Genomic DNA, 54939 nt, shown 5'->3' with positions numbered 1-54939 from the left:
GGATGGAGTCATGCCCGATCGTATCATCCTGCCCGTCGGCGGCGGTGGATTGGCGGCCGGCATCACCGGTTATTTTGCCGATCGCCTCGCCAAGGAGGCATTCCTCTTTGCCGAGCCGGCGGGAGCGCCCAGCCTCAGGCGCAGCATGGAAGCGGGGCAGGTGGTGACACTGGCGAAGGTCGACAATTTCGTCGACGGCGCAGCGGTCGGCCGCATCGGTGACCTGAATTTCGCCGCCCTGAAAGATTTTGCGGCCGAGCAGGTCATGCTGATCGCGGAAAATGCGATCTGCGTGACGATCACCGATATGCTGAATGTCGAAGGCGTCGTGCTCGAACCCGCCGGCGCGCTCGCGATCACCGCGCTGGAGGCGATGGATCGTGAGAGCATTCGCGGCAAGACGATCGTTGCCGTCGTCTCCGGCGGCAATTTTGATTTCGAGCGTCTGCCCGACGTTAAGGAGCGTGCCATGCGCTATGCCGGCCTGAAGAAATACTTCATCCTGCGGCTGGCTCAGCGCCCCGGCGCGCTGCGCGATTTCCTCAACTTGCTGGGTCCGGATGACGATATCGCCCGCTTCGAATATCTGAAGAAGAGCGCCCGCAATTTCGGCTCCATCCTGATCGGCATCGAGACCAAGAATCCCGACAACTTCAAGAAACTGGTTGAGAATTTCGAACGTGCTGGAATGGGCTACGAGGACATCACCGAGAACGACATTCTGGCTAGCCTGATCATTTAACTTTGCCACCTCACGCCCTTCATGCTAAAGGCGATTCATGGCTTCGATCTTGTCAAATATTCTCTCGATCTTCACCGGCGGCAGCGCATCGACAGCGAGCGCCGAAAAGACCGGCGGCCCCTCTGTCACCGCTGAGCCGCAGGTGCATAACGGCTGCACGATCTACGCGACGCCGCAGCGCGAAGGCAATCAGTTCCGCCTGATGGGCCGGATCGAGAAGGAAGTGAACGGCGAGGTGCTGGTGCGCAATTTCATCCGCGCCGATGTCTTTACCTCATCGGACGATGCTGTGGAATCGGCCTTCCGCAAGGCGCAGCAGATCATCGATCAGAACGGCCCGTCTCTGTTCGGAGATGGCGAAAAGGTGCGCCAGGTCTGAGCTGAACGGCCAGTAACCCGGAACGATAACGGCCGCCGAATGGCGGCCTTCTCTTTTTCTGTTCACCAAGAGCGGTTACGCCGCACGGAAAAGCTTGGCACCTGACGGAGCGCTGGTCGCGCCGCCGTCGACGGTGATTTCGATCGCCGTGACGTTCCGGGAGTCGTCCGATGCGAAGTAGAGGGCGGCCCTGGCGATCTCTTCGGCTTCGCTCATGCGGCCAAGGGGGCTCAGGCTGCCGAAGCGTGCTTCCAGGGCGTCCTTAGCCTCTTCCGTCATTGCTCTCGTATTCCAGATCGGCGTCTTGGTGGCGCCGGGCGTGACCTGGTTGACGCGGATGCCGCGCGGAGCGAGTTCGGATGCCAGGTTGCGGGTCATGGCACGGACGGCGCCCTTGGTGCCGGCATAGGCGGAATAGCCGGGGATACCGAGAACAGCGTGCACGGAGCCGTTCAGGATCACCGATCCACCGTCGTTCAGATACGGCAACGCAGCCTGCACCGTGAAGAAGACGGCGGTGAAGTTTGTGCGCACCACCGTCTCGAACTGCTCCAGCGTGGTCTTTCCGACGGCGGTTTCGCCGGCAATCCCGGCATTGGCGAAGACGATGTCGAAATTACCAAGCTTTTCAGCCGCTTCGGCGAAAGCTTTCTCAGTTGCTGCAACGTCGGTGACGTCGACCTGCAATGCCAGGACATCGCCGCCAAGCTCTTCAACGGCAGCGGCAAGGGTCTTTGGATTGCGGCCGGTGATGGCGACCTTGGCGCCCTCGGCGAGGAAGAGGCGGGCGGTGGCGAGGCCAATGCCGCTGTTTCCGCCGGTGATGATGGCAACCTTGTTCTTGAGACGCATGTTCGTAGCTCCTATTGGCTTTGATGGCGATCTGGATTACGATCGTTCGCTATAAGGATTATGATCATAATCCAAATTCGTCAAGACGGATTGAGGAGATTTTTCGATGGGCCATTCTCAGTTGGAGAAGCAGAAGACGCATGAGCGGATCGTGACGCTTGCCGCCAAGCGCCTGCGGGAGGAGGGGCTGGAGGGTATCGGCGTTGCCGATCTGATGAAGGAAGCGGGCCTGACGGTCGGCGGCTTCTATAAACATTTTGCCTCCCGAGACGAGCTCGTGGCCGAAGCCGTTCAGGTGGCGGTGGAGTCATGGCGGCGGCAATTGGAAGAGAAGGGGATCGATCCGGCGGATATTTCTCTGGAGAGCTATGCCGACGATTATCTCAGCACGCGGCATCGCGACCAACGCGGTGAAGGCTGTGCCTATGCCGCGCTGACGGCCGATATCGCGCGCAGCGGCGAAGCCGTTCGCACAATCGCGACGGAAGGAATACGGAGAAACATCGCATCGATGACGGCGCGCATGCCGCAGCCGGATACAGCGGAAGCGCGGCGCAACGCCATCATCGCCTCATGCCTGATGACCGGCGCTGTCGGCCTCGCGCGTATTGCAAACGACGACGAATTTTCCCGCGAAATTCTGGAGGCTGCGCGGAGCTTCGTGAAAGAGCTGGCAGCAGGCAACGAGACATAAAAAAGCGGCCGGTGGGGACCGGCCGCTCACAAAGAATTGATCGTGCTGGAGGCTTAGGCGGCCAGCGCCAGCTCGGTTGCGCGGGCCTGGGCAGCGCCGATTGCCTTTTCAGCGGCTTCCGGACCGAAGGCGACGCCTTCGATATAGACGGTTTCCACGTCGGTGATGCCGATGAAGCCGAGAACCGACTTCAGGTAGGGAACGGCGTGGTTGAGCGGAGCGGCCGGGCCTTCGGAATAGACGCCGCCGGAAGCGAGCACGATATAAGCCTTCTTGCCGGTCACCAGACCCTTCGGGCCGGTTTCCGTGTAGGTGAAGGTGCGGCCGGCGCGGGCGATATTGTCGATCCAGGTCTTCAGCGAGGAATAGATGTTGAAGTTGATGAGGCCGGTGCCGATGACCAGCGTGTCGGCTGCGAGCAGCTCGTCGACGAGCGCGTCGGAAACCTTGATCAGTTCCTGCTGCTCGGGCGTGCGGGCGTCGGCCGGCGTGCGGATGGCGGCAGTGAAGGGCTCGTCGATATGCGGCAGGGCAGTGGCGGCGAGGTCGCGATGGACGATCGTCTTGCCCGGGTTCTGGGCCTTGATCTTGTCGGCAAGCTCGCTGGCGATCTTGGTGGAAAGCGAGTCGGAGCGCGGGCTGGACGTCAGAAGCAGAATGGAGGACATGATTCTATTCCTTTTCAAAGGGTTGTGAGAGCCAGGCTGGGAGACTGACCATCGTTCGAGAAGAGAAATAAGACTGCAGTGCCATCGAAAAAACTGTGATAATATGGATTGGAATTATCGATAGAATGGATGGCCACCCAATGCTTCCCAATCCGACCCTCGACCAGTTGCAGGTCTTTTTGACCGTTGCCGAATCCGGCAGCTTTTCCGCTGCATCGCGCACGCTCAATCGCGCGCAATCGGTCATCAGCTACACGATCGCCAATCTTGAGGCCCAGCTTGAGATGCCGCTGTTCGAGCGCTCCGGCTCCCGCCAGCCGACGCTGACGGATGCGGGCAGAGCCATGCTGGAGGATGCGCGCCGTATTCTCTCCGATCTCGGAGTGATGCGTGCTCGTGTCAAAGGTTTGAAGGCGGGACTTGAAGCGGAAGTGGCGGTGGCCATCAGCGTGATGGTGCCGACGAATGCGACGGTCGACGTGCTGAGCGAGTTTCGCGATCGCTTCCCGCTCGTCTCGCTACGGCTCGACACCGGCGAACTCGGCACGATGATGGAACTCGTCGCCAGCGGTAAGTCGACGATCGGCATTGGTGGTGCGGTGCCGAATCAGGACGATTCGCTGGTGATCGAGCGTATCGGTCACTCCTTCATGCTTCCGGTAGCATCGCCCAATCATCCGCTCGCCCAGATCGAAAGGCCGTTGACGCTTGCCGATGTGCGAGACGAGGTGCAATTGGTCGTGACCGATGCCTCAGGTCTCACGAATGGGAAGGATTTCAACGTCCTGTCGTACAAGATCTGGCATGTCAGCGACATCGCGACCAAGCATCAATTGATGCGTGGTGGCCTCGGCTGGGGTGGGCTGCCGGCTTCGCTCATCGTGGAAGACCTGCAGAAGGGACGATTGGTGCGTCTGGCCCTCGATGCCTACGATCAGAGCGAATATCCGATCTACGCGGTCCACAAGCTCGACAATCCTCCCGGTCCCGCCGCTGCCTGGATGATCGAAGCCTTCAGCGAGCGCCTTTCAAAATGCCCGAACCAGGCGGATTTCAAGGCTGCCGTCGACATGTTTCATCTGGACGAAAAGCAGTTGGCGGCGGAGTGAAAACCCTCTCCCCGCTCCTGAGCTTGCCGAAGGGGCGGGGAGAGGGAACGACCGGGACTAAAGAACCAGCCGGAAGTTATGGAAGCCGTCGGTACCTTCGCCAGCGTCTTCGATCTTCACGCTCTTCACCTGGGCCAGGAAATCCTTGGCCTTGGGTGAGCTTTGGAACAGGACCGTCGTGCCCGGCAGCGGCTTGAACGTCCAGTTGCCGTCGGCGGTCGGATTGATTGTGCCCTGATCGTGGACATAGCGGACGATGACGTCGCGGTTAGTATCCGGAGCCTGGTAGACGACCTTATCCGAGGCGATTTCCGGGAAGTTGCCGCCGCCGCCGGCGCGGTAGTTGTTGCTGACGACCACGAACTTCTGAGTCGCATCGATCGGCTTGCCGTTGAACTGCAGGTTCTGGATGCGGTTGGCATCGGCATTCAGAACCTTGCCGTCATCGCCGAAGCGGCGCGGCTGCGAGAGGTCGATCTGATAGGTGACGCCGTCGATAACGTCGAAGTTATAGGACGGGAAGCTGTTGTTAATCAGATCCGCATCCTTCGCGCCCGGCTGGACCTGATTGAACATCGCCGCCGACATTTCCAGCCAGTTCTTGACCTGCGCGCCGTTGATGACGACCGCCTGCACCGTGTTCGGATAGAGATAGAGGTCGGCAACATTCTTGATGGCGATGTCGCCCGCAGGAACGTCGGTATAATAGTCGGCGCCGTTGCGGCCACCGCATTTGAAGGGAGCTGCTGCCGAAAGCACCGACAGATCCTTATACTGCGTCTCCTTCAGCATATTCTTGATGTACCAGAGCTGCGCCTGGCTCACGACCTGCACCGACGGATCGTCGGCGACCAGTGCGAAATAGGAGTAGAGCGGCGCGGAGGTCTTGCCGACGGGCGTGCGGACATAGGTCAGCGTCGCCTCATGCTCGGCCTTGGCCGCTTCCACGACTTCCTTCTTGTCGGCAACATCCGCGATGACCTTCTTCTTGTCGTCGCGGTGATAGATCGGCCGAGCCTCGGAGGTGAAGTCTACGATCTTCCAGCTCTTGCCGTCTTTTTCCAGTAGCAGGTCGATCAGGCCGAGATGCGAACCCCAGAAGCCGGCCATGACGGCGGGCTTGCCATGCAGTGTGCCCTTGACCGGATCGGCATCCTTGATGCCGTCCCAGGTCTTCGGACCAGGGAAGACGAGATGCTGGTGACCGGTGAAGATCGCGTCGATGCCGGGAACGGCGGCGACGTAGAGCGAGGCGTTTTCCATCTTGTCGGACGGGCCGCTGCCGTCGATGCCGGAGTGGGAAAGCGCAATCACGATGTCGGCGCCTTCTTCCTTCATCACCGGAACCCAGGCCTTGGCAGCCTCGACGATGTCGCGGGTCTGTGCCTTGCCTTCGAGATTCTTGATGTCCCAGAGCATGATCTGCGGCGGCACGAAGCCGATGAAGCCGATCTTGATCGTATTCTCATTGCCGGCGCCGTCCTTGATCTTCTTTTCGAGGATCAGATACGGCTTGAAGAACAGATCGTCCTTCTTCGGGTCGGAAGCGAGCTGACCCTTGGTCAGGTTGGCGCAGACGAAGGGGAAGTTCGCCCCGCCGAGCACCTTGAACATGAAGTCGAGGCCATAGTTGAACTCATGATTTCCGAGCGTGCCGACCTCATAGCCGAGCGTATTCATCGCCTTGATCACCGGATGGACGTCGCCGTCCTTCATGCCGTGCTGATAGGCCATGTAGTCGCCCATCGGATTGCCCTGCAGCACGTCGCCGTTGTCGATCAGCAGCGAGTTGGTGGCCTCGGCACGGATGTTGTCTATGATCGTTGCCGTGCGCGACAGGCCCATCGTGTCGTTCGGCTTGTCGGCATAGTAGTCGTAAGGGAAGACGTTGACGTGAATGTCTGTCGTTTCCATGAGGCGCAGGTGCGCCTGATTGCTGGCGGCGCGGGCCGCAAAAGGATGCAGCACAATGAGCGCGGCCGTGGCGCTAAGGCCCTGCAGCAACGAACGGCGCGACATGCTGGGCAATTCCAGAATGGAAGACATGAAACACTCCTTCAACAATGAATCTATCAGCCCTCGATCACCTCTCGGGGTGAGGGAGATTAAGACGAATTTTGAAGGTGTGCACCACGAATATGACAGGCTTATTGTGGTGCCGGCGCCAAAGAGCGAAGAAGCCCTCAGCGTTTGAGAACCGGCTGTATCTCCTTGTGGAAAAAGCGGAAATAGGAAGCAACCTGAGCCGACGCGTTGGAGGAGGGATCGAACTCGATGCCGATCCGGCCTCCATGGATCCAGCGCACGATGCCGTCCAGGATGCCGATCTCATCGCATTCGACACGGACCTTGCTGCCGGCGGCGGCATGGATCGGTGATTGCAGGTCGAGCGCAATGCCGCCGGTGGAAATATTGACGACGCGGCCGGTCACCGCCTTGGCGAAATATCGGACCCGACCCATCAGGCGGGCATGCTTGCGCGGCGAACGCCTCGCTTTGATTTTCAGATTGTTCTCCGTGAGCGGTTTTGAAATCGGCTGCATAACTGACCTCGATGCCTGTATCTGATGACACCGATAGCAGGCAGGCGTTGAAAGGTGTTTAGAACGATCGCTAAAATTGACGCGATCCGTTCCGAATCGGGACCGGCAGCTTTTAATGTTGCAATTCCGGGCATTCTCATGCTGGACGAGCGGGAGTTTGGGGAAAGAGGAAATGACGTTGCGCATCGTTTCGCTGAATGTTTGGGGCGGACTGCTGCATGAGCCGCTGATGCGATATCTCGTCGATATCGACGCGGATGTCCTGTGCCTGCAGGAAGTCGGGCGCACTGCAGATGCACAATCCGAATGGCTGGTTTACCGTGATCATGGCGTCGAGCTTCCGCAGCGGGCTAATCTCTTCGATGAGATCAGCGCAGCCCTTCCAGCATATGATGCCTTCTTCAGCCCGACGGCGCGGGGCGATCTCTTCGATGGCGATCGGCTGATCCCGTCCGAATTCGGCCTCGCAACCTTCGTGCGCAAATCCTATCCGGTCATCGGCCAAGCCTCGGGTTTCGTACATGGGGAATTCTCGGCCGACGGCTGGGGTTCGCATCCGCGGTCGCGCAATGCCCATTGCATTCGCATCTTCGATTACGAAGGTGGTTTCCCCGTCACCATCGCGCAGATGCATGGTCTGCGCGATATAGAAGGCAAAGGCGACACACCGGCCCGTCACACCCAGGCGAAGGCATTGGTGGAACTTATCCGGCAGGTTCACCAGGGCGATGAGAGGCTCGTCGTCTGTGGCGACTTCAATGTCCTGCCGGGGAGCGTCACCTTCGATGCCCTAAGCACATTCGGGCTTTTCGACCTCGTCACCTCGCGCGGTCACCGCGACACACGGACCTCCTACTATCGCAAGGAGCCGCGTTATGCCGACTATATGCTGGTGACATCGGCGGTGGAGGTGATTGCATTCGACGCCGTCGCCGAGCCGGAAGTCTCCGATCACCGCGCCTTGCTGCTGGACCTGCGATAGCTCTGCCGGCCGTGAGGCTCAGAGCCCGACATTCGGCCGGTCGATGATTTCGCGCAGCGCGAAGCTGGAATTGATCTTCACCACATGCGGCAGTGCGGAGAGCCAGTCACGGTGGATGCGTTCGTAATCTTCAAGATCGCGCGCGGCGACGCGCAGGATATAGTCGTATTCGCCGGACATGAGATAGCAGACGAGCACGTTCGGACAACGTTTCACCGCCGTTTCGAATTCCGACAGCGTCTTGGCAAACTGGCCGGACAGCGAGATGTGCACGATGGCGATCATCTTGTAGTCCAGCGCCTTGTGCGACAGCCTTGCATGATAGCCGCCGATCACGCCGTCCTTCTCCAGAATGTCGAGCCGGCGTGAGCAGGCGGAAGGCGACAGGCCGACCTTTTCGGCAAGTTCGGCATTGGTGATCCTGGCGTTCTGTTGCAGCACGCGCAAAATCGAACGATCGATGGTGTCTATGTCAGGCATTCGAAGATCCTTCGAAAAATCTCGCTTTGGCGCAATAATCCACGAAAAAAGCTGGTTCGGCAAATTGTCTTTGCAAGGACATTTCAGCGCGAAGGTGGTCTCATTCTCAGCGGAACAGTTGCAAACCGAATAAGCATTCAGGGAGAAGCAAAATGCGTGTTGGTTGTCCGAAAGAAATCAAGAATCATGAATATCGCGTCGGTTTGACGCCCGCATCCGTTCGCGAATATGTCGCCCATGGTCATGAGGTCTGGGTCGAGACCAAAGCGGGTGCAGGGATCGGGGCCGATGATCATGCCTATATCGCCGCCGGCGCCAAGATCGCCGCCACCGCGAAGGACATTTTCGAAAAGTGCGACATGATCGTGAAGGTCAAGGAGCCGCAGCCTTCCGAATGGGTGCAACTGCGCGACGGCCAGCTTCTCTATACCTATCTGCACCTCGCGCCCGATCCGGAGCAGACCAAGGGCCTGATCGCCTCCGGCGTCACCGCCATCGCCTATGAAACCGTCACCGATGAGCGCGGCGGCCTGCCGCTGCTTGCGCCGATGTCGGAAGTTGCCGGCCGTTTGTCGATCCAGGCGGGTGCCACCGCGCTGCAGAAGGCCAATGGCGGCCTCGGTATCCTGCTTGGTGGCGTGCCCGGCGTCTTGCCGGCCAAGGTCGCCATCATCGGCGGCGGTGTCGTCGGCCTTCACGCCGCCAAGATGGCGGCAGGGCTCGGCGCCGATGTCAGCATTCTCGATCGTTCGCTGCCGCGCCTCCGCCAGCTCGACGATATCTTCAACGGCCGTGTCCACACGCGCTATTCCAGCATTCAGGCGCTGGAAGAAGAGGTCTTTGCCGCCGATCTCGTCATCGGTGCCGTGTTGATCCCGGGTGCTGCAGCGCCGAAGCTCGTGACGCGCGAAATGCTCTCCGGCATGAAGAAGGGTGCCGTCATTGTCGACGTCGCCATCGACCAGGGCGGCTGCTTCGAAACCTCACATGCCACGACCCATTCCGAACCGACCTATGAGGTCGAAGGCATCGTCCACTACTGCGTCGCCAACATGCCGGGTGCGGTTCCGGTCACCTCGGCGCATGCGCTGAACAATTCCACCATCTATTACGGCCTCGCCCTCGCAGACCGCGGCCTGCGCGCCATTGCCGAGGACAAGCACTTGCGCAATGGCCTCAATATCCACAAGGGCCGTGTCACCAACAGGCCCGTCGCCGAAGCGCTCGGCTACGAAGCCTACGCTCCGGAAAGCGTCTTGAACGTAGCGTAAATCCCATCGCGCTGCGTTGAATGGAAGCGCCGGCATTTTACATGCCGGCGCTTCTTTCCATTGAGCTACTACGCCCGATCGATCCGGCACTGATAGCAATTGTTGCGCGCCGAGCGGACATGCACATAAGCGATGCCTTCGCGGCTCAGGAGGTCGGCAGCATAGGCTTTGATGTCATCGGTCGGTGTCACGGCGCCGGTGCCGTAGACGATGCGGTTGTTTTCGCCATAGCCCCGCACAATGAAATCCGGGCTGGTGGTCAGTACGGGCGGCAGGATTTCCTCGGCCTCATAACGCCGGCAAGGCGCTTTATGCAGGAAAACCGGCCCGGTCTCGGCATAGGGCTGCAACTCTGGAAACGGCCGATAGGCGAAAACAAAAAGCTCTTCGCCGGCATCGATATTCCGCAGGCAATGGCGGCAGGGATGGCCCGGGCCGTCCGAGATCGTTGTCTCTGGTAGGTGACCATAGGAATCCGTGCCACCATTCCAGAGGGTTTCGGCATCCGACGTGGGCATGGCGGCAAAGGCAATGGAGGGCATGACAAATCTCCTTTTTACGATTTGTCATGTGATGCGCCGCGACGGCAGGAGAAGCCACCCGATTCCTGCGGCTAGCTTTTCCTTGCCAGCTCCAGCAATTCCTTGTCGCTCAGCGGCCTTACGATGCCTTCGCCGGTCGAGACGGGGGAAAAGCCGAACATCTGATAGAGCTGAAGCGCCCGCGGATGGTCGAGATTGTTGGTGGTCGCGGTGATGCGTTGCGGGCTCAGCGTCCACATGGCGTAGAGCGCCTGCAACAGGAACCATTTGCCGATGCCGAGACCGAGAGCGTGCTCGATCAGGCCGAAATGGCTGAGCTCGATCGTCTCCTCATCCTCACGGAAATATTCGAAGAAGCCGGCCGGAGCGCCGTTAACATAGAGTACGCTGATGTCGTTGCGCTGGTCGTGCAAAACTGCCGTCAGCTCCTCGTCGTGCATGCGAAGCCGGTCGACCCAATGCCAGCGCGCGCCGACCTGGCGATAGAGATAGCGGTAGAAGGGCAGGGGAATGCCGGGCGAGCGCATGATTGCCGTCTGGATGTTGACGGGCACAGGCAGGCTCGCCTTGGGCGGCGCGGTCATTTCCAGCCGGGTGATATGGACTTTGAGCGACGATGGGGTTTTCACGGGGACGGTGCCGCTCAGTCTTTGCCAGTGACGATACGCGTGTCCGGCCGGCTGCCCCATTCCGACCAGGAGCCGTCATAGAGCCGGTTGGCGCCATGGCCGAGCGATTCCAGCGCCAGCGTTATGATGGCGGCGGTGATTCCGGAGCCGCAGGTGGTCACGACAGGCTTTTCAAGATCGATACCGGCCTTCTCGATCGTTTCGCGCAGTTCCGGCAGGGATTTGAACTTGCCGTTCACCGCGAAGCTGCCGGACGGCAGGCTTTTTGCGCCCGGCATGTGACCGGAGCGCATGCCTTCGCGCGGTTCCGGCTCGGTGGCCGCGAAACGGCCGGCGCTGCGGGCATCGGCGATCTGCAGCGAGCCGCTGTCGACGACCTCGCGCATCTCATCGAAGGGGACAATGCGGGCCGCATTGAAATTCGGCTTGAAGGTGGCCGGTGCATATGCGGGCAGGGCGATTTCCAGCGGTCGCCCTTCGGCCTTCCAGCCATCCAGGCCGCCGTCGAGCACGAAGACATTCGCAGCGCCCATGACGACATGAAATAGCCACCAGACACGCGGTGATGCGAAGATGCCGGGGCCATCATAGACCACGATGCGATCGGTCTCGCTGATGCCGAGCTTGCCGACCTCGGCTGCGAAGACTTCCGGCGAAGGCACCATATGCGGCAGGCCGGTAGAGTGATCGGCGATCTTGTCCTGATCGAAGCGGATGGTGCCGGGAATATGACCGCTGGCATATTCGGCATTGGCATCGCGCTTCTGCGCCGGCAGATAGAAGGATGCGTCGAGGATACGCAGATCCTTGGCGCCCAGTTCGCTCTGCAGCCAATCGGCGGATACGACGAAACGGCTCTTCTCCGCTGTCATGATGATCTCTCCCTGATTTATATCGGGCCTTATTGTTCCAGAAACCGCCGGCTTAGGCGTCGTCGGTGGGCGTGCCGAAACGGATGCGGAAGCGGCGGTTCTCCCTGCCCTTCTTCTCGATCTTGGCGATATAGATTGCCCCGACTTCCTGCGTCTCCGACACATGTGTGCCGCCGCAGGGCTGGCTGTCAATGGCGGAGTTCTCGCCGATGCAGACAAGGCTGACGCGGCCGAGTCCGATCGGCGGGCGCACATTCTTCGACTTGACGATACCCGGATTGGCTGCAAGCTCCTCATCCGTGATCCACTGGACGAAAACGGGATGGTTCTCGCTGACGAGCGCCATCATCTTCGCCGTCACCTCGTCCTTGTCGATCGTCTCGCTCATGTCGAAATCGACGCGGCTTTCATCCTCGCCGACCGCCGCACCCGTGATCGGATATTGGCAGACAACCGAGAGCAGATGGCAAGCGGTGTGCATACGCATCAGCCGGTAGCGGCGCGGCCAGTCGACATGCAGCACCAGCTTCTCGCCGAGGGCAGGCGGCGCTGCGCCCTCCTGCGGCACATGGATGATGATATCCTTCGTCGCCCCGTGCTTGGTCTGGCCAAGCACGATTTTGGAACCGTCGGCGCGCTCGAAGAAACCGGTGTCCCCCGGCTGTCCGCCGGAGGTCGCGTAGAAGCAGGTTTGATCGAGCTCTATGCCCCCATCCTCGTGAATTGCGGTTACGACAGCCTCAGCAGTCGAGAGATAGAAATCGTCACGATAAAGGGCATTCACCGACATAAAATCACGCCAGGTTTTCGTAAGGAATAGGAATATTGGAAGTCGTCGTCAGATATGCCGGCAGCGGCAGACCCTTCGATCTCAGGAAGTCCGGATTGAAAAGCTTGGACTGATAGCGATTGCCATAGTCGCAGAGGATAGTCACGATCGTATGGCCGGGGCCGAGATCCCTGGCAAGGCGCACGGCGCCGGCAATGTTGATGGCCGTCGAGCCGCCGAGGCAGAGACCTTCGTGTTCGACCAGATCGAAGACATAGGGCAGGGCTTCGGCATCGGTGATCTGATAGGCGAAATCAGGCGTAAAACCTTCCAGGTTTGCAGTTACGCGGCCCTGGCCGATACCCTCGGTGATCGAAGAGCCGGAGGATTTCAGCTCGCCGTTCTTGTAGAATTCGTAAAGTGCCGCCCCTTCCGGATCGGCGATGCCGATCTTGATGTCCTTGTTGAAACCATGCAGACCCATGGCGACGCCCGCCAACGTGCCGCCGGAGCCGACCGAGCAGATGAAGCCGTCGACCTTGCCGTTGGTGTCAGCCCAGATTTCCTTGGCGGTCGTTTCAATATGCGCCTGGCGATTGGCGACGTTGTCGAACTGGTTCGCCCAGATCGCGCCGTTCGGCTCAGTCTTCGCCAATTCCGCCGCAAGCCGGCCGGAAACCTTCACGTAGTTGTTGGGGTTTTTGTAGGGAACGGCCGGCACTTCCACCAGCTCGGCGCCGAGCAGCTTCAGCGCGTCCTTCTTTTCCTGGCTCTGTGTTTCCGGAATGACGATGACGGTGCGGTAGCCCAACGCCTTGGCGACCACCGTCAAGCCGATGCCGGTATTGCCCGCAGTCCCCTCGACGATGACGCCGCCGGGCTTCAGCAGGCCTTTCTTTTCGGCATCGCGGATGATGTAGAGCGCGGCGCGATCCTTGACCGACTGGCCGGGGTTCAGGAACTCCGCCTTGCCGAGGATGGTCGAGCCCGTCGCCTCGGAGGCACCCTTGAGTTTGATCAGTGGCGTGTTGCCGATCGCTTCTAGGACGGAGGGATGGACGGTCATGGAATCTCTGCCTTCTGTTCGGGACTACTGTAAGAACGGTCTTTTCCCTTCACAAGGCGGCATAGGCAAGAAATTCTGTTCCTCGCTATTTGTTCGTGCCGCAAAATTCGACTTGGCGACCTCATTGGCCGCAATCTTCGATCCGGTCCGCGTGTCTCCAATTGGTGACATTGTTTTCCATATCGGGCCCTTAATCCGGCCGAAAGCGGCCACAATGATGCGCTATCTCTAAAATGCCACGGACGGCCGCGAATAAGTGTCTGATGTAAGCGACCGCCAGCCAAGGAGAAGAGCCATGAGCCCGTTCATCGCACGCCCCGAACACGGAGTCGTCTGGATTACCGGCGCCAGTTCCGGTATGGGCCGCGCGCTCGCGCTGAAACTGGCCGAAGAAGGATATAAAGTCGCCGTTACGGCTCGCAGTCATGAAAAGCTTCTTGAGTTGCAGGCCGAGGCAAGCGCGCTTGCCGGCAGCATCGTCGTGCTCGACGGCGATGTTACCAGCGCTGAAGATATGGAGCACACCGTTGCCGCCATCGAATATCAGCACGGCCCCGTCGCCCTGGCGGTTCTGAATGCTGGCATCTATCTGCCGGCGCGGGGCGAGGACCTCAATCACGAGGTGTTCGAACGAAGCTTTGCCGTCAATCTCCACGGTGTCGTCAACTGCCTCGTTCCTGCGGTCCGGCATATGCGCTCCAGGGGATACGGGCAGGTTGCCCTTGTGTCTTCGGTGGCTGGTTATGGCGGCCTGCCCGGTGGCGCTGCTTACGGCGCCAGCAAGGCTGCGCTGATCAACATGGCCGAAAGCCTGAAGTTCGAGCTGGAACGGATGGGCATTCACATCCAGCTCGTCACCCCCGGTTATGTCGATACGCCATTGACCGCACAGAACAAGTTCGAGATGCCGGACGTGGTATCGGCGCAGCAGGCTGCGGACACGATCGCAGCCGGATTGAAATCGCCGGCCTTCGACATCAGCTTCCCGAAGGGCTTGGTCTATCGGGCAAAGCTTTTGAAGTTTCTGCCCTACAGCCTCTATTTCCGGGTGCTGCGATATTTTCTCGGCAGCGGCCATAAGCACCAGTCGGTCGGGCCGCGCGTAACGCCGCATCCGGCCGAATAGCGCTTAATCATCCTTCTTCAGTGATGCGTGTGCATCGAGCGCACGCTGCCGCGCCGCGGTGTGATCGACGATCGGCCGGGGAAAGTCCCTGCCGAGTTCTATGCCCGCACGCTTCAGCACCGTATCCGGCGCCTCGAATGGCCGATGGATGTATTTGCTGTCGAGAGCTGCCAGCTCCGGCACGAAGGTCCTGATATAGCCACCATCCGGATCGAATTTCTCGCCCTGCAGCACCGGATTGAAGATGCGGAAGAAGGGCGAGGCATCGGCGCCTGAGCCCGCCACCCATTGCCAGTTTGCAGTATTGGCCGCCGGATCGGCATCGACGAGCGTATCGCGAAACCAGGACTCCCCCTCGCGCCAGTCGATCAGCAGATCCTTGATCAGGAACGAGGCCGTGATCATGCGGACGCGATTATGCATCCAGCCGTGCCGCCAAAGCTGCCGGCTCTTTCTTCGATGTCGTCATGGCCTGGCCAGCCGACCGCCCGTTGTTTCTTCGCAGGATTTGTCGCTGCCGGAACCAGTATATGATGTCGGTCGCAAAATAGTTCCACCCATGCGCGTTTCATCGGGAAATAGTACCCGCAACTCTCGTGAGGAAATCTGGATGCGGCTTGTGATATAGAGGATGCTTGTCACTGTTCTGTAATGCAAATTCGCTAGCAGTCCACGCGATTGACGACCCAGAATTAAATAGGCGGGGAAGAATAACATGGCGGAAATCCGGATCGAGCAAGTTCGCAAGGCCTATGGACGCAATCAGGTCGTGCACGGCGTCGATCTGACCTTCCGCTCCGGGGAGTTCGTCGTCATTCTCGGCCCTTCCGGCTGCGGCAAGTCCACCCTGATGCGCATGATCGCCGGCCTTGAGGATATTACCTCGGGCGAAATTATTATTGACGGCAAGGTCGTCAATCAACTCGAGCCGCGCGAGCGCGGTTGCGCCATGGTCTTCCAGAACTACGCGCTTTATCCGCACATGGATGTCGCCGCCAACATGGGCTACGCGCTCAAGGTGGCCGGCGTGCCGCGCGCCGAACGTGAGCGTCGCATCAAGGAAACGGCCCGCATTGTCGGCCTGGAAGATTTCCTGGCCCGCAAGCCATCCGAGCTTTCGGGCGGTCAGCGCCAGCGCGTCGCCATGGGCCGCGCCATCATCCGCGAACCGAAGGTTTTCCTCTTCGACGAACCGCTCTCCAACCTCGACGCCAAGCTGCGCGTGCAGATGCGTGTCGAAATCCGCCGCCTGCACAAGCGCCTGTCGGCCACCTCGGTTTTCGTCACCCACGATCAGGTCGAGGCGATGACGCTCGCTGACAAGCTGGTGGTCATGTACAAGGGCAATGTCGAGCAGGTCGGCACGCCGCTTGAGGTCTACAACACGCCGCGCACCCGTTTCGTCGGTTCCTTCATCGGTTCGCCGGCAATGAATTTCCTCGAAGGCTCCTTCTCGGCGAACGGCGAGCAATTTATCTTTGATGGCCTGCCGATCGCCATCGACGCCAACATCGGCAAGCGCCACGCCGGCCTGCCGGTCACGCTCGGCATCCGCCCGGAACATGCGCGTCTCGTGCCGGCCGGCACGCCGGGCGCCGTTCCCGCCACGGTGGATTTCGTCGAAGAACTCGGCGCTGGCCGCGTCATTCACTGCGATATCAACGGCTCCAGCTTCGCCGTTGCCGTCGCCGATCATACCACCGGGCAAACGGGTGACGCCGTCGGCCTGGAGCTTGCCCAGCAGCATACGCATCTCTTCGCCCAGGACACCGGCCTGCGGCTCGACACCATTGCCTCGGTCACACCTCTCAAGGTTGCCGCAAACTAATTTTCAGACATCAATTTTCAGCAAGAGCGCCCGGAAATCCCTACCGATTTCCGGGCTTTTTGCTGCCCGGAACATCCCGCTTTCAGATTAAATCATCCAATCGGACAATATCTCTGGATTCTAAAACGAAAGCACCGTGCGTTCAAATGAACACACGGTGCTCTCAGCAATAGGCGGGGTACTGGAAGCCGCCGCATTCCCTCAGGAAACGCGGCAGGCAATCCGATCACTTTTCGGTGGCGATGAGACCGCGAACGAACCAGCGCTGCATCAGAACGACGACGAGGAGCGGCGGGATCATGACGATCAGCGTGCCAGCCATGGCGATGTGCCATTCGGGAAGGCCGCCGACGTTCGGGATGAGCTGCTTGAGCTCGGTCACCGCGGTCCCATGCGCCGGATCGGTGGTGATGAGCAGCGGCCACAGATATTGATTCCAGGCCCAGAGGAACATGATGGTGCCGAGCGCAGCCATATTGGTGCGCGACAGCGGCAACAGGATATCGAAGAAGAAGCGCAGCGATCCGGCGCCGTCCATGCGCGCGGCTTCCGTCAGTTCGTCCGGTATCGTCAGGAAGAATTGACGATAGAGGAAAGTACCGGTCGCCGTGGCGACCAGCGGCAGGATCAAGCCGAGAGAGGAGTTAAGCAGCCCCAGATCCAGAGAGACCTGAATGTCTGTAACCTTCTCGATGAGCCAGGTAAGGCCAGTGATGTCGAGAAGCCCCTGGTAGGGCGACAGAACGTTCGCTATGACCGCATAGGTCGGCACGATACGCACTTCGAGCGGCAGCATCAGCGTTATGAAGACCAGCCAGAAGATGAAATGGCGGCCGGGATACCGGAAATAGACAAGCGAAAATGCGGTGAGCGCCGAAACGATCACTTTGCCTGCGGCCACGCCGGTGGCGAAGATCAAGCTGTTCAGCAGCTTGGGGCCGAGATTGGCCGTGGTCCATGCCGTCGTTATGTTAGCCCAGAATTCTGTGCCAGGAATCAGCGACATTGGTACCTGATTGACGTCGGTCATATTGTGGGATGCGGCGATCGCCACGATGGCTATCGGTCCCGCAGCCGCCACGAAACCGATGAACAGGATCAGATGGGTGAAGAAATTGAGAATAGGTGTGCGCTCGACCATGTCAGCCTCAACGGTAATGCACGCGCCGCTCGATGAAGCGGAACTGGAAGACGGTGAGCACGATGATCAGCAGCATCAGAATGATACTTTGTGCCGCCGCGCCGGAAAAATCGAGGCCTTTGAAGCCGTCGGAATAGATCTTGTAGACCATGAGATTGGTTGAGTTGTGCGGGCCGCCTGCGGTCATGATGTCGACGATGCCGAAGGAATCCTGGAAGCTCTCGGTGATGTTGATCACCAGCAGGAAGAAGATCGTCGGCGTGATCAGCGGGAACTGAATGTCCCAGAAGCGCCGGAGCACGCCGGAGCCATCCATCGCCGCTGCTTCGATCAACGAGCGCGGAATGGCCTGGAAGGCGGCGAGGAAGAAGATGAAGCTGTAGCCGATATATTTCCACGAGAAGGCGATAATGATGGTGGCCATGGCGTCCGCACCGTTGAGGCCCGGGTCCCAGAGGCCCGGCCAATAGTGGTTGACGATGGACATGAAACCGGCTTCCGGTGCCAGGATGAAACGGAAGGCCATTGCCGAAGCAGGCGCCGCGATGCCGTAAGGCCAGATGAGCACGACGCTGTAGAACTTCGAGCCACGGAGCTGCCGATCTGTGAGAGCGGCCAGTATCAGCGCGACGCCCATGGAAATGCTGGTGCTGATTGCCGCGAAGATGATGCTGATCGTCACCGAGTTCCAGTAATCGGCACTGGCGAGAATCGATTTGAAGTTGTCGAGCCCGACCCAGATATTGCCGCCGCCCCAAGGTTGCTGCAGCGTCAGCGACCAGAAGATCGCCTGGCCAGCCGGCCAATAGAAGAAGGTGAAGATGAGGAGGAGCTGCGGCACTGCGAACAGGATGCCAACGCTCCACTTGCTGAAAGTCGTACGCTTTTCCATTGCTTCTTCCGGCTTGGACCCCTGAGCGCCGCGCGGTCATCTGAACGCATAAAGGACGCTCTACCGTTTGAATCGAGAACATCTCGTCCGTTTCAGATGAAACCAACCGAAAGCGGATACTCTAGTGCCAATTGCGGTCATAACGAACGTCCGCCGGGATTTCCCGACGGACGTCGTCTATTTCTGCGCTAACTGCTTACGGCAGTTGCTTGCCCTTGTAGGTAGCTTCGAAGCGATCGAGAACAGCATTGCCGTTCTTGACGAGGTTGTCGATACCTTCCTGGACGCTGACCTTGTTGGCAAAGATGGCCTGCATCTGGTTGCCGAATTCGGCGCGGATCTGCGTGAAGTTGCCGAGGCGGACGCCACGGGTGATCGGGGTCGGCTCAGAAGCGGTCAGGCTGGCGATCGCGACTTCGCGGCCCTTATACGGAGCCTTGTCGTAGAAGCCGTTGGACTTCATGAAATCGAAGCCCGACTTTCTGACCGGGATGTAGCCGGTGTTGGTCGACCAGAAGAGTGCGGTTTCAGGCTTGCCGATGAAGTCGAGGAACGCTGCTGCGCCCTTGTATTCGTCAGCCGACTTGCCGGAGAGAACCCAAAGCGAAGCGCCACCGACGAGCGAATTCTTGCGCTCGGTGCCAGCGTAGACCGGAAGTTCGGCAACATCCCAGTTCATGCCGGCCTTCTGCGTCTTGCCGACGGTGCCATGGTCGCCGACCGAGGTCATGATCATCTGGCAATCGCCCGCTGCAAAGGCCTGAACCATATCCTGGCCGAGATCCTTGGACTTGATCTTGATGAGGCCGGCATCGTACCAGCTCCTGAGGTCGGTGACGTACTTGACGAACTTGGTCTTGTTGACGGTCAGGCGGGCATCGAGGCCATCATAGCCGTTGTTCTGGGTAGCGACCGGCTCGCTGTGGATGGCCGAGAACTGTTCCATCAACTGCCAGCTTTCGTTGCCGGAGATGTTGATAGCCATCGGGCAATCATAGCCAGCGCCCTTCAGCGCCTTCATATCGTCGGCGGCTTCTTCCCAGGTCTTCGGAGCGGCGGTCTTGCCGATCTTGGCGAAGGCGTCCTTGTTCCAGTAGAGCAGGGCGGTCGAGGAGTTGAACGGGAAGGAAAGCAGTTCGCCCTTCGAGGTGGCGTAGTAGCGGGCGATGCCCGGGAAATAGTCGTCCCAGTTAACCTTGTAGCCGTTTTCCGACATCAGCTTGCCGACCGGATAATAGGCGCCGGAGAGCATCATGGTTGCCGTGCCGACGTCATAAACCTGCACGATTGCCGGCTGCTTGCCAGCGCGGAAGGCGGCAATGGTGTTCTGCAGAGCGGCGTCGTAATTGCCCTGGCCGACGCAGGAAACTTCATAGTCCTTCTGCGAATTGTTGAAGTTCGTGCACAGGGTCTGAACGACACGCTCCAGATCGCCGGACAGGCCGAACCAGAAATCGAACTTGATCGGAGCAGCAGCAGCCGGCAGGGCCAGCGCTAAGCTCATGACACCGGCGGCAGCCGCCGAAATGCAGTTATAAAATTTGGACATATCCCTATTTCCTTTTGAAAGCCCGGATCCGGTGGCCTTGCGCAAGTCCGCGGCAGCGGCGTTATAGACAAGCTGTGTGACAGTTTGTTGTGGGTGAAAATCTCGCAGCCACAGGCAGTTTTGCGCCTTTGCTAACGCTTTTAAAGGGCTATCGCGGATTAATTCTTTTGGAGTAGGAGACGGCGCTTTAAGCATAGAATAAGGTGCGCCTAATATTTTGGCATGGGGAGGAGTCGTGCATGGGTCGTCGATCCCCGCGCCTCATCAGGATGGAACGATATATAATGAGGGAACTGCTGCTGATCATGGCGGCGCTTACCTTGATGGCGCTTGGCCCCTTGGCGCTCCTGATTGCAGGATATTGAAGGGCTTGAACTGGCCCATGAGCTCTTCTTGTCGCCCGCACGGATCGTGTGCATGATCTCCCCACATCGTGACGAAGGCGTCGGGGAGGGAATCAATGGGCCTAAGCGAGCGGCAAAAAATGGCGGCGGGGGAATGGTATTGCTGCTTCGATGCGGAACTCGATGCCCTGCGCGTGCTTGCTCGGGAGGCTGTGCATCAGCATAACACCATGCCGCCCGGCCAGCGCGGCGGTATCGGCCCGGCGCTGTCCATGCTTTTTGCCGGTGTGGCCGACCGCGTGTTCATCGAAGCGCCCTTTCATTGCGCCTATGGCATGAACATCTCGCTCGGCCCGCGCGTCTATTTGAATGCCGGCTGCACCATTCTCGATACCGCTCCGGTGCGCATCGGCGAGGGCAGTATGCTGGGGCCGGGCGTTCATATATATTGTGCCGAACACCACAAGGATCCGACGCAGCGACGCACAGGACTGGAAATCGCGCGGCCGGTTGAGATCGGCAGGGATGTCTGGATCGGTGGCGGCGCCATCATCGTAGGCGGCGTGACGATCGGCGATGGCGCGATCGTCGGGGCAGGCGCGGTCGTCACCAGGAATGTCGATGCGGGCACGACCGTGATCGGCAATCCCGCAAGGGCTTTGGCCGCCAGATAGGTGACATCAATCCGCGGGGCGCCGCCGTCTTGTCCACCATACCGCAAGGCGCCGTCGCCAGCGCCGCACGAGCGGCAGATCATGGGACAACACCACGAAGCCCAGCGGCAACATCCAGAAGCCGAGGACCGGCAGGAAGCCAAGACATCCGCCGAAGATCAACGCCAGGCCGACGCCAAGACGGGCAAGTCTCGATCGCGGAAGCGGAATACGAAGGGAGCCAATGACAAGCTCATATGTGGTATGATCTATCCCGAAACGCCGCGTCTTTCCGTTGCCGTTGCGATCGGTCTTTTCTCTGGTTCTGCCTTGATCGGTCATCCACAGGAAATGGTAAGGCGACGAAATAATACAAGGGAAATGGATTTTTTTGAAAAAACCGCTTGGCAAATCGGGAAAGCATTTGTATTACCCCGCTCACACCGCGCCAAGCGGTATTCCCTGGTAGCTCAGCGGTAGAGCATTCGACTGTTAATCGACAGGTCGCCGGTTCGAATCCGGCCCGGGGAGCCAGTTTTTAAGATAAGTGCCTGTTTTTGTTGTGTTTTCAGAAACAGGCACTTTCTTACCCTCTTTCCCTCCCCACTTTTGGCAAGCGCTAAGTTGCTGATTTCGTTGGTTGGCTGTCAGCAGCTTCATGCGCCAGCAATAGAATCTAGCATTCAAGAGATACCTCCTTGTCACTCTGCCGCAGGCTCGTCGTCCATAGAACGAAGAAATTTCGCGTCGACAATAGGATCAATTCGGTCTGCTTGAGCTAAAGCCCAGTAGCACCATTTTTCAAATTCTTCCTGTTGATCGCCATCCGGCACCGCCGTTCGTATTGTTTGCACGTATCGTCTTATTTCAGCTGCCCGCTGGAATGCTGCAGCATCGTACAACAGGCGGTCGATGCGGGCCTGACTTAGTTTTTCCAGGCGCTCCCGCTCCGCGCGCTTTGATTCCTCACTCCACTTTCTTTCTTGCTCTTCTCGCTCAGCCTTCCAATGCAGAAGCATCTGGTACCGGTGCAATTCGCCGGCCCGCTGCTGCACTTCAGCGGCAAGCACAAGATTAATCGCGATCTCAGTGGCAAAGTCCTCAATCTTGCCATCAACGCCATCAACCCAAGAGTTACGGAAGTCGTTCGATTCGTAACCTGTCTTGATCAAAAAAAGCAGCTTCTCATCCGAGGCGCCGCCCTGTCTGTCGCCTCTCCGATTCGAGTGTTTTGGCCGGTCGAGATCAATGCCGATCGTACAACGATAGAATGATAGATGGACCTCTCTGGCGTAGGGGCCGCGCACAAGCGGCTGTCCGTTCATTTTCGCTACCGCCAGGAAAAGAGCATTGAGCAGTCGCAGCCGCCTTCGTTCGAGGGGCAATTCGAAAGTTCTATTGATGCCGGAAAGACTACTGCTCCGTTGTTCTGCATCGTTTAGAATTTTCGCAATGGCCGGCTGCCATTGCCGGACATTCTGAATGACCTGCACCTTGCCAATGGATTTCGCTATGCGTTCCCGCAAATCGTTTATTGACTCGGAAAATTCTGGTGGCTTTGGAGGCGGATCGGAACGGTCGCTGCCTTGCAAACTACCGTAGATGCCGCCGACAATAATTTCATTGTCCATACCTGGCGGGCGAAGGGGCAGTGGAATCTGCACGGTCCGTTTCCCAGCTTCCTTTTTCGCCCAGTAGCCGCGGTTGGGCGTCGGAATAAGCGACTTCACGCAAGTTTTCTTGAGAGCTACATCGGATATTTTGAACCGGCCGCAAAGGGTTTTCATCGGTTCGGACCACACTAGGTTGTAAAGCTCTTCACGTGAAAGACGTTCAGTCATGTTGTCCTGCTGTAAACGCTGATTTTTACAAATCTCGTCAAGCTGTTTTTTTCAACCACAGATACTTGACGTTTTTGTCAGTTTACAACATATTCGTCATAGTCAAGCGGTTGTGGTGGTCGCCTGACTTGCGCGGGGTGGTGCCCGCATGAGGACTTGCAGGAGCGAGTTCGGCCCTTATGGGTGAAACCGCAGCTTCAGCTGCCGGCAGCGTTCCCGAGGAACGTGGCGTCAACGACGTCGATCAACTTCTAATCCGGCCATGGCGTGCCGATTACACCGATCCTTCAAATCTATTTTGATCAACTTGACGCCAGGATTCCGTCCATGGCGATAGAGAGGAGACACCATGAATCTAACTGCGTCCAATGATAATACACCTGTGCTCGTCAGCCTGAACGACGTTTGCAAGATGACGAGCCTGTCGCGAACAATGGTGAATCGATATCGCGCAGAGAGTCGGTTCCCAAAGGCCGTGGAGCTCGGTGACCGTCGGGTTGCCTTCGTTCGGTCGGAAGTAGCCGCGTGGATCCAAAGCAAGATCGCCGCCAGGGCCGCAGCGTGAGCCTTATACAGAGCGTGACGGGGTCGCCGATGTCATGGCCGGCATCCTTTCGGTGGAGAATGACTCACGAGTTTAGGACATAGACACCCCTTGACGGAATCTGCCGTTTCTCAGTTAATGAACTAAGCATCCACACACCATCATCATCAAACGACCGGCCCAGCGCCGGCGAAGGAGGACTATGCCCATTATCAGCACCAAAGAAGGCCTGAAAATAAACTCTGCGCACGTCGTGCAGTTCACGAAGCTTCGAAACGGCCAGACCCGTTTCCTTCTGTCGACCGGCGGAGAGCAATATTGTGAGACTTACTCTGACGTCGCCGAGCTTTTCATTCCGGTCATTAAGGCCAACCCAGGTTTCGTTGCTGTATTCGCAGAGCGTTGGGGAGACGGCACTTTCACATACAAGCATCGGTCTGTAATTGCGTGGCGTCTTTGCCCATCTGGGAACTATCCAATCTTCGAGGGCTACTACGGCGAGGGGGACTACGAGGTCGTAATCGACCCCAGTGGTAGCGTCTACGACTCTGACCATAACCAGTACGCAACGCTGGAGGATTGGAAAAAAGAATACGAGGCAGAGGCAAATGAGCGAGCTGCAGCGTCGAATGATTCCACTGCGGCTAAGGCAGCCTGAATGACGCCAGTCATCCAATCAATAACGGCGGTCGAAAGGCCTCCATCCTCCCCTCATACGGGGAGAACGATAGCCAGGTTCACCGTCCAGTTAGGTGAAATCCGCCTCTTCGGCCTTCTCCTCCGTGAATATCCAGACGGTACGCGGCGGACTGTCGCGCCCAATTTAGGAGGCCACCACGTAGCAACATTCCAGCCGGGCATCGCGGGGCTGATCACCGACGCCGCATCGAACGCTCTTAAAACCGGAGGCCAGCTTGCCGAAAATTCCAGCCGTCAAACAGCCTAACACCGCAGCCGCCTTCGACGAGTGCGCGGTCCGTTCTCACGTCGGGATGCTGCACCAGTTGGCGGTCGGCATCGCGGGAAAGTTTGTGGTCTCGACGTTCTTTGCCAATCCGACTGGCGAGGACAGGACGGGTGGTATCATTAGCCACCATGCAGTTGGCGATGTCGACGGGACCGTGGATGCTGTCATGGCGCACGCATTCACCCCAAACGCGAATGTCTACATCTGCCCGAGCATCATGCGTCCGACCTTAGAACGCGGCAAGAAAGGCGGGGAGGGTGACGTTGTCGCGGTGTTGGCCTTAGTTGCCGACCTCGACGACGACACGGGTCGATCTGGTACCATGCCCATTGATCCCGCCTACGTTATCGAGAGTTCTCCCGGAAATTTCCAATGCTTTCTCCTTCTTGACCGTCCGATGCCACCTGGCGAGGCGAAGCCATTGGCAATGGCATTAAAGCGCGCTGCCAATGCCGATCATTGCACTGCCGATATGTCGCACGTCTGGCGCGTGCCTGGATGCCTGAACTGGCCCAACGCCAAAAAGTTGGCGCGCGGTCGCTCTCCTGATCCCGTTACTGTGAGCGTTGCTGAGGCGTGGGATGGATCGCTTATCAGCGTCGACGAATTGCGTGCGACCCTCCAGCAATGGGCGTCGGCACCCGCTAGCGGACAGTCGGTGACACTCGGTGAACTGCCGTCCGCTGATGGGATCACTGTGTCCGCAGATGCCGCAGAAATGCTCGCGGCCAATGATGTTGGCGATAGGAGCGAGCATGCCGCTCGCGTCGTCGAACAGCTGGCTTTCGACGGGCTAACGGCCGAGCAGGCATGCGCCGTCTTCCAGGCGGCGACTGGCGACTGGCTTCATAAGTATTCGACGGAAGACCGGGCACAAACGGACTTCGAACGTATGTGGGGCAAGTTCGGGGCTCGCCATGCAGAGGAGCGTACGGCTGGTGCAGGAATCGCTGCCAGCTTCAATGCTAAGAGGAAACCGCCAGCGGCGGCCAACGACAACACACCAACGTCCGCCGCCGCGCCGGTGCGTCCAGTCGACCCCTGGCTTCAACGCAAGCACCCACCGCTGCCCGACGGCTTGCTTCCCTCGGCCATTGAGGACTTCGCAAGATCGCAGGCCGAAATCATGGGCGTTGACCCTGGCGGGCTTGCGGCGGCTGCACTTGCGGTCTGCGCTGCGGCCATCCCCGACAGTATCACGCTCAAAGTGAAACGGTTCGACGACTGGCAGGAATCTGCTCGGATATGGGTGGCCCTCATCGGCAACCCAAGTGCCAAGAAATCACCCATCATCAACGCCGCCTCTCGACCTCTCCGGACACTCGATGATGAGCTCGTCCGCAAGTACCTTGAAGAAAAGCGAAAATACGATGCACTGACCAAAGACGGAAAGGCTGAGACATCGGCGCCAAGGCAGGTGCGTCTCCGTATTGAGGATGTCACCGTCGAGGCGGCACAGGAAATTCTTCGCGACAGCAGCAATGGCGTTCTGCTTGTCCGTGACGAGCTGTCCGGCTGGTTCGGCAGCATGGAGAAATACGGCTCTGGAAAGGGTGCGGCAGCCGATCGAAGTTTCTGGCTTCAGGCATTCAATGGCGGCGGCTATTCGGTGAATCGCGTCGGCCGAGGTGTTGTCGCGATCGACAATCTGTCAGTGTCGATGCTGGGCGGCATCCAGCCGGAACCGATTCGCAAGATCGCTACCGAAGCAGCAGACGATGGACTTCTGCAGCGCCTATTTCCGATTGTTCTGGGGCCATCCAGCGTTGGCGTTGATGCGCCGCCATCGGCAGCGGTCGCGGCCTACAGCGGCCTCGTCCAGCGCCTTCATACCTTACAGCGTCCGCTGCTCGGCGGTATGTCCGAGGCTCCGCTAAAGTTTGACACCGGCGGCCAAGTGTTGCGGCAAGACCTTTCTGAAAAACACCACGAAATGCAGACCAGCTGGGAGATCATCAACAAGAAGTTGGCCGCCCACATCGGCAAATATGACGGCCTGTTCGCGCGACTTTGCGTAGTGTTCCACTGCATTGAGTCAACGTCGCCACGACCAGCATCTGTGATCCCTTTCGACACCGCCAATCGAGTAGCGGACTTCTTGCACGAGTTCCTGTTCCCGCATGCATTGGCGTTCTACTCGAATGTTCTGGGGCTCTCAGATGGTCATGACGCGCTTCTCGCCACTGCTGGATGGATCCTGGCCCATCAACCAGAGAAGGTGACCGTGCGCGATGTTCGCCGCGGTGATCGCACTATGCGCGACTTGGACGATGAGGAGGCGGCCGAGGTGTTGCGTAAACTGGATGCGATGGCGTGGCTTGATCCGATACCGCAGGTGCGCCGGGATTCGGTGGCCTATGCTGTCAACCCAGACGTTTTTGTCGAATTCGAGCATCGGGCATCGCAAGAAAAGACACGTCGCGCTCGAGTTCGCGATTTGATTGCATCTTCTTCATCGTAGCAACCAATGGCGGACAACTGTCACCAACTGTCCCTTGCGCGCATGGCAACACGATAGAAATTTGAGCGCTCTCTATAGAAAATTCAAAAACGATATGCCGTGCGCGCACAAGGGACAATTGCGGACACTCAATCAGGAGGACCACATGACAAACCCAAAGCCCATTTATCACCCAGAACTCCAATGCGCCGTGTTCGGCCTCAGTTACGACTTCGTGACAAGGGAGGGCATCCTGAACATGGATGAAAGCAACGCAAGCGATATGACTGGGTGTATTGCTCTCTTCAAGCGCATCGATCCAAAGGTGCAAGCTATACAGACTGTCGCCGGAACCACCAATGACACGAGCTATCGGCTAGTTGGTAAGGCGTGGACGGCGATCCCATGAGCCGGCGCGTTCGATCCGCAGAGGAGTCCGCGAAACGTGAAAGCGCGGTGGCCAAGCTGGCGGCATACACGCTCGTGGCGGACAGCACCGCACCTCGGGATCCACGGATGAGAGGCGACCATTACCGAAGGCATCTGGTCGATGCGTATCGGGTGATTGAGGCGCTTCAAAGCAGGCTCAAGGAATTGGAAGCTGAGCGTGACAAGATCAAGCAGCAAGCAGAATACGACATGTCGCTCTGCGTCACCCGTACCGAGGCGGAGGAAGCGAGGCTTGCGGCGTTTCGGCTCGCAAGAGGCAAGGCATCGATCCTGGCTGAATGGCCGCTCGGCATAACGACGATGCTGTCCGACGAGATCGACAATATTCCAGACCCGAAACCGAAATGGACCCGTTGATGACCGTAGCACGCGACTTTTCCCAATTGGCCGCTCTATTGGCCGAGCACACCGCATCACCGGCAAAGAAGCCCGCAAAGCCGGCGGCAATAAAGGCCCGACAGCCGGCCAACGACAACAAGCCATCCCGTCCTCTTCTCGCGTGGCCCGCTTTCGAACGCCTGGCCCATCGCGGCGATGTCGTGCGCCTGTATGCGCTTCGGCATTGGCGCGACCTATGTTTTCCGCGTGAGATCGTCATCGCCGATGAAGAGCAACAGTACGAACCGGAATGCGCAATCGAGATACGGCCCTCTGAGGCCGAGCTGCTTCGAGCAGTTGGCCGCAAAGTGATAGGCCGTGAACGGTGGTATCATACCGGCGAGATGGCGAATGTGTATGATGACGCGCCCGCACCAGACATCGAGTATCGCACGAACCGGAACGGCGCGCTTGAGGCCAGCATCGGCGGTTTGATGTTTCGTGACGGCGAACTGAAGCAATGGGGAACAACGCGCAAGGGCGCAGCGCTGCAGCCGGACGAGCGCCGACGTGGCGTGAAGGGTGGCGGCGTCAAGCCGGGCAGAACGGAAACGGCGATCTGGGATTACATCAGGCTCAAGGGTGCTGTCTCGCCGCTTACCGCGAAACCATACTCGAAGCCGTTGTCTTCCGAGCCGGCGATCGGAGATTGTTATACTCCGTCCGCTGACGTGGTCGACGCGAGAAAGTTGCTCAAAGAGTTCGGCGTTGACGGCAGTGTGCCATTCGACCAATTGCCATTTCGTGCTACGAGTTGTGAGGACGGCCTTGTGGCCGGACCGCAGTGGGTTGGTGGGGTGAAAAAGCCAAAGCCGTTGGGCGAGATCTCCTCAGTAGCCGGAAGAGAGCCAGATTTTGTTCGGCATGTCGAGACTGTGTCTTACGTCGATTACCTTCGCCACAGACTTGGCAAGCACGCGAAAGTGCTCGACCTGGCAATCACGGATGCGACTGCAAAGGAGATTGGCATGTCAGCCGGCCATGCCCCTGCATATGCCGAGAAGCGCGGGCCATCCATCATAGACGCGGCGATCGACGCCCTTATCGAGCTCGACGAGACGGCGCGAGGCGAATTCAAGAATTCGCAGACGATGGAGGAAAAAATCGCGGCCTAGTGTCCGGTGAGCCGCTACCTCGCAGCGTATATTATTGAAGGGTTTATCCCAGCGGCGCTTTCGGGCGCCGTTTCTTTTTGAGGCGCTGCCGAGCCGCGGACGATCAAACTCGCGAAGCCCGCCGGGACAGCCTCATCACCTTGACCGCGGCTTCCGCGTGACGTTGTGGACAAGCTCGCTGGTTGTGGCGAACTCACCGAATAGCGCGGTAAGCTTGGCCTGCTCCGTGCCATCCAGTCGATGCAGTGCGCAAAAGTCGGCGATGCACCAAACCTTCTTCGCGACGATAGGCTCGGCTGATTTCGAGTCGATGTGTTGCATGTCCGTCCTCCTTCTGAGGAGGCTAGCGAAGAGCAAATTAGCTTGCAATGAAATATTGAAATTGCTTGGCGCCGCCCCCTCCGGCGACGGGCGATCGCGCGGCGGGCTCGCTTTGGCTTGAGCTCGCCGCTTTTGCTATCTGGTCTGTATGGGGCCAGGTGCTGCACCATATAGTCTGCTAAGCGGTTTACTGCGGCTTTGCCGTCGCTGGGGCCCCTTTGACGTAGGGCGAGGTAGGCGCCTTGCTAGGTAGCTAAATGGTTGTCGTGAGGTTGACAAACACTCATACATAACCAATATGTATATCCATACAGAACCTGGGCGGTTGAGCCATAAGGCAATAGGAACTGTAGCGCCACGCAAGTGGTCTCTCTGGGAGAGCGTAAGGCGACTATTACCGCAAGGAACACATTGATGTTCCCGATATAGCTCCTACGGGAGCTATGTTCGTTTTATGACCACCGCTTTGCCAGGTATTGCCTGTTCTCCGTTAGCTATGCAGCTTATCAGGTAGGCAAAATTGATGGGGGCAGCCTTATCGACCATGTTGGGCTTCTGATATGCGCTCTGGATTCGCATGAAGACGTCACCCTTCTTCTTGTTTCTCGATCGCTCCACGGAAAAGAACATCGCGTATGGCGGTGCGTTTCCCAACAAGTCGTGGTTACGAAGCACGAAGTAATTGTATTCTTTTCCTTTATAGACGCTCTTTTCAACAAGGCCGGCAATTATGTCTGGCAGTTTTTTCGATGCTTTATAACGTATCGGACAAAATGACCGCACCTCGTTTCCGAATTCATATTTCCGATCTTGTGAATGCCATTCTTCCCGATCTTCGGTGAAACAGTGGTGGCCGAATTGAATGTATACCCGATAAGTTTTTTCCTCATGACTGATATGAAGAGTGAACGGATCGAGGTGGCTAAGACCATAAGTTTCGCCTCCGTATGATTTCGATTTAAAAAATGGCACCTTAAAGCCCTTCGCAGTACGAACCGCCTCACTATCAGACGCGGCATTCTACTAATTCCACGAAACCAAAAGTTTCACCCGGATTTCAGCAATTATCGCGAATCGGGCATTTCTGTTGGTATATTGTGGGGAACATGGCCGCAAAGGCTAAATATAGTATTAATCGTTTACCTTTTAGTAAGGATTGCGTTGAGCATTATCAACGATCAGCGCAGCGAAGAAGCCTAGCTTTACCGCAAGCTCTATTTCAGGCACGGCAATCGTTCATGGTCCAGCACAAGCTTGTTTGCCTCGCGAATTGCATTGGCCGAAAGCATTCTTTGGTTAGAGAATTCCTTCGGGAGTTTCGATGTCGCGTAATGCTCAGGTCCGTTAAATACGACCTGCGCCTGCCCGTTCTCAAAGTCGATTTCGAAAAACAGTAGATAGTCCGCCCTAGTCTCGGTTTTCCGGAAGGCGGGTCCACGCTTCGTGCCTGTTGCCTTAACCTGGACTGTCGAAGTGCCATCAATTGTGTAGCCGTCGATGCCGGGATGGGATTTTGTTTCCACTAAACGTACGCCGAAATGCTTTACAGCCAGAGCTTCACCCAGGTCGCCGACTAAATTGCCGTCGAACGTGAAGTGCAGTTTGACTTCTTCGCTATGGTTTTGTCTCAGGACGGCATCGTAGTGATCGCGAAGTTTGTTACGAGCGGCGATTAGCTCCGCCAACATCGGTATCTGAATAGTTTTCATTCTCCAGTTGTATTCATTTGTGACTGAGCTTTTCAAGCCGAATTTCTATGGTCGTCTCACTACGCAGCGAAGAAGCCAAGGCCTACCGTCGCTGGTATCAGCTCAAGGCCTAGAAGACTGCCCGCGCCTGCCAGTTGGCTAAGCAGCCGCTTCGCAAGGACCCCCCATGCCCAAATTCATCGCTTGGCTGAAAAGCCTGTTCACAAAAGGAAAACCCGAAATGACCGACGTCATTACTCAGGCTGCTGCCGTAGTCACCAATGTTGAAGCCGTTGTCGCAACCGATGCCGCTGCGCTTGTCGCTGGCGCCGAAGCCGACATCAAGGCCGTCGTCGACGAGTTCGTCAGCGCAGCTACCAAGATCAAATCAGTTTACGACAAGCTCGGCATCGACCTGCATGCCTGGGACGAAGTCGTCGCGCTGGCAAAGGCGCTGTAATTTATTGGCCGCCATGGCGTAACGGTAGCGTGCAAATTGAGGTAATGGCGGAATGGTGACGCGGCGGATTGCAAATTCGCTCAATGCTGGTTCAAATCCAGCTTACCTCTCCAATTCATAGCGGACGCGACGATGGCAGCACTAGTCAAATTCGACACGTCTGCTTTCGAAAAAGCTGCCAGACGCCTTGATGCTTCTCCAAAGCAAATGGCATTTGCGATCAGTAAGACGCTGAACGCAGCCGCGCACGAAACGCGCCGCACGCTGATATCGCAGACATGGCCACAGCACGTGACGCAACGCAACAAAGGTTTCATTGCGTTCGCTCTCGGCGTCGAGAATTCCAGTCGCACAAATCTTACCGTCAAGATCACGGATGCGCGCGCCAAAGGGCGCGGCAATCTTCTGCTTCATGCAGATGGTGGCGTTAAGCGCACTGAACACCATCGCGTCGCCGTGCCTATTGCAGGCCAGCGCCTTGGTGCAACTGGTATCGCAAAATCACAGAGGCCCGAAGCAATCCCAGGCGCATTCGAGCGCAACGGCGCAATCTTCAAGCCATATGGCAAGAAGTATCCGACTTACGTTTACAAACGTGGCAAGAAAAAAGGCCAAGTCAGCAAGGCGGGCGGATCGTGGGGCGGGGCAGGGCGCGGCATCAAGCGCATGTTCGTTCTCAAGCCGAGCGTGGCGATCAAGGCCGACGTTCCATTCCGTCGTGACTTCCGTGTGAGCATGGAACTTCACTTGCGACGCGCTGGCACGGCTGCAATGTCGAACTCGCTCAGGTCCGCTATGCGCTAAGCGCATGGCCATTTGCTCATTTATTATGCACATTCATATTGGCTAATCGACGTCTAAGTAACCGGCCGGTTCAACAAAAACCGAAAGGTACTTAGATTTCAATAGCTTCTCGCTGATCGCGCCACCGCGTAGTCTTTCTAGGTACAGATATTTTATAGGAGGGGGGCCATCATGTTTCCGCTCTCCGGCGCGACGGAGCGAAAACGATGGCCACCATTGCAGAAGTTGCAGAGCATATCGACGTGAATACGCGCACGGCCGCCGATCTGGTTGCCCGCGGCATCATCACGAAATCGTCGCGCGGCTCTTACGATCTCGACGTTGTGCGGCTGGAATACATCCGTCACATCCGCGAAGTAGCCGCCGGCCGGGAAGCTGCACAGGCAGTGCCGCCCGGCAAGATTGACGGCGAGCAAGAGCGCGCTCGAAAAGACAAGGAAGCGGCCGATCGGCTTGAGCTTCAGAACGCCGTGACGCGCGGCGAGCTCGCCCCGCTCTCAGAAATGGTTTCAGCCGTCACGTCGGCGTTCGCTCGTGTCAGGGCAAAGATCCTGACCATTCCATCAAAGGTCGCGCCACTGGTTGTGGGGGAGACGTCAACGGTCGTTGTCCGCGACGTGGTGAAGAATGAAATCCACAACGCTCTTGAAGAACTCGCAGGCACGCGCCTCCGAGAATGGACATTCAGCCCACCAGGCGATTCAGACGAGTTGCTGGACGGTGCTGACGCCGCCGCCCAATCTGACCATAAGCGAGTGGGCCGACAAGGAAAGACGCCTAAGCCCGGAAGCGTCGGCCGAACCCGGAAGGTGGGTAACGGCTCGCGCTGAATACCAACGCGGCATCATGGATGCCATGGCAGAACCGGAGGTGGCAAAGGTTGTCATCTCAAAGGGAAGTCAGGTCGGCTACACCGAGATCCTTAACAACACCATCGGCTACTATATCGATCAGGACCCTTCCACTGTCCTGATCATGCAGCCGACACTCGAGATGGCGCAGGCGTGGTCCAAGGACCGCTTGGCGCCCATGGTGCGCGACACGCCGGCATTGACCGCCAAGGTATCCGACAGCAAGGCGCGCGACAGCGGCAACACGATGCTGCACAAGACGTTCCCCGGCGGCCAGGTCACTATCGTAGGTGCTAACTCGCCTGCCAGCCTTGCATCGCGACCAATTCGCATTGTGCTCGCCGACGAGGTGGACCGCTACCCGGTTTCGGCCGGTGACGAAGGCGACCCGCTGAAGCTGGCACAGAAGCGTCAGCTGACGTTCTGGAACCGCAAGACTCTTGTCGGTTCCACCCCCACAATCAAGGGGGAAAGCGTCATTGATCGTGAGTTTCAAAACAGCGATCGGCGCCGGTATTTCGTCCCTTGCCCGGATTGTGGGGTAGGGCAGTATCTAAAGTGGTCGCAGGTTCATTGGAACAAGCATGAAGGGCATAGGCCGGAAACGGCTCACTACGTCTGCGAGGATTGCGGGTCGCTATGGAACGACGCACAGCGCTGGGCTGCCATCCGACAGGGTGAGTGGCGCGCTACGGCGGAATTCAAAGGCACGGCCGGCTTTCATATTCCCGGTCTTCTGTCGCCATGGGTGCGGCTAGAAGAGATCGTTACGGAATTCCTCGAGGCAAAGGATCACCCCGAGCTTCTGAAGGTGTGGACGAATACCGTTCTTGGCGAGACGTGGGAGGAGCGCGGCGAGACGGTTTCGGCCGGCCCGCTGCTTTCACGCATCGAGACATACGACAGGGACTCCATTCCGGACAGCGTGCGCGTTGCCACCGCCGGCGTTGACGTTCAGGGCGATCGCCTTGAGGTTCAAACCGTCGTATGGGGCGCGGGTGAAGAGGCGTGGGTTGCCGACTATGTCGTGCTGCATGGCGATCCGTCGCAGCAGGATACATGGCAACGCCTGGACCAACACCTGCTGACGCCTTTGACCACGGACGCCGGGCGCTCCATCCGCATACACTCGGTTGCCATCGATACCGGCGGCCACCATGCGGCAATGGTTCTTGCGTTCTGCAAAAGCCGAAAGGCGCGCCGTGTCTGGCCCATCAAGGGTGCTCCTGGCGCAAAGCCTGTTTGGCCTGTGCGTGCGTCGAAAACCAAGACGAACGAGAACCTGTTCATTGTCGGCGTGGATACTGCAAAGGACGCCATCTATGGCCGTCTGCGCATTCCAGCACCGGCGCCTGGCTACGTCCACTTTCCGCAGGATGAAGCAGTCAACGCTGACTATTTCTTCCAGCTGACTGCCGAACAGGCCGTCACACGCTACCGCGACGGGCGACCGTACCGAGTGTGGGTTTGTGGCGCCGGTAAGCGCAATGAGGCGCTCGACACGTTCGTCTACGCCTATGCGGCCCTGAAGTCTTTGCGCACCCGACTTGACGTCGTGCGGCGCCACAAGACCGAGCAACCGCCGGCCGAAGAGCCACAAGCGCCAGAGCCCGAGAACGAACCTGCGAACGACAATGTTCCTGTTCCTGACGTTCTGCCACCGCGACCAGTACCGGCACCAGTTGCCACGCCGCCAGTAGCGCAAGCTCAGCGGAGGCGCGGCCCCGTTCGGCGCATCAGCCGCTCGAGTTATCTCTAGGATTTTCGATGTCCATATACACACAGGCCCAATACACGGCGCTCTGCGCCGCGATTGCGGCTGGCGCGACGAGCGTCAGCTACCAGGGCAAATCGGTGCAGTATCGAGATCTGCAGCAGATGCTTGAGCTTAAGGCGCTGATCGAGGCCGACCTGAACGGCACGAAGATGAAGCGCCAATTCCGACCAGTTACATGCAAGCGGCTTTAAGGGGTAGATCGTTGGGATTTTCTCTTTTGAAGTCGCTTGGCTTTGGTCGGAAGACCAAGTCGGCCAAGGCATATTACACCGGCATGGGGTTCGAAGGCGCGCAGATGCGCCGCCGGCTGTCGACGTGGCAGCCGACCCGCGCCAGCATGACACAGCTTGTGTCCGCAGACGGAGAGCAATTGCGGGCACGCTCCCGCGATCTGTTGCGGAACAATCCATACGTGGCGTCTGCCGCGGAGTCTTTCGTCGCCAATCTCGTAGGGGCCGGCATCAAGCCGTCGCCTCTGCTTCAAGATCCATCCATGAAAGATGGCCTGCAGCTGCTTTGGCGGGAATGGACCGACCAGGCGGACTTTAGTGGCCAGACCGATTTCTACGGCATGCAGGCTCTTGTCGCTCGAGCGCTGTTCGAGGCAGGCGAGTGCTTTATCCGCTTCCGATCCGGCAGCAACAACATGCCCGGTGTGCCGTTGCAGTTGCAGCTGCTCGAAAGCGAAATGCTTGCCTACAACAAGAACCATATGGCCGATGATGGCAATCAGATCATCAACGGCATTGAGCTTGATGGCAACGACCGCCGCATCGCCTATTGGTTCTATTCGGTCTATCCGGGCGATCCTTATTACCGCGTCCACCCACTGACCTATGTCAGGGTTCCCGCGGACGAGGTACTGCACATTTACCGGCCGCTTCGGCCAGGGCAGATGCGCGGTGTTCCGTGGATCACGCCGTCGATCGTGAAGCTGTTCCTTGTCGACCAGTACGACGACGCAGAGCTCGAGCGTAAAAGGCTCGCCGCGATGTACGCGGGTTTTGTGACGTCCGCCGCGCCGGAAGCCATGTTCGACGAAGATGACGACGTCGCCCCAGACGGTGAGCCTGGACCTTTCCCGGTCTTGGAGCCCGGCACTATCCAAAGCCTGCTACCGGGCGAGGACATCAAGTTCAGTGAGCCGGCAGAGGCCGGGAACTCGTATGAGCCATTCCAGTATCGGAATCTGCTAGCTGCCTCATCGGGCATGGGCGTGCCGTACATGGCAGCGACTGGCGACAACGCCAAGGCGAACTATTCCTCGTCGCGCCAGTCTCTTGTCGAGTTCCGAAACAGGCTGACGCAGCTTCAGCACAGCTGCATGGTCTTTCAGATGTGCCGCCCGATTTGGGCGCGATGGCTGAGGGACGCCGTGATTAGCGGCGAGGTCGATATCCCAGACTTCCTGCAGAACCGTCGAAAGTATCTCAAGGTCAAATGGATACCGCCGCGTTTCGACTGGATCGACCCCTTGAAGGACGGCCAGGCCGAAAAGCTGCTCGTCGACAACGGATACAAGTCACGCAGCGATGTCATCGAGGAGCTCGGATTTGATCCGGAGGAAACCGATCGACGCATTGCAGCCGACCAGAAACGCGTCCGCGATCTCGGAATCCTACTGACCGACAGCCCGCTTGGACAGTCACTGTCCAAGACGCCGCCGGCGGATGACAGCGATCCCGACCAAGCCGAATCCCACGAAGAACAACTAGAAGGGGATGCGACCAGATGACCCGAAACAAGAGGGTGATGGCTCTAGGGCCGTCACCAGCTGAGATCTGCCTGTTCAGCGGCATTGGCGCCGACGAAACCGGTGAAGGCATCACGGCCCAATGGTTCGACGCTGAATTCAAAGCTATCGGCAACCCAGCCGAGGTGCTCGTCAGGATCAACTCGCCCGGCGGTGACGTGTTCACTGCCGAGGCGATTTTCACGATCCTGTCGATGTCCCCGGCGCATATCACGGCTCGCATTGAAGGCTTGGCGGCAAGTGCTGCCACGCTGATTGCGATGGCCGCGGATCGCGTCGAGATCGCCAGCAACGGCTTCATGTTGATCCATGAGCCGTACAGCGCCGGTGCAGGCGGGACGGCGGATGAACTCAGGATTGCTTCGGAAGATCTGCAAAGGCTTACCGATCGCTATGTTGAGGCATACGCGAAGAAAACCGGGCAATCGGAAGAAGATGTTCTCGCTCTGATGAAAGAGAACCGCCTCTTGAGCGCCCAGGAAGCCGTTGATTTCGGCCTATGCGACGAGGTCATCGACCCATCGCAGGCGTCGATCAACCTCAAACTCGTTCCACAACATTTACGTGCGGCAGTTGAAACTGCCATGCATAAAGGAATTGCTATGGCTGTAACGCCAAGAAAGAACAAGACCGAGTCGGCGATTGCTGCTCTCTCGGCAAAGCTTGATGCGCTCGCCGCCATCCTGGCCAAGGCCGCGGACGATGGCTACGCCGAAGACGGCGACGAAAACGACGACAAGCCGTCCGACGCCAAGAAGGCCCGCAAAGCCAGCAAGGCTCGCGCGGACGACGACAACGATTTCAGCGCAGACGATGACGACGACGACATGAAGGCCGACGTCGACGATGACGACGACAAGAAGGCTGATGCCGACGAAGACGACGACGACAAGGAAGACGACGACAAGCCGACTGCCCGCAAGGCGCGCGCTTCGGCCAAGGGTCTCTCCTACGCACGCCGCGTCGCCGATCTCTGCGCCATCGCAGGTCGCGACGATCTGACGGCCGGTTTCCTCACGAAGGCTGTTCCGCAGGCACGTGTTCGCAGCGAGCTCCTCAAGGCTCGCTCCGAGAACGAAGCCCGCACCAGCAATGCACGCGGCGCAGTCGTTCGTACCAAGTCGGAAGATGTCGCGAAGGGCTGGGACGCGGCCATCGCAAAGCTGCCCAAGCGCTAAGGAATTTCAGACATGACCACCATTTTCACTCAGCAGCCATGGAACCTTGAGTTCCTGGTTACCGAAGCGCCGGGCTACATCTCGCGCGACGTCATCACGATCGCCTCTGGCGCCGGCGTCCTTCAGCCCGGCACCGTAGTCGGCAAGATTACCGCGAGCGGCAAGTATATTCCTTCCGTTCCCGCGGCCTCAGACGGCTCCCAGATTGCGGCCGGCATCATCGGCTATCGCGTTGACGCAACCAGCGCTGACGCCACTGTGACTGCCTTCACGCGCACTTGCGAAGTGAACGGCAAGCACCTCACGCGCGACGTGTCGATCGACACTGCGCCGGAGATCGCCACCCAGAACGCACAGCTGGCTGCGCTCGGTATTTCCGTCCGCTAAAGGAATATTTGACCTAATGGCAAGCATGGACATTTTTAACAGCGATGCGTTTCACACCGTATCGCTGACCACTGCGCTTGAGAAAATCCCTTACAAGCCGCAGTTCCTGAACGAGCTCAACATTTTCGAGCCCGTTCCGACCAACACCCGAAACATCGCCATCGAAAAGCGCGACGGTTTCATGCAGCTGATCCCGACGTCGCAGATTGGCGCACCGCCTAGCCAGCTGCAGGACGACAAGCGCGACATTCGCAGCTACCGGACCAAGCGATGGGCAAAGGCATTCACGCTATACGCTGAGCAGCTCAACGGCATCCGCCAGTTCGGTACCGAAACCGAGCTGATGCAGGTTCAGGCAGAAGCAGCTCGTCGTCTGTCGCGCCTTAAGGACGACTTTGACTTGACCGCCGAATATGCCCGCCTCGGCGCCCTCCAGGGCAAGTGGCTGGATTCCGATGGCAGCGTTCTCATCGACTGGTTTGCCGAGTGGGGCGTCACCCCGAATACGCCTGTGGCCTTCGCGTTCTCCAGCAGCTCGATCAACGTGAACGATCTCTGCAAGCAGATCGCACGCGGCATGGCTCGCGCATCCAAGGGCGGCTTTACGACCAGCACGACCGTTCATGCACTCGTCGGCGATGCATTCTTTGACGCGCTAGTCAAGCATCCGTCCGTCCAGCTGACCTACCAGAACTGGCAGGCGGCCGAAGGTCTGCGCGCGACGCAGGCAACGGTGTTCGATGCCTTCTACTTCGGCGGCATCTACTTCCACAACTATCGTGGCACCGACGACAAGTCGACTGTTGCGATTGGCGACAACGCTGCTGTCTTCTTCCCGGTCGGCGTTCGTGACCTGTTCCAGGTTGGCTATGGTCCGGCCGAGTTTGATCCGTGGATCAACACTTTCGGCCAGGAGCAGTACGCCCTGACGATCCCCGATCGCGACCGAAACGCCTGGACGAAGTTCGAGATCTACAGCTACCCGCTGTTCATCTGCACGCGTCCGGAAGTTCTGTACACCGGCACCGCGAGCTAAGCAGGCAAGCCGCCATGGATTTTGACAACCTAGTTTTGTCGCCATGCATGGCGGCTTTCGGCGTGACTGTAACGGTCACGCCCCTCAAATCTCAGCCGAGCGCTCCGCCGTACACTGCGACCGGCATTTATGATCGCGCCGTGGCCACTGTGATGCTGGCGGATGGCTCTGAAATGGCTTCCACGAATGTCACTCTCGGCATTCGGCTGAGCGACTTTACGGTTGCGCCCCGCGAGGGCGACAAAATCGCGCTGAACGGCAAAGCCTACAAGGTAGACGCGTCTTTCCCAGATGGGCAGGGCGGCGCCGAGCTGAAGCTGAAAGAGATCAGATGACTAGCCATACCACGGCCATCAGAGAGGCGATCTATACTCGCCTTGAGAGCCTGCCTGGCTACACGACGATCCGCAAGCAAGGCACGCCGACGCTATCGGTTGATGACCTTCCGGCGCTGTCAATCTTCATCGCCGACGAACGCCTTGAACCGGATGGCGACGCAAATGCCGGCCCTCCGAAATTCGGAGTAACAGCGACGATCATTGTTGCTGTGTCGCGCGGCTTTGATGACCCATCCGTCACGGACGGCATCATAGACGAAGACATCGACGCGATCGAAAACACGCTGCTAACAGATCCGACCTTTGTTGGATTTGGCACCGATGAGAGTTTCCGCTTCGAATCCATCAACGGCATTCGCCGCCGGCGCATCTTCGAGAAGGAAGGCGAGTCCTACTTCCTCGAGCTGCAGCTGGAATTCCAGTTCTTCTATCGCTGGATATACGATCCGGTCATCCCGGACAATTTCGCGACTTTGGGCGTCACGGCAAAGCCGAACAACGACGACGCGGCCGACCAGTTCAACAGGACGTGGGCTCTACCGGCGTCCTAACCAAAAAGATCACCACCACATGAGCAAAACGGTTTTTGTCGTCCCCGCTACGGCGGGCGCGAAGCTTAGCCATCCTGTCTCCGGCATCCTTCCTGATGGCGGCGCCGATTGGCTCGCAGATCAATTCACGTTCCGCCTGATCATGGACGGAGCCATCGCAAAGAGCGAGCAGGCACCTGCCAAGGCGTCGAGCATCAGCACGAAAACGGATAATTCTTAATGTCTGTTTCTTTCAATTCATTCCCCTCGACCTGGAACGTTCCGCTCTTTTATGCGGAAGTCGATTCCTCGCAGGCCGGCACGGGTAGCACCGCAAGCCACCCTGCTATTTTCATCGGTCAGAAGCTTGCCGCCGGCAACGCCCTGTCGAACAAGCCTTACGCCATCGGCTCGGTCGCTGTCGCGAAAAGGCTTTTCGGCGAAGGCTCCATGCTGGAACGCATGGTGGACCGGCTGTTCAAGGTCTATCCTGCAGCCCTGCTTTCCTGCATGGCAGTTGACGACCCCACGGGTGGCGTAGCCGCTACCCAGACGACGACGGTATCGGGCACCGCGACGGCATCCGGCATCATCTCGCTATACGTTGCCGGCCAGCTTGTCAGCGTCGGCGTCAAGAGCGGCGACACGGCGACTGTGATCGCAACTTCTATCGCGGCTGCCGTCAATGCGATGACGACCCTTCCGTCTACGGCCGCGGCTGTAGCAGGCGTCGTGACGTATACTTGCCAATGGAAGGGTGCGACAGGCAACGACATCGTTGTCACCGACACCTATCTTGGCTCCAATGGCGGCCAGGCACTGCCGGCAGGCGTTACGCTTGTCCACACTGCAGCAACCAACGGCGCCGGCGTCCCGACTTTCGATAATGCAATCGTCGCCCTCGGTGAAACGCAGTATGACTTCGTCGGTCTGCCGTACACCGATAGCGGCACGCTCGCCCTGTTCGACACCGAATATGGCTTTGGCGACACCGGCCGCTGGGGCTGGATGCGCGAGCTTTATGGCGCCGTTTGGAGCGCCAAGCGCGACACCTACAGCAACCTCATGACCTGGGGGCCGACCGGCAACTCGGCGGTTGAAAGCGTCCTTGCTGTCGAGCCGGGCTCGCCGTCGCCAGTCTGGGATTGGACTGCAGCCTACACGTCCGCAGCCATTCGTGGCCTGGCAAATGATCCGGCACGCCCGCTTCAGACTCTGGAAATGACTGGCGTCCTACCGGCGCCGCCTGAAGCGCGCTTCAATGCCACCCAGATGAACAATCTGGTTTCGGTTGGTATCGCCATTCAAAAGGTCAACCCGAACGGCTATCCGGCCATCATGCGCGAGGCCATGCGGTACCAGAAGAACAGCTACGGTCAGCCGGACAACGCTTATGCGCTGGCGACGACGCTGTACACGCTGGCTGAGATCTTCCGTCGTCTGAAGAACGCGATTACGAGCAAGTACCCGCGCCACAAGCTGGCGAATGACGGTACCGTCTTTGCAACTGGCCAGGCGATCATCACACCGAAGATTATCAAGGCCGAGCTCGTGTCGGAATATTCTGACATGGAATACGACGGCCTCGTCGAGAACCTGGATGCGTTCGCTTCCAATCTGGTGGTTGAGCGCAACAGCACCAACCCCGACCGCGTCGACGTCCTGTATCCGCCGGACATCATCAACGGTCTGCGCATCTTCGCCGTGCTCGCACAGTTCCGGCTGCAGTACTCCAGCGCCTCGTAAAGGATAACAGAATATGGGACTTAGAGCCGCAGGCACTGCGTACGTCAAAGTTGACGGAACGCAATACCCGTTGCGCGGGAACCTGGTGATCATGCCGTCCTCGGTAACGAGGACGGGCATTGCCGGCCAGGACTATGTGCACGGTTACTCTGAAATGCCAGTCGTGCCTTACATTGAAGGCGACTTCACGCTGACTGACGATTGGAAAATCTCCGACGTTAAGGGCATCACAGGCGCGACGGTCACGGCCGAAATCGCCAACGGTCACACCTACACGCTGAAAAACGCGTGGCAGGCCGGTGACCTTCCAATGGAAACCGTCGACGGCAAGGTGAAGATCCGCTTCGAAGGCGTTTCTTGCACGGAAGGAACCTAACCAGTGGCAGGATGGGAAGACGGGAAGCTCGACTTCCCCTTTGACTACGAGATCGAGGCGCACGGCGAGAAGGTAAAGAAGCTCGTTCTCCGTGAGCCTCAGGGCGCCGACGTCATCGCCGTGGGCAACCCGGTTCAGTTTGACCCCATCAGCGATCCGCCGCGCGTCTTGGTAGATGACAAGCGCATGGCCACAATGATCAGCCGTCTTGCCGCTGTGCCACCCTCTACGGTGGCGCAGCTTAAGCCCAAGGATCTTATCAGCCTTGGGTGGCAACTGACGGGTTTTTTCATGCCGGTGTAGCCGACGATTCCGTCAACATGGCTATCGATCTGGCGATGACATTTCACGTCAACCCGTTCGATTTTCTGACTCGCCCTCATCATGAGTTGGCGGAATTGCACAGCTACACCTTGAAATATCTCGAGAGGACACGCGATGACTGAGCCTTTGGTGCTTCCGGCAACTGTCCTCGACAAGTTCACCAAGCCTCTAAAAGACCTTGTGAGCCGATTGAAGGACGTGAAAGTCCCAGACGGCATGAAGCAGGTCGGCAAGCAAATGGAGAACCTCCGCAAGGAGGCCGAGGGCGTCGGCAAGGCAGTCACAAATGGCCTTGGCGGCTTGACCTCAGGCTTGGGACTCGGCGCGATCAGCGTGGGGGCGCTATCTGCCGCCGGCGCGATCACTGCGGTTGGCACTGCAGTCCGATCGTTCGCCGATAACGCCGTGCGCATGAGGAAGTTTTCTCACGAGACCGGCATTGCTGTCACGACGCTGCAAAAGATGCAGCAGGTATCGGACGGTCTCGCGATCGATCCAGACGCCGTAGCCGGCGGCCTGTCCTTTTCTGCCCGCAATGCAGATGCGATGCGGCTGCATCAGGGAAGTTATGGGGCGATTGCTGGCCTACGCGGCGGCCGTGGTATCGCCGAAGACCTCGCGAACACAAAATCCAATGACGAGGTAGTCAAGAAAGAACTAAACTACCTTGCGATGCAAAAGAATGCGCAATCGCGGCGCACCCTGTCCGAGCTGTTTTTCGGCACGGGCGATTTTGCAGAATTTGGAGCAAACGGAAAAGCCTCGCTTGACAAGCGCATGGCCGCGGCCGGCAAGAATACTTACGTGCCTTCGGACGAGGATACGAAGAAGGCAGAGGCATTTCAGGATGCAATTTCGCATCTGAGCGCCACGTTTGAGAATTTGAAGAACTCGGTCGGCGGCGAGCTCGCTCCGCAAATTATTGCTGCGGCCGACGCCTTCAAGCAGTTTTCCGATGCCCATGTTGGCGACGTGAAAGAGTTCTTTCACGATGTCGGCGACGACTTGAAACAGGTCGATTGGAAGGGTACTGGCCAGGATATCGAGGCGGTATTTGCGGACATCAAGGCAGGCGCCAAGAACCTCAAGGACGTCGTCGAATGGGCCAAGAGTCTCACCAATTGGGATGTGATAGACCCGCCAAAGTCGGACGATCAGGCCATTCACGGCCTTTTCCATGCCGAAAAAGGCGGCAAACTCGATAAATTTCTGGGGTCTGTACCCAACCCGTTTTCCTACGTCCCGCCGCGGGATTCCACGAAAGACGACAAGGTCCTTCCGCCTGCACAGGACCACCCAGAGGCGCACGGTTACGGCGGCATGGCTAAACCCATCGCCTACCATCCTGGTATGCAGGCGGCTTTCGTGGGCGCCTCCGCGGCACGCGACAATGCCGCAATAGCGGTACTCGCCAAGGGCGTTGAGCTAGGCATGATTGCCTTCACGCAGAGTTATCTGGGTGGTGGCGCTGGTACTGGCATCGGTGGCGGCGATGGCTTCCAGAATGCTTCCTGGGGCGGTGGCGGTAGTTTCGGTGGCGGTGGCCGGGCTGTATTTGGTGGCGGCGGGTCTGGCGGTAGCTTCGATATTAGCGGAGCAGGAACCGGGCCGGTACCAACCGGCAGTAAAGCTCAGCGAGCCAAGGGCATTGTTGATAGCCTGATGGCGGCGGGTATGTCGCGTGAGAACGCCACCACATGGGCCGCTGCGACCATGGGTGCAGAATCTGGCTATGGTCATGAGCAGCGCGGCGACTTTGTAGGGGGCAGGGCAACAGCCTTCGGATCAGTGCAATGGCATATGCCCCGCGTGCGGGACATCCTCAAAAATACCGGCATCGACGTCCGAAGCGCTGGGATGGATGACCAGACCAAAGCCATGATCTGGGAAATGAAGAAGATGGGCATTTGGGATCGCGCCGTTAAGGCCAAGAATGCCCAGGAAGTCCTTCGCTTAGCCATCAAGGAATATGAGAGTCCGCGGGATCAGGGGCCACGGCAGTTTAACAGCCGCGCGGCGATGGCGAACGCACTTCGTAAATCTCTGGAAAACCAGCAGGCTCCTGAGCGCAAATCCGCCTCTAAAGCGGCTGCCAGCGCTGGCCTACAGGGCGGGTCTGCACCAAGCTCGCCTCCGCCAACCGGCAAGGTCGATATCCATGTCCACAGCAAGGATCATCCGGTCACCGTGAAGCGGAGCGACAGCGATCTCTTCCAGACTTTGAAGATCGACCGCGGTAATTCCGTGTCGCTCTAGCAAGGAAACAAGATGACATCTCCGCTTTGGAGGCAGTTGCTGCTTCCGGCGTCGTTCCGTGGTGCCCCCTTCCACGTAGAGGGGGGCGCAAAGGCTGGCGGCCGGCGCACGGTAACGCACGAATACCCTAAGCGCGACGATCCCTACACCGAAGACATGGGGCGTCGTGCAAAGAAGTTCTCGATCTCCGCCTACGTCATCGGCGAAGACTATACCATATTCCGCGAGCTGCTGAGCGCCGCCCTCGATACTGAGGGTGGTGGCACGCTGATCCACCCGACCATGGGCATCATGAATGTTGCCTGTGAGGGCTACAGCGTTTCTGAAAATCGCGAGGAAGGCGGCATGGCCCGCTTTGAGATCCTTCTCGTAGAGGCCGGCACCAGCCCATACACGCCGGCCACCGCAGACACGCAATCTGCCACCTCTAATGCGGCTGACAGCGCGGGCAGCGCTGCTGCAACTGCCGCAGATACTGCGATGACAGCTTGACCCGCGCTGAATTGAACGAGGCCGTGGCTATCCTGCAAAGCACGGCCGATAACCTGTCGGCGCTCACGTCTGGCACGACGGAAGAGGGCGCGGCTCTTGATCGAGCATGCACCACCCTGAAGGTCGACGCGAAATCACTACTGCAAGCCGGAACGATCGGCGCGACGGCACTGGCATGCTTCATCGCGGCCACGACTGCCGGCATTACGTCGGATCAGTTTTACGGCATCAGGTCGACCATCTCGGCCCTGTCGCCAAGCTATCCAGCCGGCATCACCGTACGGCAGATGCTGCTCAGAATGAGTATTGCGGAAGAAAGCAGGGCGGTATCAAACGCCATTCTGACGAGCCGTAGCCAAGCAGAGGCTATCCTCGCCCGTATGGTGGACGATTTGGTGGCGATCGAAGATTACGCCGCTGATAATCTCGAGTCTGCCGCCTATCAGGCATTCATCGCGCTACATGGCGCGGTTGCTTACGACCTTTCGCAGCGCGCAAGTCAGCTTCCGAAGTTGGCAACTTACACATTCGGCAAGCGCCGCACGGCGCTGACCCTAGCGAATGTTCTGTACGGCGACGCGAGCCGAGCCGACGAAATCATCAACGAAAACAGCCCAGCTCACCCGGCCTTTATGCCGGATAGCATCAGGGCGCTTACGGAGTAATCCGTCTTGCCCAAGATTGAAGAGACGTGCGAAGTCACGATCAACGGAAAGGTTTTCCGTGATTGGGACTCGGTAACGGCGACCGCGAGCAGCGACCCTGTCGTGCGCATGGTTACCTTGAGCGTGACGGAAAAGGTGGGCGCCAACGGCGCGGTCGGGCAGTCCCTGCAGATCAAGCCCGGCGACGCCGCTACAGTGAAGCTCGCCGGGCAGCTGTTTGCCGCCGGCCATATTCATGAGCGCCAGGTCGCCTATGACGCGAACAACCACTCGGTGCGCGTGACATTTGCGTCACAGATTATAAAGGCGGTCAAACAGTCCATTCCTCTTAAGGATGGAGAATTCAAGAACTACAGCTTTCAGGCAATTGCCAACAAGGTCTTGGGACCGGTGGGCATAACCCTGAAGCCTCTTAATCCGCCGTCAGGGTGGGACAAGCCATTTAAGTACGTGAACATTGAGCCCGGCGAGACGATCTTCAATCTGCTCTCGAGGCTCTCGAAATACCGCGGTATTTGGCTCCATGACGACAAAAACGGCAATCTAGCCGCCCGCGGCAATACCGACAAAAAGCCCACCGCTGAGTTCGTCGAGGGGCGCAACATTCTTGCCGCAAGCGCCCTTGCCCAGAACGCGCCCGACACGAGCATTTCGGTTACCGGGCAGCAACGCGGAAGCGACAACAGCACGCCTGCACAGAACCGCGGCGCATATTCCGGCAAAGCCGACGCCAAAGGTTCGAACTACAGCACTGACAAGCAGGTGCAGGCCGATATTCCCGCCGATGCCGAAGACCTTAAGCAGGCGTCTGGATATTGCCAACTGCTCTCGCTGAGTCAGCAGGTCATCGTTCGTATCGTCTATCAGGGCTGGCTTCTCTCCTCGGGCAATCTGCCGGAGGTGTTCGATCAGATCTCGATCGATTCCCCCATGCTGATGCTGAAGACGTCCGACCTGAAGATTGCAGAGGTAACCTTCACGCAGGACCAGGCAGGAACGCGCACTACCCTTATCGCGCAGAAGTGGATCGGCTCCCCTGTTGATGTGCAGAGCACGTCTCCAGAGCAAACCGACGCGCAAAAGGCGACATCGACTCCGGTTACCCCGACGCCACCGACGACAGACGGCCCCAAGGGGCAGGAAGTCATTTTCTAGCGTACGCGAGACCTTCATGACAATTGCACGCGGAAGCATAAAATCTGTCAAGGACGGCGCCAAACTGCGAACCTTGAACCTCGTCGGCCTGCAAGACGAAAGCCTTTCCGACGTCGAGCACTTTGAAAGCTATGGCCTCACCGCCGTTCCTGCCGCAAGTGGCAGCGACGGGAGCGCAGAGGCCATCATTGGGTTTGTCGGCGGCAATAGATCGCATCCGATCGTTATAGCGTTTGGCGACCGCCGCAGCCGCCCTAAGGGGCGACCCGCCGGCGACGTGACACTCTATCACTATAACGGCTCCGAAGTTCACCTGGCCAATGACGGGATCAATATCAACACTGCTGGCAATCCCCTCACCATTACGGCCGGAGGCGTCACTATGACGATCTCGCCGGCAGGCGTGGCGATCACGGGCGGTACCGTCACGCATGACGGCAAGGATATCGGCCATGATCACGTTCACACCGGCGTCACACCCGGCGGCAGCAATACGGGGGCGCCGGCTTGAGCAATATTCGCATTGCGCCCGGCCAAGCCACCGAGGCCATCAGCCTCGACTGGCTGACCACAGGGCAGAACACGCTCGATAGCACTCACGATCTCGTCTCGGCGGTTTTGATGGCTATCGGCACAGATCGCCGAGCCAACGCAGACGATGAGCTGCCGGTGGACGGCGACACCGACCTACGCGGCTGGTGGGGCGACACCGACGCACAAGAAATATGGGGTGGCTGGCCAGTCGGTAGTCGCCTTTGGCTTCTCAGCCGCGCCAAGATCACCGACGAGAATTACAAGTATGGCGCCACCGTCGCCAGGGCGAAGACATATCTAATTGAGTGTCTTCAGCCATTTCTCGATCAAAAAATAGCAACAAAATTGGAAGTAGATGTACAGCGCTACAATGATACAAGCGTTTCCGCTTCGATCGCGCTGTATAGGGGAAATAAATCCCTGATCTCTTTGCAATTCCAAGATTTATGGGATGACATCTCTTGACATGGTCTACCCCTGATCTAGCGACGCTGCGCAAGCGCGGTCGCGACCAGATGATTTCCGCCACCCAGCTTGGTTCGATAATCCCGAATAGTCCACTCCGGATTATGACGGACGGCAACAGCGCGATGGCTCATCTCACCCTGCAGTATCTGGATTGGCTGGCAAAACAGCTGATGCCGGATACCGCCGAAAACGAATGGCTAGATCGTCATGCGTCGATCTGGCTAAAGGACGGCCGAAAGCAGGCATCGTATTCTAGCGGCTCGGCAACATTCACCGGCACGGCCGGCACGGTAATTTCGGCCGGAACCGAGCTCAGCAACGGCGCCATCACGTTTCAGACCACAGCCGATATCACGCTCGGCGCCGGCTCTACTTCGGGCAATATCGCCGCGCAGACTGCGGGCGCAGACGGCAATCTAGATGTCGGCACGTCTCTAGCGATCACCACGGCGCTTTCTGGCGTCGATGGTAATGCAACAGTCGTTTCGCTGACTGGTGGAACGGATGCGGAAAGCGACAGCTCGCTGAGAAATCGCGTGCTTGACCGGATTCAAAAGCCACCACAAGGCGGCGACGCAGACGATTATGTTGCCTGGACACTTGAGGTGCCTGGCGTCACTCGCGCATGGTGCTCGCCGCTCGAGATGGGCGACGGCACGGTGACGGTGCGCTTCATGATGGACGACCTGCGTTCGTCGAATAACGGGCTGCCGACCACCGACGACATTGCGACCGTCACCACCTATCTGAACACGGTTCGCCCGGTTTCGACGAAGGATCTCTTTGTTCTGGCGCCAACGCTGTACCCCATTGCCTTCACGATCACCAATCTTGAGGACGACAGCACCTCTACGCGGGCTGCCATTGCAAATGCTGTGACGGCCATGCTCGTCGATAGGGCTAAGCCTGCCTACGCGTCCAATGGCGTCGCGCAGCCCGCGCAGACAATCTATGCGGCATGGGTATCCGACGCGATCCTCGGCGCCTCTGGAGTCGAAAGCTTCACTCTGACTATGGCCGATCAGGTCATGCCAAACAACGGGTGCATGGCCGTGCTGGGGACCATAACCTATGCCTGACACTCACGTCAGACGTAGTCAGTCCGACTACCAGCAGGCGATGGCAGATAACCTGCCCACCGGGCCGGCGTGGCCGCGCGAGTCTGATGCCACCCTCATGAAGGTGCTGAACGGACTTGCCAGCAATTGGGCCTACGTTGATGGCAGGGCGGCCGATCTGCTTGAGATCGAAAGCGATCCGCGCGTTACCTCGGAGATGCTTAATTCATGGGAGGCGGCCTGGGGGCTGCCCGATCCATGCATTGCAGAAGCGGTAACACTCGCCGATAGGCGAAACGCCCTTGTTCAGAAGATGACGGCCGAGGGCGGCCAGTCGATTCCATACTTCCTTGGTGTGGCGGCGAGCCTGGGATATACCGTCACCATTCAGGAATATTCCCCATACATGACGGGTATCAGTCAGTGCGGCGATACGCGCGTGAGCACCTCCTCAACCGACTACCGGTGGATGCTTGGCTCTACCAACCTTCGGTTCCAGTGGACCATGAAGCTGACGTCTAATCGCGAAACCTGGTTCAGAACCGGTCTCGGAGGCGGCGAGGTTGGCGTTGATCACATGGTGACGATCGCACTCGCCACGGACCTCGAGTGTGTCATCCGACGATGGAAACCGGCGCAGACCGACGTTGCCTTCGACTACTCGCTTCTTTCTTCCGGCTAAAGGCTCTTTCGAGAGCCTTTTTTATTGGGCACCTTTTTATGCTATATAATCAACCTTTTGACCAGCCGTCTAATCCGAATGCGCCTTACGTCAACGGCAATCCGTCGTCGGGCATTCAGGGTTCCATCATTCCGGCCGCCGCCGTCGAGTATCCGCAGCGCGAGATCATTGCGCTAATTCAGGCGGCCGGCTTCACTCCGAGCAATAGCGATCTGTCGCAGGCGGCGAAGGCTATTCAGTCTGGCCTGTTGAACTTCGCCATAGCTGGCGGAACGGCGAATGCGCTGACTGCAACCCTGTCGCCGGTCCCGGCGTCACTGGTTGCCGGGCTGATCGTCGTTCTCAACATCACCACGCCGAACACAGGCGCTGCGACCCTCAATCTTAACGGGCTTGGCAATAAGTCAATCGTCAACATATTCGGGGCGGCGCTCATCGGCGGAGAGCTCATAGGTCCGGTGTCGTTCACCTATGACGGCACGAAATGGTGGGCGAGCGTTGCGCAGCCGGCGCTTTCGGCCAACAGGACTTACTACGTCAATGGCGCGGGTGGCAATGACGGCAATAATGGTCTCACCGCCGGTACCGCATTCGCCACCATTCAAAGAGCGATCGACGTCACGGCGTCTTTGAACTGCAACGGCTTTGCTATCAGCATCAGTGTGGCGAGTGGAACCTATGGCGCCTTTAATCTCAGGTCGTTGGCTGGGGCCTCGTCAGCGACGCTGACCGGCGACACGGTCACCCCCTCCAATGTCATTACAGGGGCTATCGGTGCCGGCGGCTCGACGGGATGGAAAGTCGAAGGACTCAAGCCGACCGTTACCGGCGCTGGCGCCCATAACCTTTCCGTCAGCGGCGGTTCCGTCACTGTCGGGAATATGGAGTGGCCGCTCAACAACAACAGCGGTGGCAGCAATGGCGGCGCGCACATGGCCTCCGGAGCCGGCGGCACCATTTTCATCACCGGAACGCAGCGAATTGTCGGTGGCGCGACCATCGCGCACATGTATGCAGCGGACGGCGGCGCGATCAGGGCCGCTGCTTCGCAGCCGACGCTCAATGTGGTGAATGTCGTCGGTTTCACTGCTTTCGTGAACGCCGTCGGCGGCTTCATCAATTGCCTCTATTCCTCCATCACCGGGGCAGCGAACGTAAACAATGGTCTGAAGTATTCGGTATCGGTCAACGGCTCGATCAACACCAACGGCGCCGGAGTCAATTACTACCCGGGCCCAACGGCCGGCACGACTGCGACAGGAGGTCAATATGTTTAATCCCTTCGAATGGTACTGGATCAAGGCTGACAAGACCGTCTTTTCCTCGGCCTGCGGGGCCGTCGTGGGCGAGGATGACGAGACCTTCGTTGCATGGAAGGAGAATGGCGGCGTTCCGACCCCATATCCGCAAGATGCGGAAGGCAATGAGAGCCAGGCGGAACTCGCGGCCGTGCTTTCACCCTATGGCGTTTATATCAATCTCGATGCGGCGAAGGTCGCGTTGAAAACGCAGATCGACGCGGCGGCTGAGATAGAACGTTTGAAATACATCACGTCCGGGGCTGGTCAGGCGATGACCTATAGCCAAAAGGCAGACGAGGCCTCGCGCTATCTGGCAGCGACACAGCCGGTCGCGGCTGATTATCCGCTACTTTCGGCTGAGGTTGGCATTACTGCGGCAGACATCGCTGGCGTCGCTGCTATCGTGGATGCAGCCTTCAAACAGTGGCAGACGATCGGCGCCGCGATCGAGGCCACTCGCCTTGGCGCCAAGAAGACGATCGAAGCAGCTACGGACGTGGCCTCGGTTGAAGCGGTCGTTGCGGCGATCGCCTGGCCCAATCACTAAAGGGATCGTCATGGATCGCGCGAAGTTCTACGGCGCGGTGCGTGCTAAGGAGCGAGTTTAATCCCGGTCTGCTTGAAAACGGTATCTCTGCACTCTTCTTTTAGCGAGTCATCAACATGGTTACAAACGGACTGAAAGTATGCGGTGGCCTGACGTTCTCTTTCGCGGCGCGGGGCCGTCACAGAGAAATAGATCGCAGCACTGCCGATTATTAGCACGGATGCAGCCACCATGGCGCTCCCGATGATTATAGCTCTTCCGGAATCTTGCACATCAATTCTCCATACCAGATGGCTGGTTTTGCAATCTTAAGTTACCGGCAGCGTAAGAACAACTGATCCTTCGCTTTTTGCGGCGGTCTTCGGGCCGCCCTTTTTCATTGGAACCTACAATGGACCACGCGAAATTCTTCGCGGCGGTGCGTACCACCGTGTTCGGCGGGCGCCTGTCGACAAACCAAGTAAATGGCGCAGAGGCCCTCATTGATGCATGCGCGTCCCTGAGTGTGGTCGACGACCGCCATATCGCATACATCCTGGCAACACCGATGATCGAGACCGGCGGCACCTTCGTGCCGATCACGGAAAGCCTGAACTACAGCGCGGCGGCTCTGACTGCCAAGTTCGGCAATCGGATCACGGCGGCTCAAGCAAATCAATACGGGCGGACAGCTTCCCATCCTGCTGATCAGGAATCAATCGGCAACATCATCTATGGCGGGACGTGGGGCGCGAAGAACCTCGGCAACACCCAGCCAGGCGACGGTTATCTATTTCGCGGCCGCGGCCTCGTGCAGACAACCGGGCGCCGATTGTACGCTCTCTTCGGCCATGCCGATAACCCGGACGAGGTGTGCGACGTCAATGTCTCTGCCGCCATCATGGTCAAGGGCATGCGAGACGGCACGTTCACTGGCAAAAAGCTGTCTGATTATTTCAACGCGACGGTCACGGATTGGGTGAACGCCAGGCGGATCGTCAACGGCACGGATAGGGCCGACGACATCGCAGGCTACGCGAAGAAGTTCGCCGTTGCACTGGCGGCTGCCGCATGACCAGGAGCAAACGGCGTTTCACAAAATGGCTCGTCGGCGGCAATGTGTTGCTGGCCTGGTGCGCGATCTTTCTATCGATCATCTACGCGCAGGCCGGCGTCGTGGCAGCCAGTGCCTTCGGTCTGATTCTTACGCTCGCCGGCGGCTACATGGGAATTGGCCACATGGATCTTCGCCAACACCTAAGCAACGACAATCCGCCCGGTGACCATCAATGATAGCATTTCTCAGCACAAGCCTTGGGCGTTGGCTAGTCGGCGCGCTGGCTACCGTTCTGCTATTGGTGGGCGTGTACGTGCTCGCCGACCACCGAGGCTACCAGCGGGCCGCCACGGCCTACACGGCGCAGATAGCACAGATGAAGGCAGATGCTGCTACGGCGCGCGCCGACGAGATCGAGCGCCAGGACGCCGCGAACAATGCCGCCAAGGCCGCGGAAGCGGCAAGCATCGCACAGATGCAGGCTGACAACGAATCCCTACAAAACAAAATCGAGGAGCTCCAGCGTGAGGCCGATCAAGATCCTAATGCTGGCCGTGTTGTGCTTGACGCTCCCAGCGTGCGCCGCATCAACCAAGTACGTTAGCCCGCCGCCTGTGCCGCAATTGGTACAGCCGGATTCCGCTCTCACCAAAGATTGCGACGGGCCGGTAGACATCGGCGACGGCCAATTGCCGCAGGCCAAGCTCGAAAAGTTCTGGATAATGGACCGCAGCGCGCTTGTTGCTTGCCGCCGCGGTAAGGCCGCGTTGCGTGATTTCTACGCTAATCGAGATGCCAGACTAGCGTGGCAGAAATGACGCTAGAGGACATCATGAAATACGTGGGGTTCTTTCTCATGCTTGCCGGCTCCGGATGGGGCATCTGGTGGAAAATCTACGCCCAGGTTGAAAAGGTGAGGACGGACACCTTGAAGGAAATCGATGCGTTGCGCGAGGCCGACCAGGAAATGCGAGACGAGCTAGCTGAGCACAAGCTGCACACTGCTGAAACCTACATCACGAAGCAGGGACTGCGCGAGACCACCGACCAAATCATGGGCGCGATCAGCGGTGTGAAAACCGCCATTGATAACATGACGCTGCGCGTCGATCGCGTCGTCGAGAACCAAGCAAAGCCGCGCACCACGCGTGCTAGCTGACCGAGCCGCCCAGCCCTAACCGGTTGGGCGGCTTTTTTTATTTTGTACTTCTGGCCGTATGTCCGAGAGCTACGACAGCGAGGCCTCGGTGAGCGCTGTCCTAATTGGCGGCCTCATCGAGAGAAGAGGCAAAATCGTGAGAACTCAACATATTACCTTCGCATGGACGTCGTCGAACAAGGCGCGGAGCAATCGGCGAGTCAACCATAGGGCTGAACCTCGCGTCCGGATGGCCATTTATACCCGCCGCTCTGTTCAAATATTTCTACGGGGCATCTTGATGGCGCAACCAACGGTATGCCACGTTTCATCCGGGCGCAGAATCTGGACCGAGTGAACTTATGAACGAGGCTATAAAGACGAGGGTAATACGCTGGTTTGCGAACACCGCTGTCGTTCTCCTGTTAATTTGGATCCTCCTTTCAGCCCTATCGCTCTTCGCTAGAGGGTTTGGCTATGGGTTTGTGCCATCAGCGGACTGGGTATCTGCCACGAGTTCCTTTCGCATTGCTGCCGGTCTCGTCTCAGCGGTGCTATTGCCCTTGGGTGTCCTAAGGGGTTTGAACAGCATCGAAGGCGAACTTAAAAGGATAGGCGCGGTTTTGATTTCGCCTTTCTTGGGTTACTTCGTCGGGAGCACCCCGGTCGCCATCGGCGTTCCAATGATCGCCGCAGTATTCGCGGGTCATCACGTCGAGCTCCCTTACAAAATTTTGCAAGCTGACGGAGGAAGCCATAGAGGGTGCAGCTCGCCGGTGGACCTGCAGGGCCTACCTTGGATGTTCGAAAGCCTCTGCTGGGTCTCAAATGATCTGAGGCAGACCTTGAAACCTGGCGTGAAGATCATTGTAGAAGGCCGGGGCACCAGCTTGGGACTCTATGCCAGCAGTTTTCATCGGGTTGACCAGTAGCCGCGAATGGATCCGCACGGCGGCAAATCCAACATCGTGTTGAATTTGGCCATTTTAATCTTGAGCTTCCCCCTGTAGCATTGTCTTGACCAGGTTTGCGCTTTCCAGCGCGGAACCGATACCATGCTGCAACGCGTTCCTGTCGTCGCGGTCCTCCAGGGATCCAGCCGCCAATTCGACCAGACGAAGCTTGGTCAGTAGTTCGTTTATCAGGTCGATGGTCGCAGCTCTATCACGCAT

The 54939-nt window shown here is 58.4% G+C and carries 65 protein-coding genes, 2 tRNA genes and 1 pseudogene (1 of these 68 running past the window's edge); 48 read left to right on the top strand and 20 right to left on the bottom strand.

Annotated elements, in window-relative coordinates:
• A protein-coding gene (gene ilvA, locus QD357_RS02270) for a threonine ammonia-lyase (protein WP_107107848.1) crosses the window boundary here: on the top strand, positions 1 to 742 show its 3' portion. It extends 509 nt beyond the left edge of the window; 742 of the gene's 1251 nt are visible here — the last part of the coding sequence; its start codon lies beyond the left edge, outside the window; its stop codon occupies positions 740 to 742.
• Positions 743 to 779: 37 nt separating this feature from the next.
• Positions 780 to 1121, top strand: a complete 342-nt coding sequence (locus tag QD357_RS02265) for an HlyU family transcriptional regulator (protein WP_107107849.1) — start codon at positions 780 to 782, stop codon at positions 1119 to 1121.
• Between the two features lie 75 nt (positions 1122 to 1196).
• On the opposite strand, the gene QD357_RS02260 is transcribed toward QD357_RS02265, so the two are convergent.
• Positions 1197 to 1973: an SDR family NAD(P)-dependent oxidoreductase gene (locus QD357_RS02260; RefSeq protein WP_107107850.1), complete on the bottom strand. Its 777-nt coding sequence runs from the start codon at positions 1971 to 1973 to the stop codon at positions 1197 to 1199.
• A gap of 106 nt (positions 1974 to 2079) precedes the next feature.
• On the opposite strand from QD357_RS02260, the gene QD357_RS02255 reads away from it, so the two are divergent.
• Complete coding sequence (locus QD357_RS02255) at positions 2080 to 2667, top strand: TetR/AcrR family transcriptional regulator (RefSeq protein WP_107107851.1); 588 nt, start codon at positions 2080 to 2082, stop codon at positions 2665 to 2667.
• Between the two features lie 53 nt (positions 2668 to 2720).
• On the opposite strand, the gene QD357_RS02250 is transcribed toward QD357_RS02255, so the two are convergent.
• Positions 2721 to 3335: an FMN-dependent NADH-azoreductase gene (locus QD357_RS02250; protein ID WP_107107852.1), complete on the bottom strand. Its 615-nt coding sequence runs from the start codon at positions 3333 to 3335 to the stop codon at positions 2721 to 2723.
• Positions 3336 to 3475: 140 nt separating this feature from the next.
• On the opposite strand from QD357_RS02250, the gene QD357_RS02245 reads away from it, so the two are divergent.
• The gene (locus QD357_RS02245; protein WP_107107853.1) at positions 3476 to 4444 is read left to right on the top strand and encodes a LysR family transcriptional regulator; all 969 of its coding nucleotides are present in this window, start codon (positions 3476 to 3478) and stop codon (positions 4442 to 4444) included.
• Positions 4445 to 4501: 57 nt separating this feature from the next.
• On the opposite strand, the gene QD357_RS02240 is transcribed toward QD357_RS02245, so the two are convergent.
• Entirely contained in the window at positions 4502 to 6490 is a 1989-nt protein-coding gene (locus tag QD357_RS02240) for a bifunctional 2',3'-cyclic-nucleotide 2'-phosphodiesterase/3'-nucleotidase (protein ID WP_107107854.1), read from the bottom strand.
• Positions 6491 to 6627: 137 nt separating this feature from the next.
• On the bottom strand, positions 6628 to 6987 hold the full coding sequence (locus QD357_RS02235; RefSeq protein WP_107107855.1) for a PilZ domain-containing protein: 360 nt from the start codon (positions 6985 to 6987) through the stop codon (positions 6628 to 6630).
• A 172-nt stretch (positions 6988 to 7159) separates the two neighbouring features.
• On the opposite strand from QD357_RS02235, the gene QD357_RS02230 reads away from it, so the two are divergent.
• A complete protein-coding gene (locus QD357_RS02230) occupies positions 7160 to 7969 on the top strand; it encodes an endonuclease/exonuclease/phosphatase family protein (RefSeq protein ID WP_181316040.1) in 810 nt (269 codons plus the stop codon).
• A gap of 18 nt (positions 7970 to 7987) precedes the next feature.
• Here QD357_RS02230 and QD357_RS02225 read toward each other — a convergent pair whose 3' ends face one another.
• Positions 7988 to 8449 (bottom strand): Lrp/AsnC family transcriptional regulator, encoded by a 462-nt coding sequence (locus tag QD357_RS02225; protein WP_107107856.1) that lies wholly within the window; start codon positions 8447 to 8449, stop codon positions 7988 to 7990.
• 152 nt (positions 8450 to 8601) lie between these two features.
• On the opposite strand from QD357_RS02225, the gene ald reads away from it, so the two are divergent.
• A complete protein-coding gene (gene ald, locus QD357_RS02220; protein ID WP_107107857.1) occupies positions 8602 to 9720 on the top strand; it encodes an alanine dehydrogenase in 1119 nt (372 codons plus the stop codon).
• Between the two features lie 68 nt (positions 9721 to 9788).
• On the opposite strand, the gene QD357_RS02215 is transcribed toward ald, so the two are convergent.
• The 5 genes from QD357_RS02215 to QD357_RS02195 all read right to left on the bottom strand — a co-directional run bounded on the left by QD357_RS02215 (position 9789) and on the right by QD357_RS02195 (position 13598).
• Entirely contained in the window at positions 9789 to 10262 is a 474-nt protein-coding gene (locus tag QD357_RS02215) for a DUF1203 domain-containing protein (RefSeq protein WP_107107858.1), read from the bottom strand.
• A 71-nt stretch (positions 10263 to 10333) separates the two neighbouring features.
• Complete coding sequence (locus QD357_RS02210; protein ID WP_107108132.1) at positions 10334 to 10846, bottom strand: GNAT family N-acetyltransferase; 513 nt, start codon at positions 10844 to 10846, stop codon at positions 10334 to 10336.
• Between the two features lie 59 nt (positions 10847 to 10905).
• Complete coding sequence (gene sseA / locus QD357_RS02205) at positions 10906 to 11763, bottom strand: 3-mercaptopyruvate sulfurtransferase (protein ID WP_107107859.1); 858 nt, start codon at positions 11761 to 11763, stop codon at positions 10906 to 10908.
• Positions 11764 to 11815: 52 nt separating this feature from the next.
• Entirely contained in the window at positions 11816 to 12553 is a 738-nt protein-coding gene (locus tag QD357_RS02200; RefSeq protein WP_107107860.1) for an alanyl-tRNA editing protein, read from the bottom strand.
• 4 nt (positions 12554 to 12557) lie between these two features.
• Positions 12558 to 13598: a cysteine synthase A gene (locus QD357_RS02195; protein WP_107107861.1), complete on the bottom strand. Its 1041-nt coding sequence runs from the start codon at positions 13596 to 13598 to the stop codon at positions 12558 to 12560.
• A gap of 295 nt (positions 13599 to 13893) precedes the next feature.
• Here QD357_RS02195 and QD357_RS02190 point away from each other — a divergent pair, with 295 nt between their 5' ends.
• Positions 13894 to 14724 (top strand): SDR family NAD(P)-dependent oxidoreductase, encoded by an 831-nt coding sequence (locus QD357_RS02190; RefSeq protein ID WP_107107862.1) that lies wholly within the window; start codon positions 13894 to 13896, stop codon positions 14722 to 14724.
• Between the two features lie 3 nt (positions 14725 to 14727).
• Here QD357_RS02190 and QD357_RS02185 read toward each other — a convergent pair.
• Positions 14728 to 15171 (bottom strand): annotated as a pseudogene (locus tag QD357_RS02185) (FAD-binding domain-containing protein); the annotation flags it as partial.
• A gap of 268 nt (positions 15172 to 15439) precedes the next feature.
• On the opposite strand from QD357_RS02185, the gene QD357_RS02180 reads away from it, so the two are divergent.
• Positions 15440 to 16552, top strand: coding sequence for a sn-glycerol-3-phosphate import ATP-binding protein UgpC (locus QD357_RS02180; RefSeq protein ID WP_107107863.1), 1113 nt, complete (start codon positions 15440 to 15442; stop codon positions 16550 to 16552).
• 226 nt (positions 16553 to 16778) lie between these two features.
• Here the strand turns inward: QD357_RS02180 and QD357_RS02175 are convergent, their stop codons facing one another.
• From QD357_RS02175 to QD357_RS02165, 3 genes are all read right to left on the bottom strand, one after another.
• Positions 16779 to 17693, bottom strand: a complete 915-nt coding sequence (locus tag QD357_RS02175; protein WP_107107864.1) for an ABC transporter permease subunit — start codon at positions 17691 to 17693, stop codon at positions 16779 to 16781.
• A 7-nt stretch (positions 17694 to 17700) separates the two neighbouring features.
• Positions 17701 to 18585 carry an ABC transporter permease subunit gene (locus tag QD357_RS02170; protein ID WP_107107865.1) on the bottom strand — a complete coding sequence of 295 codons (885 nt, stop codon included), beginning with the start codon at positions 18583 to 18585 and terminating at the stop codon, positions 17701 to 17703.
• 196 nt (positions 18586 to 18781) lie between these two features.
• Positions 18782 to 20134: an extracellular solute-binding protein gene (locus QD357_RS02165; protein WP_414124006.1), complete on the bottom strand. Its 1353-nt coding sequence runs from the start codon at positions 20132 to 20134 to the stop codon at positions 18782 to 18784.
• 239 nt (positions 20135 to 20373) lie between these two features.
• On the opposite strand from QD357_RS02165, the gene QD357_RS02160 reads away from it, so the two are divergent.
• Both QD357_RS02160 and QD357_RS02155 read left to right on the top strand, forming a co-directional pair.
• Positions 20374 to 20499 carry a hypothetical protein gene (locus QD357_RS02160; protein ID WP_414124005.1) on the top strand — a complete coding sequence of 42 codons (126 nt, stop codon included), beginning with the start codon at positions 20374 to 20376 and terminating at the stop codon, positions 20497 to 20499.
• A 95-nt stretch (positions 20500 to 20594) separates the two neighbouring features.
• Positions 20595 to 21152 (top strand): sugar O-acetyltransferase, encoded by a 558-nt coding sequence (locus QD357_RS02155; protein WP_414124004.1) that lies wholly within the window; start codon positions 20595 to 20597, stop codon positions 21150 to 21152.
• 6 nt (positions 21153 to 21158) lie between these two features.
• On the opposite strand, the gene QD357_RS02150 is transcribed toward QD357_RS02155, so the two are convergent.
• Positions 21159 to 21473 (bottom strand): hypothetical protein, encoded by a 315-nt coding sequence (locus tag QD357_RS02150; protein WP_107107868.1) that lies wholly within the window; start codon positions 21471 to 21473, stop codon positions 21159 to 21161.
• 117 nt (positions 21474 to 21590) lie between these two features.
• On the opposite strand from QD357_RS02150, the gene QD357_RS02145 reads away from it, so the two are divergent.
• Positions 21591 to 21665, top strand: a tRNA-Asn gene (locus tag QD357_RS02145).
• A 167-nt stretch (positions 21666 to 21832) separates the two neighbouring features.
• Here QD357_RS02145 and QD357_RS02140 read toward each other — a convergent pair.
• Positions 21833 to 22972 carry a hypothetical protein gene (locus QD357_RS02140; RefSeq protein ID WP_414124003.1) on the bottom strand — a complete coding sequence of 380 codons (1140 nt, stop codon included), beginning with the start codon at positions 22970 to 22972 and terminating at the stop codon, positions 21833 to 21835.
• 349 nt (positions 22973 to 23321) lie between these two features.
• Here QD357_RS02140 and QD357_RS02135 point away from each other — a divergent pair, with 349 nt between their 5' ends.
• The 6 genes from QD357_RS02135 to QD357_RS02110 all read left to right on the top strand — a co-directional run bounded on the left by QD357_RS02135 (position 23322) and on the right by QD357_RS02110 (position 28866).
• Positions 23322 to 23537 carry a helix-turn-helix transcriptional regulator gene (locus tag QD357_RS02135; RefSeq protein ID WP_414124002.1) on the top strand — a complete coding sequence of 72 codons (216 nt, stop codon included), beginning with the start codon at positions 23322 to 23324 and terminating at the stop codon, positions 23535 to 23537.
• 181 nt (positions 23538 to 23718) lie between these two features.
• On the top strand, positions 23719 to 24174 hold the full coding sequence (locus tag QD357_RS02130; protein ID WP_414124001.1) for a hypothetical protein: 456 nt from the start codon (positions 23719 to 23721) through the stop codon (positions 24172 to 24174).
• Between the two features lie 256 nt (positions 24175 to 24430).
• The gene (locus QD357_RS02125; protein ID WP_414124000.1) at positions 24431 to 26944 is read left to right on the top strand and encodes a DUF3987 domain-containing protein; all 2514 of its coding nucleotides are present in this window, start codon (positions 24431 to 24433) and stop codon (positions 26942 to 26944) included.
• A gap of 145 nt (positions 26945 to 27089) precedes the next feature.
• Entirely contained in the window at positions 27090 to 27332 is a 243-nt protein-coding gene (locus tag QD357_RS02120; protein WP_414123999.1) for a hypothetical protein, read from the top strand.
• Positions 27329 to 27730 carry a hypothetical protein gene (locus QD357_RS02115; protein WP_414123998.1) on the top strand — a complete coding sequence of 134 codons (402 nt, stop codon included), beginning with the start codon at positions 27329 to 27331 and terminating at the stop codon, positions 27728 to 27730. The genes QD357_RS02120 and QD357_RS02115 overlap by 4 nt, the downstream gene beginning before the upstream one ends.
• A gap of 182 nt (positions 27731 to 27912) precedes the next feature.
• The gene (locus tag QD357_RS02110; protein WP_414123997.1) at positions 27913 to 28866 is read left to right on the top strand and encodes a hypothetical protein; all 954 of its coding nucleotides are present in this window, start codon (positions 27913 to 27915) and stop codon (positions 28864 to 28866) included.
• A gap of 135 nt (positions 28867 to 29001) precedes the next feature.
• Here the strand turns inward: QD357_RS02110 and QD357_RS02105 are convergent, their stop codons facing one another.
• The 3 genes from QD357_RS02105 to QD357_RS02095 form a co-directional block, all read right to left on the bottom strand.
• Positions 29002 to 29187 carry a hypothetical protein gene (locus QD357_RS02105; protein ID WP_414123996.1) on the bottom strand — a complete coding sequence of 62 codons (186 nt, stop codon included), beginning with the start codon at positions 29185 to 29187 and terminating at the stop codon, positions 29002 to 29004.
• Between the two features lie 441 nt (positions 29188 to 29628).
• Positions 29629 to 30159, bottom strand: a complete 531-nt coding sequence (locus QD357_RS02100) for a hypothetical protein (RefSeq protein WP_414123995.1) — start codon at positions 30157 to 30159, stop codon at positions 29629 to 29631.
• Positions 30160 to 30401: 242 nt separating this feature from the next.
• Complete coding sequence (locus tag QD357_RS02095; RefSeq protein ID WP_414123994.1) at positions 30402 to 30896, bottom strand: DUF6998 domain-containing protein; 495 nt, start codon at positions 30894 to 30896, stop codon at positions 30402 to 30404.
• A gap of 220 nt (positions 30897 to 31116) precedes the next feature.
• Between QD357_RS02095 and QD357_RS02090 the strand changes: the two genes are divergently transcribed.
• The 31 genes from QD357_RS02090 to QD357_RS01940 all read left to right on the top strand — a co-directional run bounded on the left by QD357_RS02090 (position 31117) and on the right by QD357_RS01940 (position 54699).
• Positions 31117 to 31335: a hypothetical protein gene (locus tag QD357_RS02090; protein WP_414123993.1), complete on the top strand. Its 219-nt coding sequence runs from the start codon at positions 31117 to 31119 to the stop codon at positions 31333 to 31335.
• A 38-nt stretch (positions 31336 to 31373) separates the two neighbouring features.
• Positions 31374 to 31448, top strand: a tRNA-Cys gene (locus tag QD357_RS02085).
• Between the two features lie 19 nt (positions 31449 to 31467).
• Entirely contained in the window at positions 31468 to 32139 is a 672-nt protein-coding gene (locus tag QD357_RS02080; protein ID WP_414123992.1) for a hypothetical protein, read from the top strand.
• A gap of 206 nt (positions 32140 to 32345) precedes the next feature.
• On the top strand, positions 32346 to 32969 hold the full coding sequence (locus QD357_RS02075) for a hypothetical protein (RefSeq protein ID WP_414123991.1): 624 nt from the start codon (positions 32346 to 32348) through the stop codon (positions 32967 to 32969).
• 16 nt (positions 32970 to 32985) lie between these two features.
• Positions 32986 to 34749 (top strand): phage terminase large subunit family protein, encoded by a 1764-nt coding sequence (locus QD357_RS02070; protein WP_414123990.1) that lies wholly within the window; start codon positions 32986 to 32988, stop codon positions 34747 to 34749.
• A gap of 8 nt (positions 34750 to 34757) precedes the next feature.
• Positions 34758 to 34958, top strand: a complete 201-nt coding sequence (locus QD357_RS02065) for a phage head-tail joining protein (protein WP_414123989.1) — start codon at positions 34758 to 34760, stop codon at positions 34956 to 34958.
• Positions 34943 to 36502 carry a phage portal protein gene (locus tag QD357_RS02060; protein WP_414123988.1) on the top strand — a complete coding sequence of 520 codons (1560 nt, stop codon included), beginning with the start codon at positions 34943 to 34945 and terminating at the stop codon, positions 36500 to 36502. The genes QD357_RS02065 and QD357_RS02060 overlap by 16 nt, the downstream gene beginning before the upstream one ends.
• Positions 36499 to 37698, top strand: a complete 1200-nt coding sequence (locus QD357_RS02055; protein ID WP_414123987.1) for a head maturation protease, ClpP-related — start codon at positions 36499 to 36501, stop codon at positions 37696 to 37698. Before QD357_RS02060 ends, QD357_RS02055 begins: the two co-directional genes overlap by 4 nt.
• 12 nt (positions 37699 to 37710) lie before the next feature.
• Positions 37711 to 38085 (top strand): head decoration protein, encoded by a 375-nt coding sequence (locus tag QD357_RS02050; RefSeq protein ID WP_414123986.1) that lies wholly within the window; start codon positions 37711 to 37713, stop codon positions 38083 to 38085.
• 16 nt (positions 38086 to 38101) lie between these two features.
• The gene (locus QD357_RS02045) at positions 38102 to 39121 is read left to right on the top strand and encodes a major capsid protein (RefSeq protein WP_414123985.1); all 1020 of its coding nucleotides are present in this window, start codon (positions 38102 to 38104) and stop codon (positions 39119 to 39121) included.
• Positions 39122 to 39135: 14 nt separating this feature from the next.
• Positions 39136 to 39456 carry a hypothetical protein gene (locus tag QD357_RS02040; protein WP_414123984.1) on the top strand — a complete coding sequence of 107 codons (321 nt, stop codon included), beginning with the start codon at positions 39136 to 39138 and terminating at the stop codon, positions 39454 to 39456.
• Positions 39453 to 40010, top strand: a complete 558-nt coding sequence (locus QD357_RS02035) for a hypothetical protein (RefSeq protein WP_414123983.1) — start codon at positions 39453 to 39455, stop codon at positions 40008 to 40010. Before QD357_RS02040 ends, QD357_RS02035 begins: the two co-directional genes overlap by 4 nt.
• 19 nt (positions 40011 to 40029) lie before the next feature.
• A complete protein-coding gene (locus QD357_RS02030) occupies positions 40030 to 40230 on the top strand; it encodes a hypothetical protein (RefSeq protein WP_414123982.1) in 201 nt (66 codons plus the stop codon).
• Positions 40230 to 41735: a phage tail sheath C-terminal domain-containing protein gene (locus QD357_RS02025; RefSeq protein WP_414123981.1), complete on the top strand. Its 1506-nt coding sequence runs from the start codon at positions 40230 to 40232 to the stop codon at positions 41733 to 41735. The genes QD357_RS02030 and QD357_RS02025 overlap by 1 nt, the downstream gene beginning before the upstream one ends.
• Positions 41736 to 41748: 13 nt before the next feature.
• Positions 41749 to 42111: a phage tail tube protein gene (locus QD357_RS02020; protein WP_414123980.1), complete on the top strand. Its 363-nt coding sequence runs from the start codon at positions 41749 to 41751 to the stop codon at positions 42109 to 42111.
• Between the two features lie 3 nt (positions 42112 to 42114).
• Positions 42115 to 42414: a phage tail assembly protein gene (locus QD357_RS02015; protein WP_414123979.1), complete on the top strand. Its 300-nt coding sequence runs from the start codon at positions 42115 to 42117 to the stop codon at positions 42412 to 42414.
• A gap of 135 nt (positions 42415 to 42549) precedes the next feature.
• Positions 42550 to 44691: a hypothetical protein gene (locus QD357_RS02010; protein ID WP_414123978.1), complete on the top strand. Its 2142-nt coding sequence runs from the start codon at positions 42550 to 42552 to the stop codon at positions 44689 to 44691.
• Positions 44692 to 44703: 12 nt separating this feature from the next.
• On the top strand, positions 44704 to 45183 hold the full coding sequence (locus tag QD357_RS02005; RefSeq protein WP_414123977.1) for a DNA circularization N-terminal domain-containing protein: 480 nt from the start codon (positions 44704 to 44706) through the stop codon (positions 45181 to 45183).
• A complete protein-coding gene (locus QD357_RS02000; protein WP_414123976.1) occupies positions 45180 to 45848 on the top strand; it encodes a hypothetical protein in 669 nt (222 codons plus the stop codon). Before QD357_RS02005 ends, QD357_RS02000 begins: the two co-directional genes overlap by 4 nt.
• A 6-nt stretch (positions 45849 to 45854) precedes the next feature.
• On the top strand, positions 45855 to 47003 hold the full coding sequence (locus QD357_RS01995; protein ID WP_414123975.1) for a phage baseplate assembly protein: 1149 nt from the start codon (positions 45855 to 45857) through the stop codon (positions 47001 to 47003).
• 16 nt (positions 47004 to 47019) lie between these two features.
• Positions 47020 to 47514 (top strand): phage baseplate assembly protein V, encoded by a 495-nt coding sequence (locus QD357_RS01990; RefSeq protein ID WP_414123974.1) that lies wholly within the window; start codon positions 47020 to 47022, stop codon positions 47512 to 47514.
• Positions 47511 to 48002 (top strand): phage GP46 family protein, encoded by a 492-nt coding sequence (locus QD357_RS01985; RefSeq protein ID WP_414123973.1) that lies wholly within the window; start codon positions 47511 to 47513, stop codon positions 48000 to 48002. Before QD357_RS01990 ends, QD357_RS01985 begins: the two co-directional genes overlap by 4 nt.
• Positions 47999 to 49084 carry a baseplate J/gp47 family protein gene (locus tag QD357_RS01980; RefSeq protein ID WP_414123972.1) on the top strand — a complete coding sequence of 362 codons (1086 nt, stop codon included), beginning with the start codon at positions 47999 to 48001 and terminating at the stop codon, positions 49082 to 49084. The genes QD357_RS01985 and QD357_RS01980 overlap by 4 nt, the downstream gene beginning before the upstream one ends.
• On the top strand, positions 49077 to 49745 hold the full coding sequence (locus tag QD357_RS01975; RefSeq protein WP_414123971.1) for a YmfQ family protein: 669 nt from the start codon (positions 49077 to 49079) through the stop codon (positions 49743 to 49745). The genes QD357_RS01980 and QD357_RS01975 overlap by 8 nt, the downstream gene beginning before the upstream one ends.
• A gap of 38 nt (positions 49746 to 49783) precedes the next feature.
• Positions 49784 to 51022: a hypothetical protein gene (locus tag QD357_RS01970; protein ID WP_414123970.1), complete on the top strand. Its 1239-nt coding sequence runs from the start codon at positions 49784 to 49786 to the stop codon at positions 51020 to 51022.
• Positions 51015 to 51593 (top strand): hypothetical protein, encoded by a 579-nt coding sequence (locus QD357_RS01965; protein ID WP_414123969.1) that lies wholly within the window; start codon positions 51015 to 51017, stop codon positions 51591 to 51593. The genes QD357_RS01970 and QD357_RS01965 overlap by 8 nt, the downstream gene beginning before the upstream one ends.
• Positions 51594 to 51984: 391 nt before the next feature.
• Positions 51985 to 52647: a hypothetical protein gene (locus tag QD357_RS01960; RefSeq protein ID WP_414123968.1), complete on the top strand. Its 663-nt coding sequence runs from the start codon at positions 51985 to 51987 to the stop codon at positions 52645 to 52647.
• On the top strand, positions 52644 to 52865 hold the full coding sequence (locus QD357_RS01955; protein ID WP_414123967.1) for a hypothetical protein: 222 nt from the start codon (positions 52644 to 52646) through the stop codon (positions 52863 to 52865). The genes QD357_RS01960 and QD357_RS01955 overlap by 4 nt, the downstream gene beginning before the upstream one ends.
• Positions 52862 to 53233, top strand: a complete 372-nt coding sequence (locus tag QD357_RS01950; RefSeq protein WP_414123966.1) for a hypothetical protein — start codon at positions 52862 to 52864, stop codon at positions 53231 to 53233. The genes QD357_RS01955 and QD357_RS01950 overlap by 4 nt, the downstream gene beginning before the upstream one ends.
• 228 nt (positions 53234 to 53461) lie before the next feature.
• Positions 53462 to 53788: a hypothetical protein gene (locus tag QD357_RS01945; RefSeq protein ID WP_414123965.1), complete on the top strand. Its 327-nt coding sequence runs from the start codon at positions 53462 to 53464 to the stop codon at positions 53786 to 53788.
• Positions 53789 to 54348: 560 nt separating this feature from the next.
• Complete coding sequence (locus QD357_RS01940) at positions 54349 to 54699, top strand: hypothetical protein (protein ID WP_414123964.1); 351 nt, start codon at positions 54349 to 54351, stop codon at positions 54697 to 54699.
• 54 nt (positions 54700 to 54753) lie between these two features.
• On the opposite strand, the gene QD357_RS01935 is transcribed toward QD357_RS01940, so the two are convergent.
• Positions 54754 to 54939, bottom strand: a complete 186-nt coding sequence (locus tag QD357_RS01935; protein WP_414123963.1) for a hypothetical protein — start codon at positions 54937 to 54939, stop codon at positions 54754 to 54756.

Source organism: Rhizobium sp. BR 317, from assembly GCF_047445835.1.
GTDB lineage: Bacteria > Pseudomonadota > Alphaproteobacteria > Rhizobiales > Rhizobiaceae > Rhizobium > Rhizobium paranaense.
The sequence above is the reverse complement of the archived record's forward strand: the minus strand, read 5'-3'. Positions and strand labels throughout refer to the sequence as shown.

Bases quoted from the DNA above. Each gene is read 5' to 3' on its own strand.
- QD357_RS02265 (WP_107107849.1), top strand. From the start codon at position 780: ATGGCTTCGATCTTGTCAAATATTCTCTCGATCTTCACCGGCGGCAGC.
- QD357_RS02260 (WP_107107850.1), bottom strand. From the start codon at position 1,973: ATGCGTCTCAAGAACAAGGTTGCCATCATCACCGGCGGAAACAGCGGC.
- QD357_RS02255 (WP_107107851.1), top strand. From the start codon at position 2,080: ATGGGCCATTCTCAGTTGGAGAAGCAGAAGACGCATGAGCGGATCGTG.
- QD357_RS02250 (WP_107107852.1), bottom strand. From the start codon at position 3,335: ATGTCCTCCATTCTGCTTCTGACGTCCAGCCCGCGCTCCGACTCGCTT.
- QD357_RS02245 (WP_107107853.1), top strand. From the start codon at position 3,476: ATGCTTCCCAATCCGACCCTCGACCAGTTGCAGGTCTTTTTGACCGTT.
- QD357_RS02240 (WP_107107854.1), bottom strand. From the start codon at position 6,490: ATGTCTTCCATTCTGGAATTGCCCAGCATGTCGCGCCGTTCGTTGCTG.
- QD357_RS02235 (WP_107107855.1), bottom strand. From the start codon at position 6,987: ATGCAGCCGATTTCAAAACCGCTCACGGAGAACAATCTGAAAATCAAA.
- QD357_RS02230 (WP_181316040.1), top strand. From the start codon at position 7,160: ATGACGTTGCGCATCGTTTCGCTGAATGTTTGGGGCGGACTGCTGCAT.
- QD357_RS02225 (WP_107107856.1), bottom strand. From the start codon at position 8,449: ATGCCTGACATAGACACCATCGATCGTTCGATTTTGCGCGTGCTGCAA.
- ald (WP_107107857.1), top strand. From the start codon at position 8,602: ATGCGTGTTGGTTGTCCGAAAGAAATCAAGAATCATGAATATCGCGTC.
- QD357_RS02215 (WP_107107858.1), bottom strand. From the start codon at position 10,262: ATGCCCTCCATTGCCTTTGCCGCCATGCCCACGTCGGATGCCGAAACC.
- QD357_RS02210 (WP_107108132.1), bottom strand. From the start codon at position 10,846: ATGACCGCGCCGCCCAAGGCGAGCCTGCCTGTGCCCGTCAACATCCAG.
- sseA (WP_107107859.1), bottom strand. From the start codon at position 11,763: ATGACAGCGGAGAAGAGCCGTTTCGTCGTATCCGCCGATTGGCTGCAG.
- QD357_RS02200 (WP_107107860.1), bottom strand. From the start codon at position 12,553: ATGTCGGTGAATGCCCTTTATCGTGACGATTTCTATCTCTCGACTGCT.
- QD357_RS02195 (WP_107107861.1), bottom strand. From the start codon at position 13,598: ATGACCGTCCATCCCTCCGTCCTAGAAGCGATCGGCAACACGCCACTG.
- QD357_RS02190 (WP_107107862.1), top strand. From the start codon at position 13,894: ATGAGCCCGTTCATCGCACGCCCCGAACACGGAGTCGTCTGGATTACC.
- QD357_RS02180 (WP_107107863.1), top strand. From the start codon at position 15,440: ATGGCGGAAATCCGGATCGAGCAAGTTCGCAAGGCCTATGGACGCAAT.
- QD357_RS02175 (WP_107107864.1), bottom strand. From the start codon at position 17,693: ATGGTCGAGCGCACACCTATTCTCAATTTCTTCACCCATCTGATCCTG.
- QD357_RS02170 (WP_107107865.1), bottom strand. From the start codon at position 18,585: ATGGAAAAGCGTACGACTTTCAGCAAGTGGAGCGTTGGCATCCTGTTC.
- QD357_RS02165 (WP_414124006.1), bottom strand. From the start codon at position 20,134: ATGTCCAAATTTTATAACTGCATTTCGGCGGCTGCCGCCGGTGTCATG.
- QD357_RS02160 (WP_414124005.1), top strand. From the start codon at position 20,374: ATGGGTCGTCGATCCCCGCGCCTCATCAGGATGGAACGATATATAATG.
- QD357_RS02155 (WP_414124004.1), top strand. From the start codon at position 20,595: ATGGGCCTAAGCGAGCGGCAAAAAATGGCGGCGGGGGAATGGTATTGC.
- QD357_RS02150 (WP_107107868.1), bottom strand. From the start codon at position 21,473: ATGACCGATCAAGGCAGAACCAGAGAAAAGACCGATCGCAACGGCAAC.
- QD357_RS02140 (WP_414124003.1), bottom strand. From the start codon at position 22,972: ATGACTGAACGTCTTTCACGTGAAGAGCTTTACAACCTAGTGTGGTCC.
- QD357_RS02135 (WP_414124002.1), top strand. From the start codon at position 23,322: ATGAATCTAACTGCGTCCAATGATAATACACCTGTGCTCGTCAGCCTG.
- QD357_RS02130 (WP_414124001.1), top strand. From the start codon at position 23,719: ATGCCCATTATCAGCACCAAAGAAGGCCTGAAAATAAACTCTGCGCAC.
- QD357_RS02120 (WP_414123999.1), top strand. From the start codon at position 27,090: ATGACAAACCCAAAGCCCATTTATCACCCAGAACTCCAATGCGCCGTG.
- QD357_RS02115 (WP_414123998.1), top strand. From the start codon at position 27,329: ATGAGCCGGCGCGTTCGATCCGCAGAGGAGTCCGCGAAACGTGAAAGC.
- QD357_RS02105 (WP_414123996.1), bottom strand. From the start codon at position 29,187: ATGCAACACATCGACTCGAAATCAGCCGAGCCTATCGTCGCGAAGAAG.
- QD357_RS02095 (WP_414123994.1), bottom strand. From the start codon at position 30,896: ATGAAAACTATTCAGATACCGATGTTGGCGGAGCTAATCGCCGCTCGT.
- QD357_RS02090 (WP_414123993.1), top strand. From the start codon at position 31,117: ATGACCGACGTCATTACTCAGGCTGCTGCCGTAGTCACCAATGTTGAA.
- QD357_RS02080 (WP_414123992.1), top strand. From the start codon at position 31,468: ATGGCAGCACTAGTCAAATTCGACACGTCTGCTTTCGAAAAAGCTGCC.
- QD357_RS02075 (WP_414123991.1), top strand. From the start codon at position 32,346: ATGGCCACCATTGCAGAAGTTGCAGAGCATATCGACGTGAATACGCGC.
- QD357_RS02070 (WP_414123990.1), top strand. From the start codon at position 32,986: ATGGATGCCATGGCAGAACCGGAGGTGGCAAAGGTTGTCATCTCAAAG.
- QD357_RS02065 (WP_414123989.1), top strand. From the start codon at position 34,758: ATGTCCATATACACACAGGCCCAATACACGGCGCTCTGCGCCGCGATT.
- QD357_RS02060 (WP_414123988.1), top strand. From the start codon at position 34,943: ATGCAAGCGGCTTTAAGGGGTAGATCGTTGGGATTTTCTCTTTTGAAG.
- QD357_RS02055 (WP_414123987.1), top strand. From the start codon at position 36,499: ATGACCCGAAACAAGAGGGTGATGGCTCTAGGGCCGTCACCAGCTGAG.
- QD357_RS02050 (WP_414123986.1), top strand. From the start codon at position 37,711: ATGACCACCATTTTCACTCAGCAGCCATGGAACCTTGAGTTCCTGGTT.
- QD357_RS02045 (WP_414123985.1), top strand. From the start codon at position 38,102: ATGGCAAGCATGGACATTTTTAACAGCGATGCGTTTCACACCGTATCG.
- QD357_RS02040 (WP_414123984.1), top strand. From the start codon at position 39,136: ATGGATTTTGACAACCTAGTTTTGTCGCCATGCATGGCGGCTTTCGGC.
- QD357_RS02035 (WP_414123983.1), top strand. From the start codon at position 39,453: ATGACTAGCCATACCACGGCCATCAGAGAGGCGATCTATACTCGCCTT.
- QD357_RS02030 (WP_414123982.1), top strand. From the start codon at position 40,030: ATGAGCAAAACGGTTTTTGTCGTCCCCGCTACGGCGGGCGCGAAGCTT.
- QD357_RS02025 (WP_414123981.1), top strand. From the start codon at position 40,230: ATGTCTGTTTCTTTCAATTCATTCCCCTCGACCTGGAACGTTCCGCTC.
- QD357_RS02020 (WP_414123980.1), top strand. From the start codon at position 41,749: ATGGGACTTAGAGCCGCAGGCACTGCGTACGTCAAAGTTGACGGAACG.
- QD357_RS02010 (WP_414123978.1), top strand. From the start codon at position 42,550: ATGACTGAGCCTTTGGTGCTTCCGGCAACTGTCCTCGACAAGTTCACC.
- QD357_RS02005 (WP_414123977.1), top strand. From the start codon at position 44,704: ATGACATCTCCGCTTTGGAGGCAGTTGCTGCTTCCGGCGTCGTTCCGT.
- QD357_RS01990 (WP_414123974.1), top strand. From the start codon at position 47,020: ATGACAATTGCACGCGGAAGCATAAAATCTGTCAAGGACGGCGCCAAA.
- QD357_RS01975 (WP_414123971.1), top strand. From the start codon at position 49,077: ATGCCTGACACTCACGTCAGACGTAGTCAGTCCGACTACCAGCAGGCG.
- QD357_RS01970 (WP_414123970.1), top strand. From the start codon at position 49,784: ATGCTATATAATCAACCTTTTGACCAGCCGTCTAATCCGAATGCGCCT.
- QD357_RS01965 (WP_414123969.1), top strand. From the start codon at position 51,015: ATGTTTAATCCCTTCGAATGGTACTGGATCAAGGCTGACAAGACCGTC.
- QD357_RS01960 (WP_414123968.1), top strand. From the start codon at position 51,985: ATGGACCACGCGAAATTCTTCGCGGCGGTGCGTACCACCGTGTTCGGC.
- QD357_RS01955 (WP_414123967.1), top strand. From the start codon at position 52,644: ATGACCAGGAGCAAACGGCGTTTCACAAAATGGCTCGTCGGCGGCAAT.
- QD357_RS01950 (WP_414123966.1), top strand. From the start codon at position 52,862: ATGATAGCATTTCTCAGCACAAGCCTTGGGCGTTGGCTAGTCGGCGCG.
- QD357_RS01945 (WP_414123965.1), top strand. From the start codon at position 53,462: ATGAAATACGTGGGGTTCTTTCTCATGCTTGCCGGCTCCGGATGGGGC.
- QD357_RS01935 (WP_414123963.1), bottom strand. From the start codon at position 54,939: ATGCGTGATAGAGCTGCGACCATCGACCTGATAAACGAACTACTGACC.